The organism is Agromyces sp. NPDC058126 (assembly GCF_042884595.1).
Classification (GTDB): domain Bacteria; phylum Actinomycetota; class Actinomycetes; order Actinomycetales; family Microbacteriaceae; genus Agromyces.
The window spans coordinates 335,935-391,888 of sequence record NZ_JBHVTS010000001.1; the positions used below are offsets into that span (position 1 = coordinate 335,935).

The 55,954-nt window shown below is 70.0% G+C and carries 54 protein-coding genes (2 of these 54 running past the window's edge); 26 read left to right on the forward strand and 28 right to left on the reverse strand.

Annotation, left to right across the window (positions count from 1 at the left end):
- From ACFVTR_RS01525 to ACFVTR_RS01540, 4 genes are all read right to left on the reverse strand, one after another.
- On the reverse strand, window positions 1-603 hold the 5' end (the start) of the coding sequence (locus ACFVTR_RS01525) for a low temperature requirement protein A (RefSeq protein WP_387034264.1). 756 nt of this gene lie to the left of the window's left edge; only the first 603 of its 1,359 coding nucleotides appear in the window; it begins with the start codon at window positions 601-603; its stop codon lies off the left edge, out of view.
- 76 nt (window positions 604-679) lie between these two features.
- Window positions 680-1,177, reverse strand: a complete 498-nt coding sequence (locus ACFVTR_RS01530; protein WP_387034265.1) for a hypothetical protein — start codon at window positions 1,175-1,177, stop codon at window positions 680-682.
- Between the two features lie 83 nt (window positions 1,178-1,260).
- On the reverse strand, window positions 1,261-2,022 hold the full coding sequence (locus ACFVTR_RS01535; protein WP_387034266.1) for a PspA/IM30 family protein: 762 nt from the start codon (window positions 2,020-2,022) through the stop codon (window positions 1,261-1,263).
- A complete protein-coding gene (locus ACFVTR_RS01540; RefSeq protein ID WP_387034267.1) occupies window positions 2,019-2,675 on the reverse strand; it encodes a hypothetical protein in 657 nt (218 codons plus the stop codon). The genes ACFVTR_RS01535 and ACFVTR_RS01540 overlap by 4 nt, the downstream gene beginning before the upstream one ends.
- Before the next feature lie 219 nt (window positions 2,676-2,894).
- Here ACFVTR_RS01540 and ACFVTR_RS01545 point away from each other — a divergent pair, with 219 nt between their 5' ends.
- Window positions 2,895-3,374 carry a DUF3995 domain-containing protein gene (locus tag ACFVTR_RS01545; RefSeq protein WP_387034268.1) on the forward strand — a complete coding sequence of 160 codons (480 nt, stop codon included), beginning with the start codon at window positions 2,895-2,897 and terminating at the stop codon, window positions 3,372-3,374.
- Between the two features lie 56 nt (window positions 3,375-3,430).
- Here the strand turns inward: ACFVTR_RS01545 and ACFVTR_RS01550 are convergent, their stop codons facing one another.
- A complete protein-coding gene (locus ACFVTR_RS01550) occupies window positions 3,431-3,952 on the reverse strand; it encodes an ASCH domain-containing protein (RefSeq protein WP_387034269.1) in 522 nt (173 codons plus the stop codon).
- Between the two features lie 51 nt (window positions 3,953-4,003).
- Here ACFVTR_RS01550 and ACFVTR_RS01555 point away from each other — a divergent pair, with 51 nt between their 5' ends.
- Window positions 4,004-4,720, forward strand: a complete 717-nt coding sequence (locus ACFVTR_RS01555) for an SGNH/GDSL hydrolase family protein (RefSeq protein WP_387034270.1) — start codon at window positions 4,004-4,006, stop codon at window positions 4,718-4,720.
- Window positions 4,721-4,731: 11 nt separating this feature from the next.
- Here ACFVTR_RS01555 and ACFVTR_RS01560 read toward each other — a convergent pair whose 3' ends face one another.
- Together ACFVTR_RS01560 and ACFVTR_RS01565 are read right to left on the reverse strand one after the other, a co-directional pair.
- Window positions 4,732-5,142: a hypothetical protein gene (locus ACFVTR_RS01560; protein WP_387034271.1), complete on the reverse strand. Its 411-nt coding sequence runs from the start codon at window positions 5,140-5,142 to the stop codon at window positions 4,732-4,734.
- A 61-nt stretch (window positions 5,143-5,203) separates the two neighbouring features.
- The gene (locus ACFVTR_RS01565; protein WP_387034272.1) at window positions 5,204-5,989 is read right to left on the reverse strand and encodes an aminoglycoside adenylyltransferase domain-containing protein; all 786 of its coding nucleotides are present in this window, start codon (window positions 5,987-5,989) and stop codon (window positions 5,204-5,206) included.
- Window positions 5,990-6,092: 103 nt separating this feature from the next.
- Between ACFVTR_RS01565 and ACFVTR_RS01570 the strand changes: the two genes are divergently transcribed.
- Complete coding sequence (locus tag ACFVTR_RS01570) at window positions 6,093-6,263, forward strand: hypothetical protein (protein ID WP_387034273.1); 171 nt, start codon at window positions 6,093-6,095, stop codon at window positions 6,261-6,263.
- Between the two features lie 4 nt (window positions 6,264-6,267).
- Here ACFVTR_RS01570 and ACFVTR_RS01575 read toward each other — a convergent pair whose 3' ends face one another.
- The 3 genes from ACFVTR_RS01575 to ACFVTR_RS01585 form a co-directional block, all read right to left on the reverse strand.
- A complete protein-coding gene (locus ACFVTR_RS01575) occupies window positions 6,268-7,092 on the reverse strand; it encodes a hypothetical protein (protein ID WP_387034274.1) in 825 nt (274 codons plus the stop codon).
- The gene (locus tag ACFVTR_RS01580; RefSeq protein ID WP_387034275.1) at window positions 7,092-7,460 is read right to left on the reverse strand and encodes a hypothetical protein; all 369 of its coding nucleotides are present in this window, start codon (window positions 7,458-7,460) and stop codon (window positions 7,092-7,094) included. The genes ACFVTR_RS01575 and ACFVTR_RS01580 overlap by 1 nt, the downstream gene beginning before the upstream one ends.
- 145 nt (window positions 7,461-7,605) lie before the next feature.
- Entirely contained in the window at window positions 7,606-8,598 is a 993-nt protein-coding gene (locus ACFVTR_RS01585; RefSeq protein WP_387034276.1) for a helix-turn-helix transcriptional regulator, read from the reverse strand.
- A 19-nt stretch (window positions 8,599-8,617) separates the two neighbouring features.
- Here ACFVTR_RS01585 and ACFVTR_RS01590 point away from each other — a divergent pair, with 19 nt between their 5' ends.
- Window positions 8,618-9,814, forward strand: a complete 1,197-nt coding sequence (locus ACFVTR_RS01590) for an epoxide hydrolase family protein (protein ID WP_387034277.1) — start codon at window positions 8,618-8,620, stop codon at window positions 9,812-9,814.
- A gap of 88 nt (window positions 9,815-9,902) precedes the next feature.
- Here ACFVTR_RS01590 and ACFVTR_RS01595 read toward each other — a convergent pair whose 3' ends face one another.
- Window positions 9,903-10,361 carry an HD domain-containing protein gene (locus ACFVTR_RS01595; RefSeq protein WP_387034278.1) on the reverse strand — a complete coding sequence of 153 codons (459 nt, stop codon included), beginning with the start codon at window positions 10,359-10,361 and terminating at the stop codon, window positions 9,903-9,905.
- 301 nt (window positions 10,362-10,662) lie between these two features.
- A complete protein-coding gene (locus tag ACFVTR_RS01600) occupies window positions 10,663-11,253 on the reverse strand; it encodes a hypothetical protein (RefSeq protein WP_387034279.1) in 591 nt (196 codons plus the stop codon).
- A gap of 133 nt (window positions 11,254-11,386) precedes the next feature.
- Here ACFVTR_RS01600 and ACFVTR_RS01605 point away from each other — a divergent pair, with 133 nt between their 5' ends.
- Window positions 11,387-11,881: a MarR family winged helix-turn-helix transcriptional regulator gene (locus ACFVTR_RS01605; protein WP_387034280.1), complete on the forward strand. Its 495-nt coding sequence runs from the start codon at window positions 11,387-11,389 to the stop codon at window positions 11,879-11,881.
- Here ACFVTR_RS01605 and ACFVTR_RS01610 read toward each other — a convergent pair.
- Window positions 11,878-12,804: an EamA family transporter gene (locus tag ACFVTR_RS01610; protein WP_387034281.1), complete on the reverse strand. Its 927-nt coding sequence runs from the start codon at window positions 12,802-12,804 to the stop codon at window positions 11,878-11,880. The genes ACFVTR_RS01605 and ACFVTR_RS01610 overlap by 4 nt on opposite strands.
- Before the next feature lie 72 nt (window positions 12,805-12,876).
- Between ACFVTR_RS01610 and ACFVTR_RS01615 the strand changes: the two genes are divergently transcribed.
- Together ACFVTR_RS01615 and ACFVTR_RS01620 are read left to right on the forward strand one after the other, a co-directional pair.
- Window positions 12,877-13,827 (forward strand): LysR family transcriptional regulator, encoded by a 951-nt coding sequence (locus ACFVTR_RS01615; protein WP_387034282.1) that lies wholly within the window; start codon window positions 12,877-12,879, stop codon window positions 13,825-13,827.
- A complete protein-coding gene (locus ACFVTR_RS01620) occupies window positions 13,827-14,318 on the forward strand; it encodes a hypothetical protein (protein ID WP_387034283.1) in 492 nt (163 codons plus the stop codon). Before ACFVTR_RS01615 ends, ACFVTR_RS01620 begins: the two co-directional genes overlap by 1 nt.
- A gap of 52 nt (window positions 14,319-14,370) precedes the next feature.
- On the opposite strand, the gene ACFVTR_RS01625 is transcribed toward ACFVTR_RS01620, so the two are convergent.
- Window positions 14,371-14,961 (reverse strand): hypothetical protein, encoded by a 591-nt coding sequence (locus tag ACFVTR_RS01625; protein ID WP_387034284.1) that lies wholly within the window; start codon window positions 14,959-14,961, stop codon window positions 14,371-14,373.
- 102 nt (window positions 14,962-15,063) lie between these two features.
- On the opposite strand from ACFVTR_RS01625, the gene ACFVTR_RS01630 reads away from it, so the two are divergent.
- The 4 genes from ACFVTR_RS01630 to ACFVTR_RS01645 all read left to right on the forward strand — a co-directional run bounded on the left by ACFVTR_RS01630 (window position 15,064) and on the right by ACFVTR_RS01645 (window position 20,680).
- Window positions 15,064-17,820 carry an AAA family ATPase gene (locus tag ACFVTR_RS01630; RefSeq protein WP_387034285.1) on the forward strand — a complete coding sequence of 919 codons (2,757 nt, stop codon included), beginning with the start codon at window positions 15,064-15,066 and terminating at the stop codon, window positions 17,818-17,820.
- Between the two features lie 108 nt (window positions 17,821-17,928).
- Entirely contained in the window at window positions 17,929-18,753 is an 825-nt protein-coding gene (locus ACFVTR_RS01635; protein ID WP_387034286.1) for an alpha/beta fold hydrolase, read from the forward strand.
- 84 nt (window positions 18,754-18,837) lie between these two features.
- Window positions 18,838-19,737, forward strand: a complete 900-nt coding sequence (locus ACFVTR_RS01640; RefSeq protein ID WP_387034287.1) for an alpha/beta hydrolase — start codon at window positions 18,838-18,840, stop codon at window positions 19,735-19,737.
- A 115-nt stretch (window positions 19,738-19,852) separates the two neighbouring features.
- The gene (locus tag ACFVTR_RS01645) at window positions 19,853-20,680 is read left to right on the forward strand and encodes an MBL fold metallo-hydrolase (RefSeq protein WP_387034288.1); all 828 of its coding nucleotides are present in this window, start codon (window positions 19,853-19,855) and stop codon (window positions 20,678-20,680) included.
- A 65-nt stretch (window positions 20,681-20,745) separates the two neighbouring features.
- Here ACFVTR_RS01645 and ACFVTR_RS01650 read toward each other — a convergent pair whose 3' ends face one another.
- The 3 genes from ACFVTR_RS01650 to ACFVTR_RS01660 form a co-directional block, all read right to left on the reverse strand.
- Window positions 20,746-22,068, reverse strand: a complete 1,323-nt coding sequence (locus ACFVTR_RS01650) for a DUF222 domain-containing protein (RefSeq protein WP_387034289.1) — start codon at window positions 22,066-22,068, stop codon at window positions 20,746-20,748.
- Between the two features lie 313 nt (window positions 22,069-22,381).
- Window positions 22,382-23,404, reverse strand: a complete 1,023-nt coding sequence (locus ACFVTR_RS01655) for an alpha/beta fold hydrolase (protein ID WP_387034290.1) — start codon at window positions 23,402-23,404, stop codon at window positions 22,382-22,384.
- Complete coding sequence (locus ACFVTR_RS01660) at window positions 23,401-24,603, reverse strand: M24 family metallopeptidase (protein WP_387034291.1); 1,203 nt, start codon at window positions 24,601-24,603, stop codon at window positions 23,401-23,403. Before ACFVTR_RS01660 ends, ACFVTR_RS01655 begins: the two co-directional genes overlap by 4 nt.
- A 161-nt stretch (window positions 24,604-24,764) precedes the next feature.
- Between ACFVTR_RS01660 and ACFVTR_RS01665 the strand changes: the two genes are divergently transcribed.
- The 3 genes from ACFVTR_RS01665 to ACFVTR_RS01675 all read left to right on the forward strand — a co-directional run bounded on the left by ACFVTR_RS01665 (window position 24,765) and on the right by ACFVTR_RS01675 (window position 28,749).
- Window positions 24,765-26,249 carry a peptide MFS transporter gene (locus ACFVTR_RS01665; RefSeq protein WP_387034292.1) on the forward strand — a complete coding sequence of 495 codons (1,485 nt, stop codon included), beginning with the start codon at window positions 24,765-24,767 and terminating at the stop codon, window positions 26,247-26,249.
- Complete coding sequence (locus tag ACFVTR_RS01670; protein ID WP_387034293.1) at window positions 26,249-27,487, forward strand: amidohydrolase family protein; 1,239 nt, start codon at window positions 26,249-26,251, stop codon at window positions 27,485-27,487. Before ACFVTR_RS01665 ends, ACFVTR_RS01670 begins: the two co-directional genes overlap by 1 nt.
- A 65-nt stretch (window positions 27,488-27,552) precedes the next feature.
- Window positions 27,553-28,749 carry a PucR family transcriptional regulator gene (locus tag ACFVTR_RS01675; protein ID WP_387034294.1) on the forward strand — a complete coding sequence of 399 codons (1,197 nt, stop codon included), beginning with the start codon at window positions 27,553-27,555 and terminating at the stop codon, window positions 28,747-28,749.
- 43 nt (window positions 28,750-28,792) lie between these two features.
- Here the strand turns inward: ACFVTR_RS01675 and ACFVTR_RS01680 are convergent, their stop codons facing one another.
- Window positions 28,793-29,632, reverse strand: a complete 840-nt coding sequence (locus tag ACFVTR_RS01680) for a DUF4304 domain-containing protein (RefSeq protein WP_387034295.1) — start codon at window positions 29,630-29,632, stop codon at window positions 28,793-28,795.
- Between the two features lie 41 nt (window positions 29,633-29,673).
- Between ACFVTR_RS01680 and ACFVTR_RS01685 the strand changes: the two genes are divergently transcribed.
- The gene (locus ACFVTR_RS01685; RefSeq protein ID WP_387034296.1) at window positions 29,674-30,339 is read left to right on the forward strand and encodes a hypothetical protein; all 666 of its coding nucleotides are present in this window, start codon (window positions 29,674-29,676) and stop codon (window positions 30,337-30,339) included.
- Between the two features lie 15 nt (window positions 30,340-30,354).
- Here the strand turns inward: ACFVTR_RS01685 and ACFVTR_RS01690 are convergent, their stop codons facing one another.
- Window positions 30,355-30,750, reverse strand: coding sequence for a hypothetical protein (locus ACFVTR_RS01690; RefSeq protein WP_387034297.1), 396 nt, complete (start codon window positions 30,748-30,750; stop codon window positions 30,355-30,357).
- Window positions 30,751-30,871: 121 nt separating this feature from the next.
- Window positions 30,872-32,026 (reverse strand): YaaC family protein, encoded by a 1,155-nt coding sequence (locus ACFVTR_RS01695; RefSeq protein ID WP_387034298.1) that lies wholly within the window; start codon window positions 32,024-32,026, stop codon window positions 30,872-30,874.
- A gap of 296 nt (window positions 32,027-32,322) precedes the next feature.
- Here ACFVTR_RS01695 and ACFVTR_RS01700 point away from each other — a divergent pair, with 296 nt between their 5' ends.
- The 4 genes from ACFVTR_RS01700 (at window position 32,323) to ACFVTR_RS01715 (ending at window position 39,733) form a co-directional block, all read left to right on the forward strand.
- Window positions 32,323-34,107, forward strand: coding sequence for an SIR2 family protein (locus ACFVTR_RS01700; protein ID WP_387034299.1), 1,785 nt, complete (start codon window positions 32,323-32,325; stop codon window positions 34,105-34,107).
- A 113-nt stretch (window positions 34,108-34,220) separates the two neighbouring features.
- Complete coding sequence (locus ACFVTR_RS01705) at window positions 34,221-34,685, forward strand: hypothetical protein (RefSeq protein WP_387034300.1); 465 nt, start codon at window positions 34,221-34,223, stop codon at window positions 34,683-34,685.
- Entirely contained in the window at window positions 34,682-37,072 is a 2,391-nt protein-coding gene (locus ACFVTR_RS01710; RefSeq protein WP_387034301.1) for an AAA family ATPase, read from the forward strand. Before ACFVTR_RS01705 ends, ACFVTR_RS01710 begins: the two co-directional genes overlap by 4 nt.
- An 87-nt stretch (window positions 37,073-37,159) precedes the next feature.
- The gene (locus ACFVTR_RS01715) at window positions 37,160-39,733 is read left to right on the forward strand and encodes an ATP-dependent Clp protease ATP-binding subunit (RefSeq protein ID WP_387034302.1); all 2,574 of its coding nucleotides are present in this window, start codon (window positions 37,160-37,162) and stop codon (window positions 39,731-39,733) included.
- Between the two features lie 123 nt (window positions 39,734-39,856).
- Here the strand turns inward: ACFVTR_RS01715 and ACFVTR_RS01720 are convergent, their stop codons facing one another.
- The 3 genes from ACFVTR_RS01720 to ACFVTR_RS01730 all read right to left on the reverse strand — a co-directional run bounded on the left by ACFVTR_RS01720 (window position 39,857) and on the right by ACFVTR_RS01730 (window position 42,560).
- Window positions 39,857-40,684, reverse strand: coding sequence for a hypothetical protein (locus ACFVTR_RS01720; RefSeq protein WP_387034303.1), 828 nt, complete (start codon window positions 40,682-40,684; stop codon window positions 39,857-39,859).
- A gap of 66 nt (window positions 40,685-40,750) precedes the next feature.
- Window positions 40,751-42,151, reverse strand: a complete 1,401-nt coding sequence (locus ACFVTR_RS01725) for an NAD(P)-binding protein (protein WP_387034304.1) — start codon at window positions 42,149-42,151, stop codon at window positions 40,751-40,753.
- Between the two features lie 13 nt (window positions 42,152-42,164).
- Window positions 42,165-42,560, reverse strand: coding sequence for a YybH family protein (locus tag ACFVTR_RS01730; protein ID WP_376941382.1), 396 nt, complete (start codon window positions 42,558-42,560; stop codon window positions 42,165-42,167).
- Window positions 42,561-42,691: 131 nt separating this feature from the next.
- On the opposite strand from ACFVTR_RS01730, the gene ACFVTR_RS01735 reads away from it, so the two are divergent.
- Together ACFVTR_RS01735 and ACFVTR_RS01740 are read left to right on the forward strand one after the other, a co-directional pair.
- Window positions 42,692-43,501: an inositol monophosphatase family protein gene (locus ACFVTR_RS01735; protein ID WP_387034305.1), complete on the forward strand. Its 810-nt coding sequence runs from the start codon at window positions 42,692-42,694 to the stop codon at window positions 43,499-43,501.
- A gap of 133 nt (window positions 43,502-43,634) precedes the next feature.
- Window positions 43,635-48,152 carry a beta strand repeat-containing protein gene (locus ACFVTR_RS01740; RefSeq protein WP_387034306.1) on the forward strand — a complete coding sequence of 1,506 codons (4,518 nt, stop codon included), beginning with the start codon at window positions 43,635-43,637 and terminating at the stop codon, window positions 48,150-48,152.
- A 75-nt stretch (window positions 48,153-48,227) separates the two neighbouring features.
- Here ACFVTR_RS01740 and ACFVTR_RS01745 read toward each other — a convergent pair whose 3' ends face one another.
- Entirely contained in the window at window positions 48,228-48,815 is a 588-nt protein-coding gene (locus ACFVTR_RS01745; RefSeq protein ID WP_387034307.1) for a LysE family translocator, read from the reverse strand.
- 119 nt (window positions 48,816-48,934) lie between these two features.
- Here ACFVTR_RS01745 and fosX point away from each other — a divergent pair, with 119 nt between their 5' ends.
- The gene (fosX, locus tag ACFVTR_RS01750; RefSeq protein ID WP_387034308.1) at window positions 48,935-49,369 is read left to right on the forward strand and encodes a FosX/FosE/FosI family fosfomycin resistance hydrolase; all 435 of its coding nucleotides are present in this window, start codon (window positions 48,935-48,937) and stop codon (window positions 49,367-49,369) included.
- Between the two features lie 7 nt (window positions 49,370-49,376).
- Here the strand turns inward: fosX and ACFVTR_RS01755 are convergent, their stop codons facing one another.
- Window positions 49,377-49,967 (reverse strand): hypothetical protein, encoded by a 591-nt coding sequence (locus ACFVTR_RS01755; RefSeq protein ID WP_387034309.1) that lies wholly within the window; start codon window positions 49,965-49,967, stop codon window positions 49,377-49,379.
- A gap of 71 nt (window positions 49,968-50,038) precedes the next feature.
- Window positions 50,039-50,692, reverse strand: coding sequence for an FMN-dependent NADH-azoreductase (locus ACFVTR_RS01760; RefSeq protein ID WP_387034310.1), 654 nt, complete (start codon window positions 50,690-50,692; stop codon window positions 50,039-50,041).
- A gap of 94 nt (window positions 50,693-50,786) precedes the next feature.
- On the opposite strand from ACFVTR_RS01760, the gene ACFVTR_RS01765 reads away from it, so the two are divergent.
- The 3 genes from ACFVTR_RS01765 to ACFVTR_RS01775 are packed head-to-tail and all read left to right on the forward strand — an operon-like array spanning window position 50,787 to window position 53,312.
- A complete protein-coding gene (locus ACFVTR_RS01765) occupies window positions 50,787-51,239 on the forward strand; it encodes a MarR family winged helix-turn-helix transcriptional regulator (RefSeq protein ID WP_387034311.1) in 453 nt (150 codons plus the stop codon).
- An 18-nt stretch (window positions 51,240-51,257) separates the two neighbouring features.
- Entirely contained in the window at window positions 51,258-51,875 is a 618-nt protein-coding gene (locus ACFVTR_RS01770) for a phosphotransferase (RefSeq protein WP_387034312.1), read from the forward strand.
- Window positions 51,876-51,887: 12 nt separating this feature from the next.
- A complete protein-coding gene (locus ACFVTR_RS01775) occupies window positions 51,888-53,312 on the forward strand; it encodes a hypothetical protein (RefSeq protein ID WP_387034313.1) in 1,425 nt (474 codons plus the stop codon).
- 82 nt (window positions 53,313-53,394) lie between these two features.
- Here ACFVTR_RS01775 and ACFVTR_RS01780 read toward each other — a convergent pair whose 3' ends face one another.
- On the reverse strand, window positions 53,395-54,186 hold the full coding sequence (locus ACFVTR_RS01780) for a CPBP family intramembrane glutamic endopeptidase (protein ID WP_387034314.1): 792 nt from the start codon (window positions 54,184-54,186) through the stop codon (window positions 53,395-53,397).
- 48 nt (window positions 54,187-54,234) lie between these two features.
- Complete coding sequence (locus ACFVTR_RS01785) at window positions 54,235-55,542, reverse strand: MFS transporter (protein WP_387034315.1); 1,308 nt, start codon at window positions 55,540-55,542, stop codon at window positions 54,235-54,237.
- Between the two features lie 63 nt (window positions 55,543-55,605).
- Here ACFVTR_RS01785 and ACFVTR_RS01790 point away from each other — a divergent pair, with 63 nt between their 5' ends.
- Window positions 55,606-55,954 carry the 5' portion of a CGNR zinc finger domain-containing protein gene (locus ACFVTR_RS01790; protein WP_387034316.1) on the forward strand. It continues 260 nt past the right edge of the window, so the window shows 349 of its 609 coding nt (coding positions 1-349); it begins with the start codon at window positions 55,606-55,608; its stop codon lies beyond the right edge, outside the window.

Genomic DNA, 55,954 nt, shown 5'->3' on the forward strand with positions numbered 1-55,954 from the left:
GGCTGTCGCGAGCACGACGATCGCGGCGACCGTCGCGCCGGCGGGGATGCCGGGGACGGTCGTGAGCAGCCAACCGACTTGCGCAACTGCGATCACGACCGCGTAGGCGACCGAGGTGCGCCGATGGGCCGGATCCTCGCGCGCCGCGCGCAGCCAGAGCGCGATGAGCGGCACGCGCATGACGATGTAGCCGGCGACGAGCAGCATGTTGTTCGGGCTGGCGCCGTGCGCGGCATCCTCGAAGCTGACGGGCAGCCCGAAGACGAAGATGACGACGCCGACCATCTGCGCGACGACGGCCGCCCGAACGAGCGCGTCGTCGTTGTCGTAGGCCGACGAGAACCACGTGAAGTTGAGCCAGGCCCACGACACCCCGAAGATCGCGAAGAGGTACGCGCCGATGCCGGGCCCGACCTCGCCGACGAACAGCGCGTGCGCCAGTTCGTCGGCCGCGGCGGCGAACGCGATGACGTACGTCAGGTCGTAGAGCAGCTCGAGCGGGGTGACGGCGCGATGCGGTTCGTCGGGGTTGCGGCCCGACATGGGTCGCAGGCGATGCCTGAGGTCGAGCCGGAGCTGCGCGGTGAGGGTCGGCGTCGTCATGGGGCCATGATGCGCCCGTGCGCGCCGCGCGTCGAGACCCTCGGCTCGCTCTGCTGGTCGGATCGCGTCGAGGCGCCTACGGAGTGATGTCGACCTCGACGTGGCCGAAGGTGAAGGGGACCATGAAGGGCTCACCGGGGCTCGGCGGGTCGAGCGGGATCGCGAAGAACGACACCTGCGTCACCACCGCCCAGGCGAGCGTCGCGGCGATCATCACGACGACCGCGCGGTCGATGACGCGGAGGGCGGATGCCTCCGTGCGCCCTGGGCGGAGGACGAGCGTGATCGCCACGATGACGGTCACCGCGATCGCGACGAAGACGATCGCGCTCGGGCGCAGGGTGAGCTGCACGCACGTCGGGGCCAGGTCGGTCGCGTTCCCGCTTCCATCGATGTAGCCGCCGTCGCCCGAGTAGCCGCCCACGCAGGTGCCCTTGCTCGCGGTACCGATGATCGAATAGACGAGGGCCGCGCCGAGGGCCGAGAAGATCATTCCCCGGATGCGGCGGATGATCGTCGCACCCGGCAGGGACGAGAGTGCGGCGGCCGCCGGTCGGTCGAGCGTGTCGGGCATCGCATCTCCAGTCGCGTCAGGCTTCTGGCATCGTGGCAGCCCGGACGGCGGCGGGGCAACCCCGCGATTCGCTCCCGGCTCGGCTACTGCCCGATGCCCAGCCACCCGTCGGGGCCCTCGCGGTGCTGCTGCGAGCTCGGGCTCGACGAGCCATCCTGTTTCATCGCCTGGAGCTGGCGATCGACCTCGGCCTTCGCCGAGAGCACCGCGAGCTGGCGCTCGATGTCGGCGTCGGGGGCGGCGGTGAGGTCTTTCAATGCCCCGCTCGCGAGCAGCTCGTCGGTCGCGGCCGCTCGCGCCTGCATCTGCGCGACGCGGTCCTTCGCGCGGTCGAGGCTGGCGCCGACGTCGTCGATGCTCGACCCGATGCCCGCGACCGCCTCGTTCGCCTTCACCTGCGCCTCGGAGGCGGTGTAGGTGGCCTTGATCGTCTCCTTCTCGACGCGGAACGCGGCGACCTGCTCGGAGAGCTGGCGCTCGCGCTGCTGCAACTGCGCCGTCTGCTGCTGCATCGACGCGTCCTGGTCCTGCAGCTTCGAGACCTGGGACTCGAGCAGCGCACGACGCTCGAGGGCCGCGCGGGCGAGGTCTTCGCGCCCCTGCGCCATCGCCTCGCGGGCCTGCTCGCCGAGGCGCTGGTAGCGGGTGCCCATCTCCTGCCCCTGCAGGTCGATGCGCTTCTTCGCCGTCGCGACGTCGGCGACCGCCTGGCGCACCTGCTGAAGCAGTTTCACCTGCTGCTCGTAGCTGTCATCGAGGGTTTCACGCGGGTCCTCGATCTTGTCGAGGGCCTTCTTGGTCTTACTGCGGAAGATGGTGCGGACGCGCGAGGTGTTGTCACTCATGGTCGGGTCTCCTTCAGGTCGAACGTCGGATTCGGGCGGCGCACGGCGCTCGCGGATCGGGTCGGCGGTCGCGCCGGCGGTCGGGTCGGAGCGACGTACTCGTCGCGGCGGTTCAGGCGCTGGAGCTCCTGCACCCCGGCGGCGAGGGCGGCGACCTCGAGCTCCATCTCGGAGTGCAGGGTGCCGAGCGTGTCGTCGGTGGATCCGGCGAGCCCCGCCGACACCGCCGCGCGCAGTCGGCGCACGAGCGACGTCACCTGCTCGACGCGATCGTCGGCGAGTGGCAGCTCGCGGGCGAGCACGGCCTGGTCGGCCTCGCTCTCGAGCAGCCGCAGCTGCAGGTCGAGGGCCTCGCCCTCGGTCGCGATGCGCCCGAAGAGTCGCGGCAGTTCGCCGTGCGCGCCGCCGCTCTGCGCAGCGAGGTCGATCGCGGCCCGGCCGCTGTCGAGCGTCTCGGCGAGCCGCACGCGGAGGGTGAGCACCTTTCGGCGCGGGCCGCGGCTGAAGCCGGCCCGCGTGCGCAGCGCCGTCGCGGCGACGGCGCGGTTGCGGCGGATGCGCCGGAAGACGGCGCGCGCCACCAGCACGACCGTGAGGATCGAGACGGCGACGAAGACGAGGAACGCGATGACTATGCCGAGCAGCACCTCCACGGTTCCCACCTCCCGCCGGGGCGTCCGAGGGCATCGTGCACGACGAGCCGTCGTTCGTGATTCACGTTCATGTCTCCGCCTTCGTCGAGCCGAGACGCGGCTTCATCGCCACGTCGGAAACGCGATATAACGCAATCTACGCTTGCTCTCGCCGAAGCCCTAGCCCTCCCTGCGAATTCGGAGCCGGGGTCACGCGTGCGGCCGTCCTAGGCTGGAGGCGTGAGGATCGCCGCAGCGGGAGTCGGAACGTCGAGAGCAGTCGCAGCGGTCGGGCTCGTCGCCGTCGGCGCCCTGCATGCGCTCTGGGCGAGCGGGTCGAGCTGGCCGGCGCGCAGCCGGCGTGAACTCGCCGACGCGGTCGTCGGTTCGGATGCCGCGCCCGCGCCGGTGCCCACGGCGCTGGTGGCGGTGGCGGCGACGGCGGGCGGCATCGTCGCCGGCGGTGCCTTGGGCGACCGCCCGATCGCCGTCGCCGGTCGCCGCGCCGCCGGCGTGGCCCTCCTCGCACGAGCCGTCGTGGGCGGCCCGGTCGCCTGCCGGATCCTCGGCCTGCCTGAGCCGAGCGACCGGTTCCGCGACCTCGACACGCGGTTCTACCGGCCGCTCTGCGTCGTGCTCGGCGCCGCTGCGCTCCTCGGCGCGCGGCGACCCGGATCGGCGCCGACGCGCGACCGGCGCACGAGCTCGCTCAGTCGCTGAGTTCGCGGATGCCGTCGCGCGCGGTTGCAGCACCCGCAGCCCGCGACATCCCGCGATCACGTCGTCGCGGACGACGCCGATTCGACCCGGGCTGCTTCGGGCGGCCACACGACGCTGAAGCGTTCGAAGACGACCTCGTGCTGCTCGGTCCACTCGATGCCGATGGCGGCGGCCGCGCGCCGCCAGTAGCGCGCGTGGTTCTCGCGCCAGGACTCGAGCGAGCGGTCGTCTTCGCCCTCGTCGTACGCGAAGGCAGCGTCGACGCTCGTGAACGGCCCGACGCGCAGCTCGATGCTGCGCAGGATGACCCGGGGCGCGCCGGTCGAGTCGCATGCGATCCAGTGGCTGCCGACCCGGGGGAGCGCCTGCCCCTCGGCCTCGAACTCGGCGACGAGCGTCGCCGTCGCACGCTTCGTGCCGTCGAGCACGAGGCCCAGCAGTTCGTCGGTCAGCTCGGGGTGGTCGCCGAACCGCTCGGCAGGCGGCTCCTCGGCGTCGGTCGCGATCGTCGGATGCGCGGCGCGGTAGTCGGCCCACATCGCGAGCGCGGCAGCGTGGTCGATCGGTGCGTTCGGCATCCGCCCAGTCTGGCAGGGCTCGGTGGACGCCGTCGTTCGTAGACTCGCAGCATGGGTGCCGTCATCGTTCGCCCGTCGCGACGCCTCGCAGGGTGGGCCGTCACGTTCGTCATGGCGGTGCTCACCGGTGCCGTGTTGGCCGCGTGCTCCTCGACCGGCGGCGCGGGGTCGGATGGTGCCACGAGCTCGGGCGCGGCATCCCCTTCGGCCGACCGAACCGACTCGATGGCGCGGCCGACGAGCTTCGCCGTCGTCGGCGACTCGATCACCGATGCGAACAGCCCCGATCTGGCCGGTGGCGACCTCGGCAGCGAATCGTGGGCGGCGTACGCCTTCGAGGCCGGTGCGGACTTCGCCGGCGGCTGGGCCGAGTGGGGTGCGCCGACCTCGTACATGGCCGACTCGGTCGCCGCGGTCGACACGGACGTGCTCGTCGTGCTCGCAGGCACCAACGACCTCGCGTTCGGCGTGCCGTTCGACGAGTCGGCCGCGAACCTCGACCGCATCGTGGCGACGGTCGGCATCGACGACGTGGTCGTCTCGTCGATCCCGCCGTCCGACGCGTTCCCCGAGGCGGCCGTGCAGTACAACGAGCAGCTCGAAGCGCTCGCCGACGATCGCGGCTGGCGGTTCGTGGATGCCTCGGCCGGCCTCCGCACCGCGGACGGCAGGTACGCCGACGGGATGTCGTACGACGGGCTGCACCCGTCGGAGCAGGGCGCGCGAGTGCTCGGCGAAGCGATCGCCGCGGAGCTGCTCGCGGGGTGAGCGTCAGCGGGTCAGGCGCTCCCGTCGCGCGGCCGGGTGCCGTCGACGAGCAGTCGGATGCCGAGGCGCGCCGCCATGAGCACGACGATCAGCAGCGTGACGGAGAAGAACCCGCCGAGCTGCACCGCGTCGCCGAACAGCAGGTCGGTGAGCCACAGAATGAGGAACTTGCTGCCCGCGCCGAGCACCAGCAGCAGGGCGGCGTTCAGCGTCTTGCGGGCGGGCGTGCGTGACGCGCGCACCCGATCGAGGATGCGCCGCTTGAAGACCGCGATGACCTCGAGCGCAACCTTGAACAGCACGGCCGTCAGCAGCGAGACGACGAACGACTCGGTGATGACGGTCGGGAAGAACTGGGTGAACAGCCCGAGCACGACGAGGTAGACGAAGACGTCGACGATGTCGACGGCACGTAGGCGCACGGGTCGCTCCTCGGTGGGCGGGGTCCGAGGCGCCGGGCTCGGCGGCAACGGTGCTCGCAGGTTACACCCGGGGCGCCGCCAGTTCGTGCGCCTGCGCCGCGAGCGCGTGGGAGAGCGCGGTGACCTCGTCGGCGAGGCCCGTCCAGTCGTCGACAGCCTCGCCGAGGTAGCCCGCCCGCGCGCGCTCGAGGAGCGCCCGGTCGCTCGGCGCCAGCGTGGCCGCGACAGACGTGGCCGCGACATCCTTGGGCACGATCTCGCCGGTGCGCATCGTCGTGACGATGCGGGCGAAGGCGAGCAGCGTGTTGCGCTCGTCGCCCACGATCTCACCGAGGATGTCGGGGATGCTCGCGAGCATCGCCTCGCGCAGCTCGGCGGGCGGCACCGGGGCGACGACCTCGTCGAGGGGATGACCCCGCAGCACCCGGTGCGCGGTCTGCGCCGTCGCGAGCAGGATCGGCACGTCGGGGTCGGTGGTCGGCTCGAGCGTCTGCCCGCCCTCGATGTCGGCGCGCAGCCACTCGCCGAATTGGAAGTCGTGCTCGGCCGGTTCGGGCCACCGTCGATGCGCGTCGACGACCACGCAGGTGAGCTCGAGCGGGCGGCCCGTGCTGCCGTCCGACAGCGTGAGGCGGTGCGCCGACCCGCTCGACGCGTCGAGCAGCACCCGCGTCAGCGCTGCGCGCTCGCCTGCGGTGAGCGAGTGACGCGTCAGCACGAGGACGTCGAGATCGCTGTCGGGGCGGAGCCCGCCCGACATCGCCGACCCGTACAGGTAGACGCCGACGAGCTCGCCGGGATCGACGAGGTCGAGGTGGGCGAGGACGGGTGCGAGCTGCTCCTCCATGGCGTCACGGTAGCAAGGGGTGGCGCTGGTTCGGCGAGGCGGCCGAGGCATTCTCCGTCTCTCGGGGGAGGCGGCCGATGCCGAGTGCGCGCAGAATCCAGGTATGAGCGAAACCATCTTCACAGCGGGAGCCGACGTGTTCACCCCGCGCGGCCGCGGCGAGATCGTCGACGTGCGGGCGACGCACTCGGGCAAGTTCGTCTTCGGGGTCGAGGATGCCGACGGTGAGGTGAGCTACTTCACGGAGAAGGCTCTCCGGCTCGCGCGCGCCTAGCCGATCAGGCGCCGCCGAAGATCGCGGTGGCGACCATCCCGATCCAGTACGTCGCGGCAGCCAGCATCAGCATTGCGGCGGCCGCGATGCCCACCTTCTGCGACGCGGTCGTGCGCGTGCGAAGACGGCGGCCGGATGCTCCGACGAGATGCCGCTCGTCCGTTGCCGTGCCCGTGGTGACCTGCGCTCGCCGAAACGGGTCGTCGAGCTCCTCGTCGGTGCGGCGCTCGTCGCGGTAGCGGCGCGTCTGGCGCTCGAACTTCTCGCGCAGGTAGTGCACCAGCCCCGGCAGCTCGTCGAGTTGCCCCGGCTTCGAGAAGGCGCGCGCCGGAGCGTAGATCAGCACCCGGTCGTCGACGATCTCGAGGTCGCAGCCGGCGGCCGCATCCATGAGGCGCCGGAGGAGATCGGGGGTGAACACGTAGAGCGCGTCGCGCTCGTATCCCGCAGGGCAGTAGAGCGTGAAGACGTCCTGGAAGTCTCCCTCGACCGAGAGTCGCTGGGACTCTTTGAGCGCGATGCCCGAGTTCCGCAGCACGCCGCCACTCGTGCTGAGCAGCACCATGTTCGGAACGGGCCGCGGCAGGGGCACCACGACCAGCTTCAGGCCGCGCAGGCCTCGGCGCCGCGTGGAGACCGTCGCGAAGACGAAGGGGGCGTCGGCGCTGAGCGCGTCCACGACGCCGTCCATGACCACGTGCTTCGAGCTTCGGAAGAGCAGCCCCGAGACCGGGAGGTCGACCACCCGGTCTCGGAAGAGGTATCCCCGCTCATCGCAGAACGCCTGCGCCAGTTCGTGCTGCGCCGTGCGCGAGCGGGGAGCGCCCACTACGCCTTGCCGCCGAGGCCTCGGATGACGGCGATCAGCTTCTCGTTGTCCTCGTGCTGGATCTCCTTCGCCTGCTCATCGCCGAGCCCGCGCTCGAGCGAGCGCTCGTACGACACCATCACCTTGTACTTGTTGCCGTTCACGACGAGCGTCGGGATCGAGCTCATGGAGTAGGTGAAGCCCTTCTTGAGCTGCACCGCGGCGACGGGCGCGCTGTCGATCAGGTCGCCGTTCTCGCGAAGGAGGCCGAGGTGACCGTCGGAGATCACGAGGCGGCCCCGCTTGGTGTGGGTCTTCATGCCCGACGCGATCGTCGCCCAGGGGCCGGTGTCGAAGTCCGGTTCGGTGGCGTTCGAGGTTTCCGACATCGTTGTCCAGCTCTTCTCTCGTAGGTCGAACGGGTGAGACGGAGGGACTTCCGCTCATCACCGCGCGAAGTTCCGAACATATCGGCAGTGCGCGGCGACTCGCCATACGTCTTTGGGTGAACTTTTGGATGCCGCGGCCGGGCGTTCACCCGGTCGCGGTCGCGTACCTGCGGGCGAGCGAGTGGATCGCCTCGGTCAGCTCGGCCGGGCCGTCGACGGTGAAGTCCTCGTCGAGCAGGGCGAGGTAGACGGCGACCGTCATGGGGTGGTCGGCACCCGTGACGAGCACGCAACGTTCGTCGTCGATCGCCTCGACGAGGCCGACCGAGGGGTCGATCTTCTCGGCGACGACGCTCGCCGGTGCGTGCACGACGACGCGGGCGCGGAACCGCCACCCCGCGGAGGCGACGCCGCGCAGCACGTAGCCCGCGACGTCGTCGGCCGGGAGGCCCCGGGGAGTGAATCGCCGACGGGTCGGCGGGCGCAACGACATGCGGTCGACGCGGAAGCTGCGCCAGTCGTCGCGCTCGAGGTCGAATGCGACGAGGTACCAGCGGCGACCCCAGCTCACGAGCCGGTACGGCTCGACGCGACGCACCGACGCCTCGCCCTGGAACGGCGTGTACTCGAACCGCAGCCATTCGGTGCGCTGCACGGCTCGGGCGATCGCCGCGAGCGCCGGTGCCTCGACGCTCGGCCCGGTGTCGCGCGACTGCGGCGCGGTCGCCGCGGCCATCGCGTTCACCTGTTCGGCCAGTTGGTGCGGGAGCACGTGCTCGAGCTTGGCGAGGGCCCGCGCCGCACTCGCCTCGATGCCGGTGACGGCGTTCGTGGTGACCTGGTGCAGGGCGATGGCGACGGCGATGCCCTCGTCGTCGTCGAGCATCAGCGGGGGCAGATCGGTGGCGCGGTCGAGGCGGTAGCCGCCTGCCCTCCCGCTGGTGGCGTCGATGACGTAGCCGAGTTCGCGGAGACGCCCGATGTCCGAGCGGATGGTGCGGGTCGACACCTCGAGCCGGTCGGCGAGTTCGGTGGCCGACCAGTCGCGGCGCTGCCGCAGCAGCGCCAGCACCTGCAGCACGCGGGTCGCGGTCTGGTTCACGGGATGCCTCGATTCGCGGAAGCTATTCTTCCGCATTCATTTCTACCGTAGGGGCATGACGAACAGCGAGCCGACCACCGGCATCCAGCAGGCCACCCTCCCGACCATCGAGTCGAACGACGAGCGGATCGTTCCGTTCACCCTCTCGATCCCCGCCGCCGATCTCGACGACCTCCACGACCGCCTCGCCCGCACGAGGTACACGACCGAGGTCCCGGGCGGCGACCCCGCCTACGGGGCGAGCCTCACCAAGGTGCGGGAGATGGCGGAGTACTGGCGCGAGGAGTTCGACTGGCGTGCGGTCGAGGCACGACTGGCCGCCTTCCCCCAGTTCATGACCACGATCGACGGCCAGCCGATCCACTTCCTGCACGTGCGCTCGGCCGAGCCGAACGCGTTTCCCATCGTGCTCACGCACGGATGGCCGGGGTCGTTCGCCGAGTTCGCCGACATGATCGGGCCGCTCGTCGACCCGGTCGCCCACGGCGGTCGCGCCGAGGATGCCTTCCACGTGGTCGTGCCGAGCTTCCCCGGCTACGCGTTCAGCGGGCCGGTCACCGAGGCGGGCTGGGGATCGGCGCGGGTCGCCGCGGCGTGGGACACGCTGATGAAGCGCCTGGGCTACGAGCGCTACGGCGCGCACGGCGGCGACGGCGGGTCGTTCGTCGGACGCGAACTCGGAATCCTCGCCCCCGACGGCCTCGTCGGCACGCACGTGCTGCAGCTGTTCTCGTTCCCGAGCGGCGACCCGGCTGAGTTCGAACGGCTCGGGCCGAAGGACTTCGAGGCGCTCGAGATCCTGAAGGACTTCGGCGAGATCTCGGCGTTCGCGACGCTGCAGTCGACGAGACCGCAGACGCTCGCGCACGCGCTCGCCGACTCCCCGGTCGGGCAGCTCGCCTGGAACGAGCTGATGGCGACCTTCGACCGGCCGACCGAGCTCAGCCGCGACCAGATCCTCACCCACGTCTCCCTGTACTGGTTCACGAACACCGCCGGCTCGTCGGCGCGGCAGTACAAGGAGGACGCCCGGTTCAACGCGGGCGAGGGCATCGCCGCACGCATCAACCACGCGCCGACGGGCGTGTCGATCTTCGCGAACGACTTCCGCTCGATCCGCGTGTTCGCCGAGCGCGACAACGACCGGATCGTGTTCTGGAAGGAGCACGAGGTCGGCGGCCACTTCGCCGCGATGGAGGTGCCCGAGGTGCTGGTCGGCGACCTGCGCGAGTTCTTCCGCTCCCTCCGCTGAGCTCGCGAACCGAGACGGCCGCGCCATTCGGGGTGCGGCCGTCTCGTCGGCCATCGAGCGGCGAGGTCCCCGGCCGACGAGTCCGCGTTCAGCGGTCGAGGGTGCGCGCGACGCGCAACCACGGCACCGAGGCATCCGGTCGCGCCGCCCCACCGCGCGCCTCGCCGTCGCAGCGCACGACGACCGCCCAGTCGCCGAGCGAGGTGCCGGCCGTCTCGAGACGTGCTCGGAGCCGGCGCACCGCCCGTGCCGAGGGCTCGCCCTGCACCGAGGCGGGCGCCATGTGGGTCTCGGTGATGGCGGCGGCCGCGATCGCGAGCGGCTGCGGGAGACGCAGTCGTCGCCCCATCGACCGGATCACCTGGGCGCCGCGCTCGGCGTGGCCGTACGAGATGATGTGCCCGTCCTTGCGCCGGGTGGTGTCGGGCTTGCCGATGTCGTGGAAGAGCGCGGCGAGCACAAGCAGTGGCCGCCGGTCGTCGTCGACGCCGTGCTCGATGGCGTACGCGGCGGCGAGATCGGCCGCCCCCAGTGAGTGCACGAGCACGTCGCCCTCGGGATGCCACTCCGAATCCTGCGGAGTGGATGCGAGCGCGGCGAGCTCGGGGATGGCCTCGACGAGGCCGCGCTCGCGGATCGCGTGCGACGGGGTGGCCTCGGTGCGGGCGATTGCGAGCAGGGCGGCGCCGGCCGCGGCATCCGATGGGATGTCCCGTGGGCGAGGTGACTCGGTCAGAGCAGCCTCCTCCGATTGAGTTCAGCCAGAAGCATATCGATGGGACGTCGCGCTGATCGAGGCGCGCTGAGGGTGAGCTGCGACGCCGCTGCGGACATGGAACGTCGGTCGCTCACGCCCACGGGAGCCGCGTCGACACCGGCTCGGGGGCCGGCAGTGAGCCGGGCACGATGCGCCTGACGGCCTGCGGCGTCGCGCCGATCTGCATCACCGACACGCGATTGCCGACGCGGGTGGTGGCGAAAGAGCTCTCGAACGGGACCTCGTCGGGAATCGGAATCTCGTGCTCACCTGCGCCGAGTTCGCCCTCGAACGCCGTCACCGTGTGACCCACCGGCTCGGGTGGCACGAACGTGCCCCAGATGCCCTCGACCACGACCGGCGCGACGTCATCAAGCTTCAGGTGGATCACCCGTGACGTGGCGTCGAACTCGATGCCTGGAGCGGCATCACTGAAGAACTCCTCGACCTGCGCGACCAAGAGCGGGGCGACGCCACCGAGACCCTGCATGAAGGTCACCCGGGGATTGAGGTTGCGAATCTCGGTCTGGAGCCGCTCCTTCTTCTCCGGCGGCACCATTCCACCGAAGATCACGAGGTCGACCTCGCGAAGATCGTAGTCGTCGAGCAGTTGATCGAACTGGTTACTCGCGTTCGCGCCGTATCCGCGCTCGCGCAGCATCGCCACGGTGTCGACCAGCACCGCCGCGCTGCGTCCGACGATGAGTACTCGGTAGGGACGTGTTGACATCATTCGCTCCTTGTTGGTGGCACCAATGTTGGTGTACCCAACATAGCGACTGTTGGTCTCGCCAACAAGGGCATACAATCCGGGTATGCGCGAAACTCGCCCTGGCCGCACGCCGGATCGCCTCAAGGATCGGCCCACGTGGCTGCTCGGACGTGCTGCTGCGAGGGCGTCGGTATTGCTGGCGAGCGGGTTCGAGGCGCACGGCGACGGTCTGCGCGGCTACCACTACCGGCTGCTCGCCGCCCTCGATGAATTCGGACCGGCGAGTCAGGCCGACCTCGGGCGCGACACCGGCATCGACCGCAGCGACGTGACTGCGGCCCTCACGCAGATGGCAGACCGTGGGCTCGTCGTTCGCGACGTCGACCCCGGCAATCGTCGGCGCAACATCGTGTCGATCACGAGTGCCGGGGTGGCGAGGCTGCGCGAACTCGACGAGGTGCTCGACGGCATCCAGGAGGTCCTGCTCGCTCCGCTGTCGTCGGCACAGCGAGCGCAGTTCGCGAAGATCATGACCCGGCTCGGAAGCGTCGATCAGCCTGTTCTTGAGTCAGATCAGCGTGGCGGCGAGGCGGGCTAGCGTCGAACCGCGGGAGCGACCCGTCCGGGCGGCTCCACTGAACGCTCCACGCGTCGCCGCACCGGCGCATTCGCGATGAACACCCCGGCGACGAGCACGAGCCCGCCGACCGTCTCCCACAGGTTCGGGACCTGCCCGAGCAGCAGCGCGGCCGAGGCCATCGCCACGACGGGCGCGAGCAGCACCCACGGCACCACCGACGCCGAGCGGTTGCGCGCGAGCAGCGCGTTGAAGATCGCGTAGCCGACGAGGGTGCAGAGTCCCGCCGTGTAGAGGGTCGAGACGATCGGGCGCCAGCCGAATGCGGCGATGCCCGCGGCGATCGCATCGGGACCCTCGATGAGCGTCGACAGGCCGAGTGCGGGCAGCGGCACGACCAGCGACGACCACACCGTCAGCGACAGGGCGCCGAAGCGCTTCGCGGGCGCGACCGGTCCGGCCTTGCGCGAGATGACGTTGCCGATCGCCCAGGAGAGCGCGGCGAGCAGGCACAGCACCACTGCGAGCGCTGGTGCGTCGCCGCCGCGACCGAGGGCGACGACGCCGAGCCCGACGGTGCCGACCAGCACGCCGATCGTCTGCATGCGGTTCGGCCGCTCGCGGAGCGCGAGCGCCGCGACCACGATCGTCAGCACGACCTGCGCCTGCAGCAGCAGGGCGGCGATACCGGGCTGCAGTCCGAGCGCGATCGACGTGTAGAGCAGGGCGAACTGGCCGAGGCTCATGAAGAGGCCGACGCCGACGACGGTCTTCCAGCTCGCGAGCGGGCGGGGCACGACGACCACCGCGAGGGCGACGACGGCGAAGCGCACGGCGACGAAGAACAGCGGCGGGATGCCGGCCATGCCCCAGTCGATGACGACGAAGTTGAAGCCCCACAGCGTCGCAACCATGGCGGCCAGCAGCATGTCGCGTCTCGTCATGGTTCCACTTCACCCTGAGTCATCCGGAAACACCAGCGATCATTTCTCTGCTTGATTCGGTAGCATCCGTACATGATCGATCTCGAAGCCGTGGTCGCCCTGCGCGCCGTGGCCACCAACGGAAGCGTCGCCGGCGCGGCCGACGCGCTCGGCTTCACGCCGTCGGCGGTGTCGCAGCAGATCAAGCGCCTCGAGCGCGGCACCCGTGTCGCCCTGCTCGAACGGGCCGGACGCGGCGTCGTGCTCACCGATGCCGGGCGTCAGCTCGTCACCTCGTCGGCGACCGTGCTCGCCGACCTCGAACGACTCGAGGCCGACCTGCACCTGGCCGGCGGGGTCGGCGCCACCGACGGTGCGCCCCGCCGTGTCACGGGGGAGGTGCGCATCGGCGCGTTCTCCACGGCAGTGCGCGGCATCCTCGTCGACGTGCTGCCGCGCCTGCGCGCGGAGCATCCCGAACTGCGGGTGCCGATGCGCGAGAGCGAGCCGTGGGAGACCATCGCGCTCGTCGCGTCGGGGCAGCGCGACCTCGGCATCGTGCACCGGTGGGGCGGGGTCGCGCTCGCGATGCCCGATCACCTCGTCGAGACGCCCCTCTTCACGGACGTCGCGGACGTGATCCTGCGGCGCGACCATCCGCTCGCCGAGCGCACCGAGCTGGAGCCGGTCGACCTCGCCGACGAGGAATGGATCGCCACGTTCGACTCGACGATCTGCCGGCAGTGGCTGCGGCGACTGTTCGACGGCGTCTCGAACGCGCCGCGCGTCGTGCACGAGTCGATGGAGTTCGAGAACCACCTCGAGCTCGTTCGCGCGGGCCTCGGGGTCGCGCTGGTGCCGCGGATGGGCCGGCCGGAGCTGCACCCGGATCTCGTGGCGATTCCGACGGTGCGTCCGGCGTCGACGCGTGGAGTGTCGGCGGTGCACCGGCGCAGCCAGGCGGATTCGCCGGCCCTGCAGGTGGTGCTTGATGCGGTGCGGGAGGTTGCCGCTCAGGGCACCGCCCCTGCGCGGGAGAACTGATGGCGGAGACCACTCGCCGAATCGTCGGCCCGGCCGTCGTTGCGCTCCTCGGCATTCTCCTGGCGGGATGCACTGCGTCCCCGACCGAACAGGAACAGACCATGACTCCTGAAGAATCGAAGCACGGACTCGAAGAGCTGATGGCATCGACGCGCGAGATCATGGCGCTTCCTGAGGATGGGTGGGACCCCGAGTTTCCCCTCGCCGCCGATCCCTGCACGCTCTCGAACGGTTCCGCTGGCATCGACTACATCGATGTGCGCACGTGGGTCGGCACACCGGATCCCGACCCCGAGCAACTGATCGACACGGTTCGCGTCCACTGGGAGTCCGAGGGCCTCGTCGTCACGATCTCCGACCAAACCAAGGGAGCGGACACGCTGATTCGCGTGACCGGGCGTGGGGGCACGGTGAAGAACATGCGGATCGTGATCATCCCCGGGCAGGTGACGCTCGACGGCGAGAGCATCTGCGTCGTCGGCGAGCTGTAGCCCGTCGGAGTCATGAAGACTCGCCGGCGCCGCCGCGGTAGGTCGCTGAGTCTCAGGCCGGGTCGATGCGCAGCACGGGCGCCGATTCGCCGACCGTGAGGTCGTCGACGATGCGGATGCCGCGGGCGAGCTCGTCGACGGCGCCGATGACGGTGCCGAATCGCTCGCGATCGCTGCATACGGCCGTGACGGTCACGAGGTGCGTGCCGAGATCCCACGTGTACGTGGCGAACGGCGGGCGACCGCCCTGCGGCAGCGGCATGGCGAGCTTCTCGCCCACCCCGAGGTAGGTGCCGCGGAACTCCTCGGTGTCGTCGTACTCGATCGGCATCGAGGCTCGCGCGATCCGGATGTCGGGCGTCGCCGCCTGCACCTGGGCCATCACGACAAGCAGGTCGGGCTCGGCCTTCCAGACCCAGACGAGCACCCGCCCCGCCGCCTTGCGCATCAGGAACGGGACCGCTTGGCTCATCGCCCAGGCGCTGAAGCCGCCGCCGCGCTTCGCGGGCTCGGCACCCGGCCCCTTGGCCTGCGACAACAGCATGCCGATCGCCTGCTTGCGGGCGCGGCGGCCGCGGAAGCCGAGGGAGTCGGTGACGGGCACCCACTTGGAGCGATCGGGTTCTGCGTGGAGACAGGGCACGCTCCAAGCCTACGAGGCGACACCAGTGCGGTGGGCGAGTGGTCGAGGACGATCGGTGGGGTCGCGAACCGCTCTAGCGCACCGTGAGAGCGCTCCACTACGGTGTTCAGCATCGACACGTCGCCGCCCGCGCTCCTCGGCCGTGCCGGCGAGCGTGAGCGCCTCGCCGAGCTCGTCGGATCGGCGCGCAACGGGCGCGGGTCGGCGCTGCTGATCCGCGGCGAACCGGGCATCGGCAAGACGGCGCTGCTCGACGACGTCACGCGCGAGGTCGCCGGAGCCCGCGTGGTGCGCGCCCACGGATTCGAGGCCGAGCAGGCGATGCCCTACGCGGCGCTGCAGCGGCTCGGCGCCCCGTTCACCGACCTCGTCGAGACCCTGCCGTCGCGTCAAGCCACGGCCCTGCGCATTGCCGCCGGGCTCGACGACGGCCCGCCGCCCGACCGCTACCTCGTCGGGCTCGGCATGCTCTCGCTGCTCGCGGCCGCGGCCGAGCGGCAGCCGCTCGTGTGCGTGATCGACGACGCACATCTCGTCGACGTCGAGTCGCTCGAGGTGCTCGCGTTCATGGGCCGCCGCCTCGAGGCCGAGTCGATCGCGCTGCTGCTCGCGACGCGGCCCGACGAACGAGTCGCGGTCACGGCGGCGGGCGTCGCCGTGCTCGAGCTCGGCGGACTCGATGGTCCGAACTCGGTGCAGCTGCTGAACCGCTCGTCGTCGGCGCCGGTCGACCCGTACCTCGCGACGCGGTTCGCCGAGGAGACCGGCGGCAACCCGCTCGCCCTCATCGACCTCGGCCGCGAGTTCACCGCGAAGCAGCTCACCGACTCGTCGCTCGCGCTCGGGCCCGTGCCGATCGGCCTGCGGCTCGAGTCCACGTACCTGCGCGCCGTCGAGGCGCTGCCGGCCGCGACCCGTCGCTGGCTCGGCATCGCGGCGGCCGAGTCGACGGGGCGCGTCGAGCTCATCGACGAGGCGGCTGAACGGCTCGGGTCACCGGCGGATGCCGCGGGGCCCGCCGAACTCGCCGGGCTCGCGACGGTGCGCGAGCGGGTGCGGTTCCGGCATCCGCTCGTGCGCGCGGCCGTCTACAACGCGATGCCGTCCGCCGAACGCCGTGAGGTGCACGCGGTGCTGCGCGAGGTCGCCGACGAGCACGGGCGGCCCGACCTCGCGGTGTGGCATGCGGCGGCCGCCGCGGCAGGGGTCGACGACGAGGTCGCCGACCGCATGGAACAGGCCGCCGATGCCGCGGGCGGACGCGGCGGCACGGCCTCGCGTGCGCGACTGCTCGCCGGCGCCGCCGACCTCACGACACCGGGTCCGGTGCGCGACGCCCGGCTCATGGCGGCCGCCGAGGCCGCGGCGGCGGCCGGCGCCGCGCAGCTCGCGCTCGAACTGCTCGCGCGTATCGACCCGGCGACGGCCGACCCGGTCACCGAGGGCCGCCTGCTCATGCTGCGCGCGATGCTCGCGCTGTTCGTGGCCGACGCCGACGGGGTGCTCGGCGGCACGGCGAACCTGCTGCGCGCCGCCGAGCTCTTCCACGGCCTCGCGCCCGAACTCGAGCAGCGCGCGCTCCTGCGGGCGTTCGAGGTCGAGCTCACCGCCGAGTGGGCGGTCGCGGGCGCGACGCTGCCCGAGCTCGGCGAGCGGCTCGCCGCCGGCGCCGAGGTCGCCGACGGGCAGCGGTCGATCGCGCTGCGCGGCCTCGCGGCGCACATCCTGCTGCCGTACGACGAGGCGGTGCCGCCCATGCGCGCCGCCGTCGAGATGCTCCGCGCCTCCGACGACGCGCAGCTGCTCGACCTCGGGTACTTCGGCGTCGCGCTGACGATGGGCCTCTGGGACGAGCAGGCCTGCATCGAACTGCTCGAACGCACCGCCGCCGCGGCCCGCGACGCGGGCAACCTGCGCGTGCTCGACACGACCCTGTGGCTGCTCGGCGAGGTCGAGCTCGTGCGGGGCGACCCCGCGGCATCCGGTCGCTATGTCGAGGAGGTGCGCGAGCTTCGCCGGGCCATCGGCTACGACGCCGAGCAGGTCGTGAACGCGGCGGTGCTCGCCTGGGCCGGGGCGCCCGTCGAGGTCATCGAGCAGGTCGCGCTCGGCACGCTTGCGAGCGGCTTCGTCGGGGCGCACACGATCGCGATGACCGGACTCAGCACGCGCGACCTCGCCGACGGACGCGCGGAGTCGGCGTACGCCCGGCTCGAACCCATGGTCGCGCGTGACTTCCTGCAGGTGACGTACCAGCAGCTGCCCGAGCTCGTCGAGGCGGGCGCGCGCAGCGGCCGGAGCGACGAGCCCGCGGTGCGCGACGCCGCAGCCCGGCTCGCGCGGTTCGCCGAGGTGAGCGGCACGCCGTGGATCCGGGGCGTCTCGGCACGCGCCGCCGCGCTGCTCGCGGGCGACGAGGAGGCCGAGGCCCTCTACCGCGAGGCCATCGGGCACCTCGGGGTGAACGGATCACGAGGTGAGCTCGGGCGTGCACATCTCGTGTACGGCGAGTGGCTGCGCCGCGTGAAGCGTCGCCGCGACGCACGCGAGGAGCTGCGGCTCGCGCTCGCGATCTTCGAGCGGGTCGAGGCGCCCGCGTTCGCCGCGCGGGCCCGCCGCGAGCTCGAGGCGACCGGCGAGCACGTCGCCGCCCATGCGCCGGGGGAGTCGACCGCCGACGCGCTCACCCCGCAGGAGGCGACGGTCGCGCGCCTCGCCTCGGCGGGCCGCACGAACGCCGAGATCGGCGCCGAGCTGTTCATCAGCGCCAACACGGTCGACTATCACCTGCGCAAGGTGTTCCGGAAGCTCGGCATCACCTCGCGGCGCCAGCTCGCCGAGCGCTACCCCGAGGGCTGAGCGCTCCCGACTACGCGCACCACGTGGTTCGGTGGCCTGCCGCCGCGCGCCAGCATCGAGGCATCCGCGATTCGCACCCGCGCGAGTCGCCCGCTGGATGGAGGCGCCATGCCCTACGTCACCGCCGATGACGGCGCGCAGATCTTCTACAAGGACTGGGGTTCGGGCGGCACGCCCGTGCTGCTGAGCCACGGCTGGCCGCTCAACGCCGATGCGTGGGAGGCCGCGGCCCGGTTCCTGGCCGAGCACGGGCACCGGGCGATCGCGCACGACCGTCGCGGCCACGGGCGCTCGAGCCAGACGTGGAACGGCAACGAGATGGACACCTACGCCGACGACCTCGCCTGCCTCATCGACGCGCTCGACCTCACCGACCTCACGCTCGTCGGCCACTCGACCGGCGGCGGCGAGATCGCGCACTACGTCGGCCGGCACGGATCGGCGCGCGTCGCCAAGCTCGTGCTCGTCTCGGCCGTGCCGCCGCTCATGCTCGCGACGGACGACAACCCCGGCGGCCTGCCGATCGCGGTGTTCGACGGGATCCGCGCGGGCGAGGCATCCGATCGCTCGCAGCTGTACCGCGACCTCGCCGACGGGCCGTTCTTCGGCAACAACCGCTCGGGCGATGTCTCGCAGGGCGTGCGCGACGCGTTCTGGCTGCAGAGCATGGCCTGCGGGCACCGGGCCGCGTACGAGTGCATCGCCGCGTTCTCGGCCACCGACTTCCGGCCAGACCTGGCGAAGATCGACGTGCCCACGCTCGTGATCCACGGCGACGACGACCAGATCGTGCCCTTCGAGGTCGGCGGCGCACGCTCGGCCGAGCTCATCGACGGCGCCACCCTGCTCGTCTACGAGGGCGGCGCCCACGGCCTGCCCGACACCGACCGCGACCGGCTGCACGCCGACCTGCTCGCGTTCATCGATTCGTGAGACGGATGCCGCGGCGGCTCGTCGCGGCATCCGTCGCCCTTCGCTCGACCACTCGACCACTCGACCACTCGAAAGGACCGCACCATGACCGAGACCACTGCCCCCGACACCATCGTGCTCGTGCACGGCCTCTGGATGACGCCCCGCAGCTGGAGGGGGTGGAAGGAGCGCTTCGAGGCGAAAGGCTTCACGGTGCTTACGCCCGGGTACCCCGGCTTGGAGATCGAGGTCGAGGCCCTGCGCGAGAACCCCGACGTGATCGCGAACCTCACGGTTCCCGAGACCGTCGACCACCTCGCCGCGCAGATCGAGGCGCTGCCGAAGCCGCCGATCATCATGGGGCACTCGTTCGGCGGCACGCTCACGCAACTGCTGCTCGCCCGCGGGCTGGGCGCCTCGGCAGTCGTCGTCGACTCGGCGCCGACCGAGGGGGTGCGGGTGAACCCGCTCTCGCAGGTGAAGTCGCTGTTCCCGGCGCTCAAGAACCCGGCGAACCGGTACAAGGCCGTCGGCTTCACGCCGGAGGAGTTCCACTACGCGTTCGCGAACACGCTCTCCCGTGAGGACTCCGAAGCGGTGTGGCAGGAGTTCGCCATTCCCGCTCCGGCGAACTGGGTCTGGTCGTACGGGCTCATCGCGAACTTCAAGCCCGGCAAGCAGGAGACCTGGGTCGACTACGCCGCCGACCGCGCCCCGCTGCTGTTCATCGGCGGCGAGAAGGACCACATCATGCCGCCGTCGGTGAACAAGTCGAACGCGAAGCACTACGCGAAGTCGCCCGCGATCACCGAGTACGTGGAGTTTCCCGGTCGTTCGCACTGGATCTGCGCCGAGCCCGGCTGGGAGGAGGTCGCCGACAAGGCGCTCGAGTGGGCGCTCGCCCACGCGGGGTCGGGTGCGGCGGCAACGTCGAGCGGGTCGGGCACCGGCGCCAGGTCGACCGTGGCGGCGGGTGCGGAGCCGGCGGTAGAGTCCGCGGAATGAGGGGCTTCGGGGAATGAGGGGCATCTCGGAATAACGGATCTGGCCGCGTGAAGGGCTCGTCGGGATGAAGGACCTAGTGGCATGAAGGGCTGGTCGGCATGAGGGAGTCGGCGGCATGAGGCTGACGCGTATCGGCGGCCCGACCGTGCTGGTCGAGCTCGACGGCTGGCGCCTGCTCGTCGACCCCACGTTCGACCCGGCCGGCGGGCACTACTCGTTCGGCTGGGGCACCGGCTCGACGAAGACGGCCGGCCCGGCGATCGGCCTCGACGAGCTCGGGCCGATCGACGTCGCCCTGGTCAGCCACGACCATCACGCCGACAACCTCGACGACGCGGGCCGCGCGATGCTGCCCTCGGTCGGCGCGGTCGTGACCACGGCGAGCGGGGCCGTCCGGCTTGCGGCGGGCGCACCCGGCGGCTCGGTGCCCGGGCGCGCAGTGCCGGCCGACCGGCTGCAAGGGCTCGAGGCGGGGGAGTCGGTCACGCTGCCCGGCCCACGCCCCGGGCTGCCGACGCTCGTGATCACGGCGACGCCGTGCCGGCACGGGCCGCCGCTGACGCACCCCATCGTGGGCGACGTCATCGGTTTCGCCGTGCGCCGGCAGGGCGAGGAACGGGTCGCGATCTGGATCACCGGAGACACAGTGCTCTTCGGCCCGTTGCGCCGGGTCGCCGAGGAGCTTTCGATCGACGTCATGCTCGCCAACGTCGGCGGCGTGCGCTTCGGCGTCACCGGGCCACTGCGCTACACGATGAGGGGTCGCGATGTCGTCGAGCTCGTCGGCATCGCGGCTCCCCGCGTCGCGACGTTCGCGCACTACGACGGCTGGTCGCACTTCGTCGACGGCGAGCAGGGGCTGCGCGACGCGCTCGACGCATCCGCGGCGTCGGTTCACGACCGCGCCGTGTGGCTGGTGGACGGGGTCGCCGTCGAGGTCTGAGCGGGCGCGGACGGTAGGGCGCCGCCCTGCGGCGCGATGGGCGCCACGACAGCATTCAGGCGCGATCAGGCCGCCCGATCGTCGCGCAGCTCGAATCGCGCCCGCCCGCCGAGCCGCGGCAGCTGGTCGGGGTCGATGTGCGGTGGCGGAATGAACCACACCTCGCTCGGGCCCGCGTCGATCCGCCACCCGTCGCGGTGGATCCTGTGGTGGCAGAAGCTGCACAGCATCACCCCGTTCGACAGGTCGGTCGGGCCGGTATCTCGATGCCACCAGTTGATGTGGTGCGCCTCGACATAGGCGATGTTCTGGCCGCAGGAGGCGCAGCCGCCGTCGCGCTCGCCGAGGGCGAGTCGCTGTGCTCTGGTGAAGAGCCGCGCGGTTCTTCCGAGGTCGAGGGGGAGGCTCTCACCGCCGAGCACGGTCGGGATGAGCTCGGCATCGGCGGCCATGCGGCGAGCCGTCGACGCTGAGACGGGCTGGTCGAGCCCGTCGATGCGGGCATGCCCGAGCTCGTTCACGAGCGTGTCGAGGTCGACCCCCACGACGACCGTCGTCTTCGCGAGCGGCGCGAGGGTCTGCGTGCACCCGAGAGTGTGGCGGGCGAGCGCGGCGAGTGCGTCGACCTGGATCTGAGGGATCGATCGCTGGTCGTCGACGACGGGTGCGGCGTCGCCGGCAGCCGGATCGCGTCGGCGCAGCGCGTCGCTGACGAGGGCCTCGATCGCGGCCTTGACCGGCGCAGCGCTCTCGGGGTCGAGCCGGGCGTGCAGGTGCACCATGCCGTGACGGTCTTCGCGCATCGTCAACGAGCGCTCGGTGCGGAGCTCGTCGTCGCGGGGTTCGACACCGTCGGGATCGAGCCGGGCCTCGGCCTCGCGAACTCCGCGGATGAGGGTCTCGAGCGGCACTCGCGCCGCCAGGTCGACGAGCGCCGCCTCGACGATGTCGACTCTCGATACATCCGCCCGCGCCCACGCACGATCGAGCATCGAAGTGATCGCGGATGCCGCCTCGAGTCCGATCGCCGCCGTCGCGAGGGCAACCGCCACATGCGGATGCCGCGACGGCGCGCGCTCGCCGCTGAAAGTCTGCCGCTCGGCGGTGGCCGTGCCGACGGCGATCAGCCGCTGCGCGTCGGTGCGCGACGCCCCCGTGGAGGCCGCGAGGAGTCGCGTCGGGTTGTGGAACCCCTGCGACTTCGCGAGCCCAGTTTCGCCGAACTCGGGCCCGGAGCGCCGCGCGATCTCTGCGGCGGCGCGCGTGAGCACGGCGTCGATCTCGCGCCGGGTCTTCGAGAGGGCATCGGTGACCCGGATGAGACCGGAGTCGCTCATCTGCTCGAGGTCGGCCTGAACCGCCCCGAAGCTCGCGCCCCATGCCGGCATCGCACCGACCCACGAGTCGCGGAGGGCCGCTACGTCGCGTTCGAGGGCCGCCAGCGTATGCAGCGCAGACTGCGCAGCGTGCGCTGACTCCACTGCGTGCGCTGACTCCACTGCGTGCGCTGACTCCACTGCGTGCGCAGACTTCACTGCACGCGTGGGCTGCGCGGGTCGCCGGGCCTCGTCCATGACTCCATCCTGCACCGAGCCACCGACATTCGAGCGTCGCAGAAATCCGAGATGATCAGCGATTTAACCTGTGGATGAATCGTGCGGCATCTCACCTGTGGAGGAGAAGTCGATCGTGAGGATCAGCTCACACGGCGACCGCCGCCCCGCACCACCGCAGCAGTTCGACCTCGTGGTCGCGCATCCAGTGCCCGCCGTCGGGCACGACCTGCAACTCCGCGTGCGGCAGCAGCGCAAGCCACGCCTGCCCGTGCGAGGCGGGCACGAGCACGTCGGCGCCGCCGTAGACGAGTCGGGTCGCCGCCCGCACGCGGCTCGGGTCGAACGCCCACTCGCGTGCGAAGAGTGCGAGGTCATCGTCGACCCAGCCGTCGATGCCGTGCACGCCCCACTCGGTCGCCTCCACAGCCTCCTCGTGCTGCACCTCCGGGCGCCCGAGCACCTCGCGGTCGCTCGGGGGCAGCCGCGCGAACCACTCCTCGAGCGCGTCGGCACCGTCGCCGAGCGAGCTCAGGTGCTCGCGCAGCGCTCCCTCGCCGCGTCGGGCGGCCGTGATCTCGGCGACCGTCTCGGCCACCATCCCCGTCGCACCGTCGAATCCGAACCCGGCCTGCCTGAACCCGCCAGACGCGAACCCGGTCGACCCTGGCCCGGTCGACCCTGGCCCGGCCGGTCCTCGCCCGGCCGCCCCCAGCCCAACCGGTCCGGATTCCGACACCCCGGGCTCAGACCACCTCGATCCGCCCGACCCGAACCCGGCCGGCCCCAGCCCCACATCGACGCAGAGCGCGGTCACACGCTCGGGCAGCAGCGCCGCCGTCGCAACCGCGTGCGGCCCGCCGCCCGAGGTGCCGAGCACCGCGAAGCGGTCGGCACCGCAGGCGTCGGCGATGAGACGGCTCCACTCCGCGGCATCCGCGACGGTGCGCCCCGGTGTCGACGGCGAGCCGCCGTAGCCGGGGCGGTCGTACGAGCACAGCCGCACGCCGGCGGTCGCGGGCCCGGCCCAGCCGCCGGGCACGGCGATCGAGCTGCTCGGCGTGCCGTGGTGGAAGACGACGAGCGGCCCATCGGGGTCGCCCCACTCGCGCACGCGGATCGACCCGGCGGCGGTGGGCAGGTCGAACTGCCGCGTCCACGGGGCGTTCACGCGAACTCCAGCACGTCGCGCGGCAATGAAGACAAGAACCGCGGGCCGGATGCCTCGAACACGACGGTGTCGACGAGGATCAGCGACGTCCATGACTCGAAGTTCGTGACGAGCCCGGCTTCGATCACGTCGTCGCGCTCGTCGTCCATCGCCCACGCGAACTCGCCGACCCAGTCGCCGGGCGCGACCGAGAGGCCGAGCTCGTACCCGCCGACGCCGCCCTCGGCACCGGGCGACACTCCGGCCGAAGCGAAGTACCGGCGCAGCGCCGTGAGCAGCCCGCGCCAGGATGCCCCGACCGCGCCGTGCTCGGCGACCACGTCGTACGCCCCGGCGGCGATCGCGACCTGCCGTCGGCTCTCGTCGGAGACGCCACCGAACATCAGCGGCCGGGTCGCGCGGGCGTGGTACCCGTCGACCGCTGACGCCATGTCGGGGTGCACGACCGGCCCCGAACCGAGTCGCGTGTGCCCGCTCAGCCGGTGCAGCGCCGAGACCGACGATCCCGCGGCGACGGTCTCGTGCAGCACGGCGGGCTCGCCGCCCGCTCGCACCATGGCGAGCGAGTACATGGCCCAAGCCTCGAGCTCGGTCGTGTCGGGGGTGGCCTCGGCGGCGATCGCACGGATGCCGGCGTCGCACGCCGCCTGGGCGAGCTCGATCTTCGCGAGCTCGGCCGGGCTCTTCAGGCGCCGGATGCCGCGGAACGGCAGGGTGACGTCGACCACGCGGCATCCGAGGCCCTCGAGCATGGCGTCGACGACGTCGGCGACCGCTGGGCTCGGGATGCAGCTCCACCGCTCGAGGCCGACGCGGCCGCCCGCCCACGGGCGGAGCTGCGCGGCGAGGAACGTCACATAGTCGTCGAGGGAGGCCTCGTGCGTCTCGCTCGAGGTCGGCAGGGTGCGGATGTCGTCGAGCACCGTCGAGGTGCGGGCGAGCTGTTCGTGATAGCCGGCGTCGATGATGAAGGGATGCCCCTCCTCGACATGCACGACGATGCACTGCGCCGGCGGCATCGAGGTCGAGGTGTGCTGGCGGTACCAGCGACTGCGATAGCCGGTGAGCCAGGCCATCGTGTCGGGCGCGGTGATGATCGCGAAGGCGACGTCGACGTCGGCCATGGCGCGGCGCATGCGGCGGAGCCGATCGTCGTACTCGGCACGGGTGAACGGGAGGTCGGTGGCGTCATTGGTCACCCGACCATCGTGACCGCGCGGCGGCGGTGGCGCCTGCGACATCCGTCGCAGATCGCGGCGCGAACTTCAACGGATGTCGAAACCGTCGCTCATCACGATCGGATTGACTCTCGGCAACCCCTGATGCCGCCCCCGCGGCCCGATGCTCCAATGGAGGCGCAATGACCGTCAGCAGCCCGCCGACAGCCCCACCGACGCAACGAACGTTCTTCGGACTGCCGCGCACCATGTATCCGGTCGCCGGCTTCGCCGCGTTCGACGCGCTGGCCTTCTACGGCATGCAGACGATCCTCGTCTACTACGTGTACTTCGCCGTCTCCGAGGGCGGCCTCGCACTCTCGACCGACGTGGCGATCGCGATCGTGTCGACGTACAGCGCCGCGACGTTCCTCGCGACGATCTTCATGGGCTGGCTGGCCGACAACGTGCTCGGCGCCGGCCGCGGCCTGCGCTGGGGTGCGGTGCTCGCGCTCGCCGGATACCTCGTGCTCGCCGCCGTGCCGGGCGAGGTCGGTCTCGCGACCGGGCTCATCGCCATCGCGTTCGGCGCGGCTTCGATGTGGGTCAGCGAGGGCGCCGTGCTCGGCGGCACGCTGAACGCGCACGAGTCGAAGCGCGAGTCGGGCTTCACCGTCTATTACCTCGGCAGTGCGGGCGGTGCCCTCGTCGGCATCACCCTCACCGGCGTGCTGCAGGCGGAGGTCGGATTCCGCCTCGGGTTCCTCGCCTCGGCGGTGGCGATCCTCATCGGCCTGCTCGTGTACCTGCCCTTCCGCCGCTCGACCGAGGCGACCGCGCCCGTCGTGCACGGCCACGGCGTGAAGGGCTGGGCGCTCGCCTGGCCGATCCTCGCCGTCGCCCTCGGGGTCGCGGCGATCATCGGCACGGTCGCGGCGGGGTCGAACCCGTCGACGATCGTCGGACTCGGCGCGCTCGTGCTCGCCGTGGGCATGTTCGTGCGGATCTTCACCCGGCGCGACCTCGATCGCGAGCACAAGCGGCGGGTGCTGCACTACCTGCCGTTCTTCGGCGCGACCGCGGTGTTCGCGATGCTCTACCAGCAGCTCTTCACGACGGTCGCGATCCACTCCGAGGCGAGCACCGACCGCGTCGTCTTCGGCATCGAGCTGCCGCCGTCGACCGTGCTCGGCATCGCGCCGCTCTGCACGATCATCGTCGCGCCGATCCTCGCGACGCTCTGGGGCGCGCTCGGCGATCGTCAACCGTCGCTCGCGGTCAAGTTCGCCGTCGCCTTCGGGGGCTGCGCGATCGCGATGGGATGGCTCGCCGCCGCCTCGGGCACGGGCGAGCTCACGCCGATCATCGTGCTCGTCGTCATCGTGTTCGTGTTCGGCGCCTCCGACGTGGTGGTGTCGCCGTCGGGCCTGTCGCTCGCGAGCGCGGTCGCGCCTGCCGGCTTCGAGACGCGCATGCTCTCGCTGCACTACCTGGGCGCCGCGATCGGCATCGCCGCGGCGGGCGTCGCCGGCGAGGGCTTCTCGCCCGGCGAGAACGAGACGGCCTACTTCGCCTCGTTCGCCGTGGTCGGCGCGGTCGTCGCCGTCGCCATGATCTTCGTGCGGTTCGCGTTCGGCAAGCGGCTGATCGCGACGGATGGCACGAGCCAGGGTGTGGAGGCGCTGTGATGACCACCACGACGAACCAGCCCCGTGTCATCCGTGCCGGCGCCGTCGCCGACGTGCTCACCGGCGAGGTGCTCGCCGACCATGCGATCGTGCTCGACGGTGAGCGCATCGCCGCCGTCGAGCCCTGGTCGACCTCGCGCCACGGCAGCGGCGACGACGTGCTCGACCTGCGCGACCACCTCGTCGCGCCCGGCCTCATCGACCTGCACACCCACCTCGTCGGCGAGCTCGAGCGGGGCAGCTACAGCCCGTACCTCACCGGCTCGCCCGCCCGCGACGCCCTGCTCGGCGTGCGCAACGCGCGCGCCACGCTGCGCGCCGGGTTCACGACGGTGCGCGACGTCGGCAGCTTCCGCGCCTTCGTCGACTGCGACCTGCGCGATGCGATCGACGCCGGCATCTGCGAGGGCCCGCGCATGGTGTGCGCCGGCGCCTACGTGACGTGCTCGTCGGGCGGCGGCGAGATCACCGACCTCGCGGTCGACATCGAGCTGCCGCGCTCGTTCCGGTTCGGCGTGGCCGACTCGGTCGACGAGGTGCGCTCGGCCGTGCGCCGCATCGCGCACCGAGGGGCCGACGTGATCAAGGTCATCGCGACCGGCGCCGTCTACGCCGCGGGCACCGTGCCCGGCGCTCCCGAGTACACCGAGGCCGAGCTCAAGGCGTGCGTCGACGAGGCGGCGCTCTACGGCCTCCACGTCGCCGCGCACGCGCACGGCGAGGAGGGCGCACTCCGGGCCATCCGTTCGGGTGTTCGTACCATCGAGCACGGCACCATGCTCGGCGAGGCCGCGATGTCGGCCATGCTCGAGCACGGCACCTACTACGTGCCGACCACCTACCTGCTGCAGTGGGACGACGCGCACGGCGACCTCGACGGGTACCCGGCGGGCGTGCGCGAGAAGACCGCGCTCGTGGGCGAGTCGGCGCGTGCCTCGGTGCGGCTTGCGATCGAGGCGGGCGTGCGCATCGCGTACGGCACCGACGCGATCGTGTTCCCGCACGGGCTCAACGCCGGGCAGCTGCCCGAGTTCGTCGAGCTCGGCATGACGCCGATGCAGGCGCTGCAGTCCGCGACATCCGTGGCGGCCGACTGCCTCGGGCGGTCGATGGATGTCGGTGCCCTCGCGCCCGGCCGCTACGCCGACCTCGTCGCCGTGCACGGTGCGCACCTCGACGACGTGCAGCGCTTCACCGAGGTCGCGGCCGTGGTGAAGGGTGGAGCGCTCGTCGTGTGACGGCGGCCGGCGATGCGCGCGGCATAGGATCGGAGGCATCCCGCCGGCCAGGTAGCGGAGGCCCGATGTTCGACACCGTGCAGGAGACCGTCGATCGGCTCGCGATGGCGCTGAACCGTTCGGTGGTGCTCGAAGACGCCGAGTTCGTGCTGCTCGCGAGCAGTGCGCACTACGACGACCTCGACCCGGCCCGGCTGCAGACCCTGACCGCCCGGCGCCCGAGCGACGCGCTCGCCGCCGAGCTGCGGGCCCGCCGCCTGCACGCGCAACTCGTGCCTCGTGTGCTCGAGGCCGACCCCGCGTTCGGCCTCGAGCACGCGCGCCTCGCGATCACCCTGCGGTCGCGGTACGGCGTGCTCGGGTTCCTCTGGATCACGCTCGTGCGCCCGCTCACGCCGAGCGAGGCATCCGTCATCACCGAGACCGTCGAGACTCTGCGTTCGCTGCTCGTCAACGTCTCGCAGTCGATCGAGGCGGTGAACGCCGAGGTCGAATCGGAGATGCTCGGGCTGCTCACGCCCGACGCGCCGAGCCGTCGCAACTCGGCGAGCGAGCTCGTCGACCTCGGCATGTACACGCGCTCGCGCCGGTTCGTGGCGCTCTGCCTCTCGCTCGGCGCCGAGTGGGCGCCGTGGGGCGGACCGCCGCCGCGCGAGGTGATCTCGCGTGTGCTGCTGCGCGCGATCACGACGCCGATGATCGACGCCTACAGCTTCGTGCCGAGCACGCCCGACACGTTCATCCTCATCGGATTCCGCAACGAGCCGACCCCCGAGGCGATCGACAGCATGGTCGCGGCGATCGTTCGAGAGGCGGATGCCGCGGACGTGCACGAACCGCTCGACGCGGTCGTCGGCATCGGTGCGCCGGTCGACGGCCTCGCCGACGCCTGGGAGTCGTACGAGCAGGCGCTCGTGGCGGTGCGGGTGGCGCGGTCGCGGGGGAGGCGGTCGGCGTCGTGGATGGCCGACCCGATCGCCGCCTCCGTCGCAACCCTGCTCGCGGAGGAGCCGCCGCCGCACCTGCTGCCCGAGCCGTTGCGCCGCCTCGCCGCGGCGCCGCCCGAGACCCTCGAGCTCTTCGAGGTGTACGTCGCCCACGGCGAACGCATCACCGAGGTGGCCGAGCAGCTCGGTGTGCACCGGGCGACCGTGCACTACCGCCTCAAGCGGGCGGCGGCGTCGATCGGCATCGACATCGATGCCGACGATGCGCGGTTCGTCATCGGGGCGTGGTTGCGGCAGCGCTGGTTGCGGGGGTGAGGGCGGGCGCACCTCCCTGGTGCCGACCCGACCCTACATCTGTTCACCGGGCCAGAGCAGCCTCCGCCTGCGTGCGCACCCACGAGTCGAACGCTTCCGAGTTCTCGCGTTGCCCCGGCATTGCGCCTTCGAGCGCGTATGCCAGACAGGCATCGAGCTCGTTGCTCGGGCCATCGTCCATCAGCAAGAGCGCTTCTGCGCGCTTGAACAGCGCTGGAACCGACGCCCGCTTGAAGAGGCCGTGATTTCCATCTTCGAGTCGCCTACGGATGCCCTCGCGCGTCAGCAACAAGTCCAGCAGATTCCACCCCACGTCCTCGAGCCGCGCGGTCATGTCTGCGACCATCGCCTCTATGCTCGACGCGTCGACAGCCTCCCACCAGAGGTCCGCTCCATCGGGGGCCCCCGTCGGATGGAGCCGATCGCGATAGAGCCCGTGGGACTCCGAGACAGATTTCACGGGCCTCGCGTCGAGTTGGTGTCGCATCCATCGCAACCACGGCTCGGGCACGGCCGCGATGTTGATTGTGCACCTGATGCGCTCGGAGGTGTTCCACGACGAGGACTGAACGTTCACGACGACCCAGTCACCTTGCGCGTTCGTCTTGCGCCAGGTCGGCGCCGAGCCTCGGTAACCGTGGCGCCGAGCTGCGGGCCCGAGCTGATCTCGGAGCTCAGCTTTCAGAGCTGTATGCAGAGTCACGATCAGATCTCCTCTCTGAGGACCACCATTGCAGCCTGGGGGATCAGTTCGAGGGACGGCGATCACGTGGCTCTTCCGCAACGCTAATGGCACCGGCTCGGGCCGGTCGTCGAATGGAGGATCGCCCGCGGCGGAATCGTTAGGCCAACCTCCTCGTGGTCGGACGGAACGCCCACCCACGGAGCATTCTCAGGGCATTGGTCCGGCGCTAGTGTGATCGCGTGGCACCCGACCCGAAGCTCAACGCTGCTGTCAGAGACATCGGCGCGTATGCGCGGAGTCTGCACGGCGGTCTGTGGTGGGCTACCTGGGTGAGCGTCGGCGTGGTCGGTGTCGCTGCGGCTGGCGCCGGATTCTCTGCGGGGGAGAGCGGTGTCGCTCTGGGCGTGCCCGGTATCCTCGCCCTGGTCGTCGCGCTGGTACTCATGTGGTTCGAGTCGCAGCAAGCAGCACGGATTCGTACGGCAGAGCAGGTCGCCCCTGCTGCGGTCGTGATGCCGTTCGTGGTGACGGCTTACCTGCCCCATCAACTCGATGCCGCAGGCAAGGCGGTCGGGCGCCGCGCACCGTACATTCGCTATCCCGGCCACGGTCTCCTCGTCGTCGACAGCACTGGCGTTCGCGTCTTCTCGGGTTGGGCGTTCGTTACTGACGTGGCCATTCCCAGCACGGCCATCGAGGACGTCGCGCTCGGCACGATCGAATATCCGTTCGGTTCGGCCCAGTCGGTCGACCTGTTGATTGAATGCGCAACTGGACCGGTCCGCGTGTCGTTCCAACCGATGAGAGTGCCGGCCCGATTCTTCGGCGTTGAGCGGCCGGAGATCATCGCGGGCTACGTTGAAGCACTGCGGACGGCGTCACGCAAGCACGATCCGGTCGGCTGAGGTCCCGACCGCTCCCTACATCATCGATTGCAGCAGCTGCGTGGCCTTCTGGTTGTCGCTCGTTGCGAGCACGACCCGGTTTCGGGATGCCACGTAGACGAGCGAGATGTTGATGCCCGCCTCCGCGAGGGCACGAGCCATGCCACCGAACACGCCTGGTGTGTCCAGGTCGGGATCGGGCAACGCCGGACTGACGATGACGTCGGTCTCGGCATCGATCGTGATGCCGGCGCCCTCGAGCGCGGCCCTGGCACCCGCGACGTCGTCGATGAGGATGTGGACGGCGCCCCGACCGCCCTCCATGATCGCGCAGAGGCCCTCGATGTTGACGCCCGCGTTGCCGAGCGCCTCGCCGAGTCGAGCCCCCTCGCCGGGCTGATCCTCGAGGGTGACCAAGAGATCCTTCGCCATGACGGCACCTCCTTCTCGGGCTGACTCAGGTCTACGCCGGTGGGCGGGGGGAGTCAACGACTTCGAAGAGGACCGCCCGCGTCGGAGCGAATTTCCCCCTCGGGCGCGGATTCGAGTCGCTCTACAGGCGCATATCGCCCGGATCGAAGTATGAGAACTTGCCGGTGATCCCATCTAGCGCGCCGAGGAGCAATCCCAGAGGGACTTCGTTGGCGAACGAGTCCATGAGATACGCTTGGGCCCCCTCTGTCACGGGGTCGAGTGCGGACGGGCTGTAGCGGACCAGCGATGAGAGATAGAACATGGCTGCATAGCGGACCAAGTCGAGGGGAACCGTGAGTGTGTCGGACTTCTTGACTGTTGGGGTGAGAACGAAGTCGGTCCTTCCCTTCGTTGGTGGTCGCAGGTAGTCCCCCATGAGATCGCTCAGTTGCGGGATCGCCTCATACATCGCCGGCTTCAGCGTCCCATCCGGTTGACGAGTCGATACAGTCTTTCGTGATTGGAAGAGCCGGACTGACCCTCCGAACATTCGCGAACTAACGGCGAAAACACCTCGCCAGTTCACGAATTCGGGCTGCGGCACTTCTTCGTAGCCTGAGATGAACCGACGGTACATGCGCTCTCGAACGTCGGAAGTAAGTGAAGAGTTCGAAAGAACGACCGACCAAGCCCGCTCATCATCCATAGCGATCGCGTAGTAGCCGGGCTGCGCCGAAGGGCGGCTTGGGCCGACATCCTGCATCTCGAGACTGATCTCGGGAATGAGCGATAACAGGTTGAACGCATTGATCTTGGTGCCCGGAGGGATGTCACGCCCCGTTCGCTTGCGGAACAGTAGCGGGAACACGCCCTTTGTTACCTCTAGGTAGTCGCTCTTGATCGACGCTGTGCCCGAGCGGAGCTTCCGCAGGCCATGCATAATCGAGCCCTTTTGGATTTCAGGGCCGTTGGTCTGGAGCAGTTCTGCCTTCGCGAGCTGGAGCTGGGCATAGTAGTAGGGCAACGCCGCCGCCGATCCAGAAGTGCTTGTCGCCGCGTGCCAGTACGTCTGCGCCTGCCGCATGAATGCGCGAAAGTCCCGGTAGAGAGCACGACGCTCAGCCAAGGTCCCGGTGAATAGCGACATACCGATGGATGGCACGTCACACATCTGCCGCAGCCTGAACCAGATGAAGCTCTCCGTCGGTTCCTCAGCGAAATGTCGATTTACGAACGTCTGGCTCTGGGGCCGCGTGGCGATAAATGCACCAATGGGCCGAAACTTTGAATGCATCACCAAATGATTCCAGTGTCAAAGGCTGCGACCAAGGCGTTTCGCTCGTCAGTTCTTGGTGCCTGCATCCCAGAATCGTTGGATGTCCGAAACGCTTGGGAGGCTAGCTCGACCGCGCCCTGCTCGGGTGCGCCTGCCAGCCGCACTCGCAGGGTTGCGCCGGCCCGTTGCTGTCGGTGTCTTGCTAAACGCCGGAGGAGAATGTCACCCGAACTGGGGTGGTTGTTGCGCGGGGGCGAACGCGCGGGGGCTGCAAGTGTGGAGGCGAGCATATTGCTATTACGCGGGCCCAAGATGTGAGCGACACCGTCGATGCCAAGGTCGCTGTCGGCGGGAGAGGCCGACAGCATGAGTGTGATTGGGTCCATATGACAGCAACCCCCGAACGGGGCGCCGGTGAAATCAGTGCCATCCAGGCTGCCGGATCATTGCTTCCCAGATTGAATGGTTTTGAACGCGCCTTCGCTCGAGGAGAGTACGCGCTCTGGCTCGGTGCAGGTATTTCGCGCGGTCGTATGCCGGACGTACGCGAACTTCTAGTAAAGGTGCTCGAGTTTCTGCGTAGCAGGGTGGATCTCGAGAACCCCGATTGTGAATTCCGGAAAGTCATCGATCATGCGTTGGCGCTCGCGGATGTGCACGATTCCGACGGCATCGTTGTCGACCTCGAGCGCCGCGTCGACGATTGGGAAGGGGTGGACACTCTTCTACGGCGGCTCGGGCGACAGTACTCGACGCTGCTGGATTACCGGATCCCCGGTGAACCCGAGGACTTCCTCGTTTGGACTGCGGTTGATGTATCCGCTACATACTCCGACCCGGCAGTTGGCCCAGATCTCGAGCATTTCGCCGTGGCGGCCCTCGTGATCGAGGGGACAATCGCTGGCCTCATATCCGCGAACTGGGACGGTCTCATTGAGCGCGCGCATTCGGAGCTGCTCGGCGGTTCGACCGGTGGCCTAAGCGTGCTTGTGGACTCGGACGATTTTCGGGCACATAACGGCCAGCCGGCCATCTTGAAGTTCCACGGTTGCGCGATTTGTGCGTTCACCGATGAGCAACGCTACCGCTCGTACCTCGTTGGCCGGCGGTCGCAGATCACCGCCTGGCCGCATGACCATGAGCATGTGATCGTTCGCAAGCACATGGTGCAAATGGCGTCCACCAAGCGGACCCTGATGATCGGGTTGTCTGGACAAGACACCAACATTCAAGATCTCTTCGCGGAATCAAGCGCGGATCTGGCGTGGCCGTGGCCTGGTGATGCTCCCGCCGTGCTATTCGCGGAAGACGCGATTGGCGTGGATCAACAGAACATCCTTCGGGTCGTCTATGCCGCCGACTACTCGGCGAACGGGCCAGAAATCGAGACGGGATCACTCGTCCGCGCCTATGCGAAACCTCTCCTAGGGGCTTTGTTGGCAACGACACTGGCCGAGAAACTGGGCCAGCTTGCGGTTGTCGCGGCACCGCAGGTGGAAGGCGCGGTCGATTCAGCAGTCATGGGCCTGAAGCTGTACTTTTCCCGACGAATGGGAACGGTCGGCGAGGCCCGGGCCGTGCTCACTGATCTCGGTCGTGCAAGGATGCTCTTCAGCTCGGGAGTCCTGCCCACGCCTTTCGGGCGTTATCTCCCCCTCACGGACAAACCAATCGGGCAACTGGAGAAAGACCCCCTTTTGATGTCCACTGGGCTACCGGCAGCGTCTCTGGCGCTCGCTGCGGTAGCAGCGGAAGCCGTCGATGGGAATTGGTCAATCGAGACGAACCCCCACGATGATCAGTCAAAGGAGCCTATGCTCAAGATCTTGTCCGGAGGCCGCTCGGCGAAGGTGTGGTTTGTCGCGAACGAGACATCAGCTGTCCGACTTGAGATGTCCGGATTCATCGATGCCGAAGACGGTGAGTGTGTTGTGATTTCAAGCGATGAACAACTGATCGGAGCGCAGCGGTCGCCCTCGTCCAGCATCGGGCGCACCGGCAGGTTCGGCGTACGACGTGTTCACATGCCAGATCTGTTGCTGGATGCGGACGACTTTGCGGAGATAAGACAAGCGGTGCGGGGGGCGGTGGGATTGTGATTTACCCGGAGCCTGTTCAATCCGCCGTCGAACTACTCCAAACAGGAGGCTACGAGTTAGTTTCCTCAGGCCTGCAAGTTGGGACAATCTCGTTCGAGTTTCCGTGTGTGCTGATGGGTACCGGAACCTCCTCGGAACTTGTGGTCGTCGAAGACCGCATCGATCAGCCGGACGAAGTCGTACTGCGCAGGCAGGTCGATGGTCTCAGTCGTGCGCTTGACGTAGTGGGTTCCACACGTCCGCTCACGCTCGTTCTTCTAGGGCCGAGGCCGACCGATCGCACAATGCGATTCCTAACCCGGACGTGTCGAGTTCTTTGCGTCTCCCCACAATCTGGCAAGGGAATGACGAGTGTTCTTCATGATTCGCTATCCGCCCTCCTGCCTCTCGCGTTGCCGTTCCCGGAGTCGACGGCCCAAAACCCCATCAAGCAGGTCGAGCTCGAGTTCATTAGAACGGGCGAGCCCGACCCGTGGATCACGGAGGTGCTCGCAGCAGCGGAGTTCGGGATGGATGAGGTCACAGCCACGCTCAAGGCGTGGGTTGAGGATGGGATTCACCAGGAGGTGCGCGATTGAATCGACGACGGCTGCAGTCCATCACAGTCTCTAACTTTCGAAGCATCGCGGGGGAGGTTCGAATCCCGCTTGATGCCCCTGTTGTGCTCCTGCACGGTATGAATGGCGTGGGAAAGACCAGCGTGCTGACAGCCATTGAGTTCGCTCTCACAGGCTCGGTTGAATCGATGAAGAGGGTCGATGCGGAGTACGAGTCTCATCTTGTGCGGCATGGCGCGGCCGATGCTTCAGTGTCCATCTCCCTCGAGGATTCCGACGGGGTGTTGATCGAGTCGACTAGAAAGTTTGAATCAGATCAGTGGCGTGGGTTTGCCCCACTCAACGAGCCGAGCGCTTCGCATTTCAGCGAGCGGTGTTACTTGGCCCAATCGACGCTCGGCCGCTTGCTAGAGATCTATGAGAACTCAACGAGCGACAAAGACTCGGCCCTCGCGCGCTTCGTAAAGGATGTCCTCCATTTGGACGCTTTGGATTCCTTGATCGCGGGTCTCCACTCGTCTGGGGACATTCGTCGGCTGCGAACACTAGTCCCCGAATTCGCTGAACTGGAGCGCGATGTTCGGATGAGCAAGCGGTCCCTGAAGGAGGAAGAGGGCTCCCTCTCGGAGCTCGCTTCTGCAAAGGCGCGAGCTGTGGCCGAAGTCGTCGATCTGGCTTCTTCGATTTCGACTCAGGCGACGCCTACTGTCGATGAGGAGTCAGAGATCGGGCGGCTGCTGGCTCTCCGCAGGGAGCTGGCTGGTGTTCGATCGAGGTTGGCTGCAGCTGCAGGCACCAAAGACGGCATGCGTCTTGCTGAGGCTGAATCCGCAGTCGCAGCAATGTCGGTTGATGTGGAGAGGTGGTGGAGCGGCCCAGGTCGCGCGGTTGAGGGCGCGCTTGAAATCGCGAGAACTCGCTTTTCGTCGATACCGTTCGCGAGAGTGGTGGGGCCGAGTGAGGCGGTCCGTTCTGCGCTCGCTTCGCTTCAATCCGAGGCCGACAGATTGCAGAGTCGGATCAGTGCGGATGATGTCGCCATCAAGCGTGAAGCAGACCTTCGAAGCGTGCTCGAGCACTTGGGTGCTCGGCGCGAGCGAATCAGCCACCAGCAGACCGCTATTACCAAGAATGCGAGCGAGGTAGCACGCTTGCTCGCGGAGCTCGTACCTCACATCGCTGAAGACGACTGCCCTGTGTGCGGCCGCGACTTCAGCGAAATCTCACCTGAACCGCTTGAGGCAGTCGTCCTCAGACGCGCATCAGAGCTCGCCGCTGAGGCGCAAACAATGTCTGAACTCGCAGCAGCGGACCGAGAACTTTCAATTCAGCACGCGGAGACCAATCGAGAGCTCGCGGCGGCCGCGGCCGTGCGCCTATCGGCAGCAGAGCGCTCGATATCGATTTCCGATTTGGCAAGCATCTCGTCATCGATTTCAGAGCTGCACAGGCTTCAGGACGAGGCCGACCTGGGGACTGACAAGATCGCCACCTTCGCTAAGTTGCAGGACGTCCTTGCTGCCATTAGATCAGACGATCAAATGGCCCATGACGCCAGGCGATTCGTTGAAGCAGTAAAGCAGGAGTTCAATCTCGAGGGCTTGGTGGACAGCGATTCCACAGCCCAGGCGCTGCTGGATGTCGACCGCGCGATCGAAGGAAGCCAACGCGTCTTGGAGAATCAGGTGGCTACTCGGCGCCTACTTCGAGAGAAGCAGTCGGCGGCTGCAGCGCTTAGCGGGCGGGTCGAGGAACAGCGGGACGCTTTCGCGGCTGCGAAGAAGATCCTTGACTCGAACGCTGCGAGCCTCGGAGAAGTGGAGCGACGCAATGAGGTTGCGCGTGGTTTGCTGAAGACAGCCGGGCAAACGCAGGCCAGGATTGTTGAATCGGTTTTCAATGACTCGCTCAATTCGCTCTGGCGGGACCTCTTCGTGAGACTCGCCCCGAATGAAGATTTCGTGCCGGCTTTTGAAGTTTCGGCTGGCGCGCGCACACCGAATCTCGTGACTCGTCACCGGGACGGCGCAGTCGGTGGGCGGCCAGGGGCGATGCTTAGCGCGGGCAACCTAAACACGGCCGCATTGACTTTGTTCCTTGCGCTTCATCTTCACGCTTCCGATGACATGCGTGTGTTGGTGCTCGATGACCCGGTTCAGTCGATGGACGACGTGCACATCTCCCAGCTCGCAGCTCTTTTGAGAGTGCTGTCGAAACAGCTTGGCCGTCAGATTGTGATTGCCGTGCATGAACGCGCTCTGTTCGAATACCTGCAGCTCGAGCTGAGCCCTGCATTCGAGGGTGACGGGCTGATTGCAGTTGAGCTGAAAAAGCAGGCGGACGGGACGACGCACGCCGAGCCAACTTATCGAACCTGGAAGGCCGACCAGGTTGGAGCGCTTGCGTAGATCTGACCTCGAGCGTTCCTGGGAATACCCGCGCCCCCATCGCGTTGAACTTGAGCGAACCACACTCAACTTCAACTTGGAGGCCAGGTGCCCAACGACTTCAACGAGGCCGGCGCAAGCTCGTTCGACGAGTTCCTTGCCCGATACCTCGCGGGTGAGCAGGCGCGACAGGCGCGGTCGATCGACCTCAGCCGGTTCCTTACCGCGCGCACCCAGAGCATTCTTCAGCAGGCCGGGCGCTTTGCGCTCGAGCGCGGGCAGACCGAGCTCGACGCCCTGCACATCCTGCGCGTGATCGTCGAAGACGAGAGCGTGCAGCAGGCGATCCGCCGTGTCGGGGCGAGCCCCGAGCGCATCATCACGGCGACCGAAGCGCGTCTGCCCGCGGCATCCGAGATCGCCGACATCAATGCGGCGACGATCACGCCGTCGGCCAGCCGCGCGCTGTTCCACAGCTACCAAGTGGCGCGGTCGAGCGGGTCGACGTACATCGATCCTGAGCACCTGTTCTTCGCGCTGGTGCTCGGGCAGGATGCGCCTGCGGGGCAGGTGCTGGCTCGGGCCGGGGTTACTGCTGAGGCGTTGACGCAGGGGATGCGGGAGGACTTCGAGGCGCAGACCGATGGCGAGGGTGGTTTCGATACGCGGCCTCCTTCGTCGGGCGCTACTCAACCGACCGACTCTGAAACCCCGATGCTCGACAAGTTCGGCATGGACCTCACCGAGCGGGCCGCGAACGGGGAGCTCGACCCGGTGATCGGCCGTGCCGACGAGATCGAGCAGACCATCGAGATCCTGTCGCGCCGCACGAAGAACAACCCCGTGCTCGTCGGCGAGGCGGGCGTCGGCAAGACGGCGATCGTCGAGGGCCTCGCCCGCGCGATCGTCGAGGAGAACGTGCCCGAGGCCCTGCTTGGCAAGCGCGTCATCGCGCTCGACCTGCCGGGCATGCTCGCCGGCACCCGCTACCGCGGCGACTTCGAAGAGCGCCTCACGAAGACGATGGAGGAGATCGCCGCCAACAAGGGCGAGCTCATCGTCTTCATCGACGAGGTGCACACCGTTGTCGGCGCCGGTGGCGCGGGCGAGGGCGGCATGGACGCCGGCAACATCCTGAAGCCGCGCCTCGCGCGGGGCGAGCTGCACCTCGTGGGCGCGACCACGCTCAACGAGTACCGCAAGATCGAGAAGGACCCGGCGCTCGAGCGCCGCTTCCAGCCGGTGCGGGTCGGCGAGCCGTCGATCGAAGACGCCGTGCTCATCCTCCAGGGGCTCAAGCCCGCGTACGAGGCGCACCACGGCGTCGAGTACACGGATGCTGCGATCCGCGCGGCCGTCGAGCTCAGCGACCGCTACCTCAGCGACCGCGTGCTGCCCGACAAGGCGATCGACCTCATCGACCAGGCCGGCGCGCGCCTGCGGCTGCGCCTCGGTGTGAAGGTGGATGTCTCCGCGATGCAGTCGCGACTCGGCGAGCTCGAGGCGGAGAAGAACGCCGCCGTGCGCACCGAGCACTACGAGGAGGCGTCGCGCCTGCGCGACGAGATCTCGAAGGTGCAGGCGAAGCTCGACGAGGTCACCGAGCGGGGTCGCGCCGCGGCATCCGATGCCACCGTCATCGACGAGGCCGAGATCGCCGCGGTGATCTCGCGGGCCACCGGCATCCCGGTGAACCGCCTCACCGAGACCGAGCGCGAACGCCTCGCCGACCTCGAGGGCGAGCTGCACCAGCGCGTCATCGGGCAGGACGACGCGGTCACCGCCGTCGCCAAGGCCGTGCGCCGCAACCGCACCGGCATGGGCGACTCGCGTCGGCCGGTCGGCTCCTTCCTGTTCCTCGGGCCGACGGGTGTCGGCAAGACCGAGCTCGCGAAGGCCCTCGCCGACCGCCTGTTCGACGACGAGACCGCCGTGATCCGCTTCGACATGAGCGAGTTCGGGGAGCGCCACACCGTCTCGCGACTCGTCGGCGCCCCTCCCGGATACGTCGGCTACGACGAGGCTGGCCAGCTCACCGAACGCGTGCGGCGCAACCCGTACTCGATCGTGCTGTTCGACGAGATCGAGAAGGCGCACCCCGACGTGTTCAACCTGCTGCTGCAGGTGCTCGACGACGGACGCCTCACCGACGGCCAGGGTCGCACGGTCGACTTCCGCAACACGGTCGTCGTGATGACCTCGAACCTCGGCAGCGAGTTCCTCGCGTCGCGGTCGGGTGCGCTCGGCTTCGTCGCCGGCGCGGATGCCTCGGGCTTCAGCTCGGCCGACGACGTGCGCCAGCGCGTCATGGGCAAGGTGCGCGAGGCCATGCGCCCCGAGTTCCTGAACCGCATCGACGAGATCGTGCTGTTCCAGAAGCTCGACCAGCCGCAGCTCGCGTCGATCGTTCGCCTGATGCTGGGTGCGACCGCGCGTCGCCTCGCGTCGCGCGAGGTCGGCTTCGAGGTCACGGATGCCGCGGTCGCGCTGCTCGCCGAACGGGGCTACGAGCCCGAGTACGGTGCGCGGCCCCTGCGCCGGGTCATCCAGCGCGAGGTCGACGACCGCATCAGCGACCTGTTCGTCTCCGGCGCCCTCGGCGACGGGGGAGCGGTGCACGTCGACGCCCGCGATGGAGAGTTCGTCGTGGCGGCGGCGGGTGTAGTGCCGCTGGCGGCGTAACCGTACCGGCCGGTCGAGTAGCGACGAAGGAGCGTATCGAGACCTCGTGAGGGGTCTCGATACGCTTCGCTACTCGACCGGCTCTGCCGTGCTGGTCTCGATACGCTTCGCTACTCGACCGGCCTAGTGCGGCGACTGCAGCTGGTCGGGCGGCAGCAGCGCCGTGCCCGGGCTGCAGCCGAGTTCGCCCGGCTCGAGCAGGATCGCCGGGGCGTGCACGACCTCGACGCCCGCGGCGGTGCGCTTCACGAGGAGGCAGTCGTGGCCCTGGCCCATCGCGAAGCCGATCTCGCCGTCGACGACGACCGCGGCCGGTTCGAACGGCACGTCGTACTCGCCCGTGGGCGGTGGCATCCGTTCGATCACCTCGGCGACGATGGCCTCGGCCGTCGCATCGGGTGGTGCCGCGGTGAGCACCTCGACCGCGACGGCCTCGGTGCCGTCAGGCACCACATACACGGGGTCGGTGTCGACGGGCGGTTCGATCTGCTGCGCGTCGGCCGGGCAGTCGAGGTCGTGGGCGACGGCGGTGTCGCTCGCCGTGGGGTCGGGCACCACGCCGTACATGTCGAACTCCGACCAGAAGCACGCGATGTGATCGTCGGTGCCGTACCCCTCGCTCGGCACCACCACGCGGAACTGCAACCGGCCGATCGGCTCGTCCTCGCCGGCATCGGCGTAGGCCTCGTACCCGATGAGGACCGGCCAGCTGTACTGGCCGAGCGCCTCGTCGGCCGTTCGGGCGTAGTGCTCGATCGTGGTGGACGTGCCCTCGCCGTACAGGCCGCGGGCCACGTCGGCGACCTCGCCGCGGGCGAACGCGTGCGCATCGGCGTCGATCGCCGCGGGAATCAGCGCGCACCCCGACAGCACCGTGACCGCAGCGGCCACGGCGAGCACGAACCCCGCCCCCCGGCGACGTTCGGGCGGTAGGGCCCCGAGACGACGCATCCTTCGAGTATCGACTCGTGGCCACCAGGCGGCAAGGGTGCTGGCCCTGAGTCGTTCGCAGAGGGCTCAGCCCGATCCTGCCCCGGCCCAGCCGCCGCTCAACTCCGCGAGGCGGGTCGCCCCCGGCCCCGAGTGGGCCTTCACGCGATCGAGGATGTCGTCGAGCTGAGCCGAGCGCGGGGCATCCCGCGAGATGCGCGCCGGATTGATCGCGACCGTCGACGCCCACGAGGAGATGTCGCGCTCCGAACCGAACGACCCCGCGTTGCGGGTGCCCACGGCCGTCATCCGCGCCCACGACGCTATCGAGTCGGGGTAGGGCGACGGCGGGCAGAGCCGGTTCTTCTCGTCGTCATCGGAACGCGTGGCCTCGACGTAGCCGGCGATCGCCGCCCCGAAGCAGGGGAAGCCCGCCCGGATCGGCTGGAGCGTCATCGCGCCGGGCGACCAGACCGGCACGAGAGGGCGGTAGATGAGGCCTTCGCCGGCGCAGTGCACGATGAGCGCATCGGCCGGGATGGTGATCGAGCCGTCGTCGAAGTGGATGCTTCCGCGTTCCACGCGGCGGATGTGCCCGAGGCGCACGACGTGCTCGATCGTGCGCAGCAGCTCGAGCTCCCACAGCGCGAGCGTGGGAGCCTTCGCCATCGTGGGCGTCACCGAACGGTCGACCCGCAGCATGATGCCCGCGTCCTCCATCCGCAGGAACAGGTCCTCGAGCGAGCTCGCCGCCTCGGCGGCCTCCATCATGTCGGCGACGAAGCCGAGGAACACCTCGGGCACGGGCTGCACGACGGCACGGTTCAGCATCCACGGGTCGCGGGGGCGCACCCACGTGATCGCGTCGGGGGCGACGCCGCGCGCCAGCAGCCAGATGCACGCGTCGGTCGCGGTCTTGCCCGAGCCCACGATCACGTACCGGCTCGGCGGCTCGTCGACGTGCGCGAGCTCGTTGACCGGCACCACCCGGGCGCCGTCGACGACCTCGAACGGCGGCGGCAACTCGGCCGGCACGCGAGGGGCGAGGTAGTGCGCGTCGACGACGCGGCAGCGCTCGGGCACCGTGAACCGCTCGCCCGACACCCGCGAGACGAAGGTGTGATCGCCGAGGTGCTCGCAGCCGGCGAAGAACTCGACCCGCCCCGACTCGAGCAGGCGCTCGGCGAGGATCCGCTCGTAGTACGCGCAGATCTCGGCCTTCGTCGCCCGCTCCTGGAGCCCCGCCTCCGGCCCGCGATGCTGCACCCGGCCGCCGCCGAGCAGGGTCGACGCGACGCCGTACAGCGCCGAGGCCTGATGCAGCCGCACGAACGGATACGCCTCGAGCCAGTGCCCGCCGACGCCGTGGCGCCGGTCGACGAGCGCCACCCGCACGTCGGGTGCGTGGTCGACGAGGGCGTCGACGAAGGCCATCCCCATGGCGCCGGCGCCGACCACGAGGTAGTCGGCCTCGACCTGGGTGGTCACGAGAGCTCCCCGGCTACCCGACCTTGTCGGCGTGCCGGTGCACGACCCGCCAGCCGTCGCCGTCGCGTCGATAGACCTGCGTGGCCCGCAGCGTGAAGCTGCGCGGCTCGCCGTCGATCGACGCCGCGACGCGTTCGTAGCCGACGGTGTAGGCCATCTTGCCGAGCACCTCGAACGAGATCAGGTCGAACTCGTAGTCGGCGCAGTTCGAGAAGCTCGTCGAGAGCTCGTCGAACGCCTCGATGAGCTCGGCGTGGTTCGAGACGTTGCGCCAGGCACCGAGCACCGTCACCGGTTCCTCCTCGGCCCAGATCGCCCGGCGGGGACCGGCGTCCCCGTCGAACATCGCGCGCTCCGCCCGCACGAAGTCGCGCTGCAACCAAATCAAGAAATCCTCGCGATCGGTCATGCTCTCAGGATCCTCCCGTCGGCGGCCGCGCACAATGACCCGGGCTGGATGACCCGCCCGCGACACGTGGCGTGGTGCGGCCGTCGCGCCGTGGCACGCCCGGCGCGCGCACGCACTGCTATCGTCGGCGCGTGACGCTCAGCGATGTAGACGTGGCGATCGCCGCCGCTCAGGCCGGGGCCGAGGTCGTGGCGCGCGGCTACGGTGCCGCGCACGCGCGGATCGCGAAGTCGGCCACCGATTTCGCCACGCAGGTCGACCTCGATGCCGAGCAGGCGATCCTCCGGGTGCTCGACGAGCATCGGCCGGCCGACGCACGCATCGGCGAGGAGTCGGGCGCCTCGGGCGGCGAGCTCACCGCGCGCCGCTGGTTCGTCGACCCGCTCTGCGGCACCCTGAACTACGCCGCCACGACGCCGCTCGCCGCCGTGAACGTCGCGCTGCGCGAGGGCGACACCGACCTCGCCTCGGCCGTCGCCGACCCGATCGCCGCCGAGCTGTTCTGGACCGATGGCCGCCGTGCGTTCCGCCGTGCGGGTGGTGCCGACGAGCCCCTCGCGCCGACCGCCCGCTCGCGCCTCGTCGAGATCAACTGCGACGGCCCGCTCGATCGACCGTTCGTCGGCGGTCAGCTCGTCGCCGACCGACGGCTGCGGGCGGATTACGGCCCACGGGTCATCTCATCGACGATGGGCGTGGCCTGGGTCGCGGCCGGTCGGCGGGCGGCCTACCTCTCCGACGGACGACTGCACGACAACCTGCACTTCGCCGCCGGGATCGCGCTCGCCGAGGCATCCGGCTGCGTGGTGACCGATCTCGACGGCGAGCCGTTGCGCGGTGGCCGCGGCCTGCTCGTCTCGGCCGATGCACCGACGCACGAGCGCATGCTCGAGCTTGTCGCGCCGCACCTTGCGGACGTTCGGGCCGCCGGCGCAGCGTAACCCGCGACCCGCACGACCCCCCCCGTTCTCGGGCTAGCGGAGCCGACCCCGACGGGTCGAGTGTTGGGGCAGTTCCGCGCCGAGCCCGACGGTTGCGGATCGACGGCGATGGAGCCGCCCGAGGAGGGCCCCCATGTCAACTGCGTCTCACCCGCGCACGGCCGAGGCGCGAGTCGCGCAGTCGAACCCGCGCACGCTCGCCCTCGTGCTGCTCGCCGTCGTGGCGATGATCGTGGCGCTCGCGACCCCCTCGGTCGCCGTCGCGGCCCCGACCGAGACGCAGCTGCAGGTCGCCTGCGCGCAGAAGTCGAACGGCCTGATGCGGGCGGCGACGAGCGCCGGCGACTGCCGGCAGAAGCAGGAGACGCCGGTCGCGATCTGGCCGGGGCCGACCTCGTTGTGCATCCAGCCCGACGGATCGGTGCGTCGCCTCTCGTCGGCGAAGCAATGCACAAGGCTCAAGCCGGCCGGCACCGTGCTCGTCGTGCCGACGACGAGCGGCCAGCCCGTGTACTTCTGCGCGCCGAGCTCGGGCGTGCTGCGCCGGGTGGGCGCCGCGACCGCGTGCCGCAGCGGCGAGCAGCGGTACGTGATCGGCAACCACGACCCGAGCGATCTCACCCTCTCGAACGACGACGTGCTCGAGAACGAGCCCGCGGGCACGGTCGTCGGCACCCTCGGCCTCGTCGACGGCGATCCGGCCGCGACGCCGGCCTTCGCACTCGTGAGCGGCACCGGGAGCGACGACAACGCGTCGTTCACCATCACCGGCTCGAGCCTGAAGACCGCGGCGAGCTTCGACTACGAGACGAAGGCGAACTACACGATCCGCGTGCGCGGTACCGACGGCTACGGCGGCAGCCGCGAGGAGGCGTTCACGATCAGCGTGGCCGACGTCGTTGAGGACGCGCCGCCCACCGCGGTCACCGACACCGCGACCGTCGAGGAGGACGGCGAGCCCACGACGATCGACGTGCTCGCCAATGACAGCAACTCCGACGGAGGGCCGATCTCGATCGACCAGGTCGGCGACGCCGCACACGGCACGATCGAGATCGCGGGCGATGAGGCATCCGTCACCTACGAACCCGACCCCGCATACTGCAACGACCCGCCCGGCACCACGACCGACGAGTTCACCTACACGCTCGCGCCCGGCGGCTCGACGGCGTCGGTGTTCGTGACGGTCACCTGCGTCGACGACCTGCCGGTCGCCGACGACGACGAGGCCACGGTCAGCGAAGATGCCTCCGCCACGGCGATCGACGTGCTCGCGAACGACGCCGACAGCGACGGCGGCCCGCGGTCGATCACGAGCATCGTGCAGCCCGCGAACGGCACGGTCGCCATCACCGGCGGCGGCACCGGACTCACGTACGAGCCCGACGCCGACTACTGCAACTCCCCGGGCGGCGACCCCGACGTGTTCAGCTACACGCTCACCCCCGGCGACGCGAACGCGCAGGTGTCGGTCACGGTGACGTGCATCGCCGACGCACCCGTCGCCGACGACGAGACGTTCGAGGGCTCGAGCGCGGCGGTCGGCAACACCCTCCTCGTCATCGACGACCCGAGCGACGGGGCGATCGACCCCGCCCGCCCGCACCTCCTCGTCGTGGGCGACCTGCTCGACGGCGACACCGACGGCGACCCCGGCACCGAGCTCGCGATCGTCTCCAGCGTCACCGTCACCGAGCAGGGCGGCACCGCTTACATCGAGGCCGACGGCGACGTCGCCTACCTGCCGCCCGACGGCTGCACCGCCACCACCGACGGTTTCGACTACACCCTCACCGACCAGGGCGCCGTGAACGCGCTCACCGACACCGGGCACGTGACCATCGCCATCAGCGACTGCGTCTGGTACGTCGACAACGCGGCCGACGGCAACAGCGGCAACGTGAGCAGGCCGTTCGACACGATCGCGCAGGCCGCCGCGGCGAGCAGCGCGGGCGACGACATCTTCGTCTTCCGGGGCGACGGCACCACGACGGGGTACTCGACCGCGATCGCGCTCGACGACGACCAGCAGCTCATCGGCGAGGCATCCGACCTCGTCGTCGGCGGCCGCCCCCTGCACCAGGGCGACCCGGCGAAGCGGCCCACGATCACGGCGTCCGCGGGAGTGTACGTCGTCGGCCTCGGCGTCGGCAACCGCGTCGCCGGGCTCGAGGTGCATCCCGTCACGGCGGGCAGCGGCATCGGCGTCGTCGACGTCGCCAACGACCCGGGCGGTGACGCGACCATCGACGACGTGCGCATCGTCGACACGGTCGCCGGCGGCATCGCGCTCGCGCTGCAGGGCATGACCGGCACGAACCTGATCGGCGACCTCGAGGTCGACGTCGTCGGCTTCGGCGTGTTCGTCGACTCCACCCCGAAGGTCGTGTTCGACCAGGCGGCGACCGTCAAGATCCGCACCACGGGGACCGGGTGGGCGTTGCTCGCGCGGCTCTGCAATCTCGAAGGAAGCCAGATCGACCAGATCGTCACCGCCGAGGTGTCCAACGGCGGCGGCGTCAACCTGCAGCAGACGACCGGCGCCCTCACGTTCGGCGACCTCGACATCCGCACGAACGGCACGGGCCAAGCGGCATTCAGTCTCAGCCTGACCGGCCCCGTGACCGTGCCGGCGAGCGCGACCGCAAAGATCGTCGCGACCAACGGCCCGGCGGTCCACGTCGGCGCGTCGTCGGGCACGTCGCTCTCGTTCGACGAGGTCACCGCGACGAACAACAACCTGTACGGCATCAACATCGACCAGATCGGTGCAGGCACGTTCTCGGCGGCGAGCGGCCAGCTCTCCGGAGGACAGACCGGCATGACCCAGTTCCGCGTGGTCGGCGGCAGCGGCGACATCTCGTACGGCGGCTCGATCGCGGACGGGCCGGCGACGACGAGCGTCGACATCCAGAACCGCACCGGCGGCACCGTCACGCTCTCGGGGCCGATCACCGACGGCAGCGATGCGGGCGGCGGCATCATCGTCGCGAACAACACCGGCGGCGCCACCGTGCTGTCCGGCCCGTCGAAGCACCTCGAGACCGGGGCCTTCGATGGAGTCGACTTCGGATCCTCCGGCGGGCACAGCCTCTCGATCACGGGCGGCGGCCTCGACGTCACCACGACGAGCGGTCGAGCGCTGGACGTGTACACCTCGGGCACCATCGTCGTCACCGGCACGGGAAACAGACTCGCGAGCACGACCGGCACTGCACTCTCGATCGCGCTGACCGGCATCGGGGCCGACGACCTCACGTTCGAACGCATCTCCTCGAACGGCGCGGCGTCGGGCATCGTGCTGGGCGTGACGGGCACCGCGGGCGGCCTGCACGTCACGGGCGGCGGCAGCACGGCCCAGGGTGGCGACGCCTCGGGCGGCACCATCGCGGCCGCCACGACCGATGCGATCAAGCTCGAGCGCACCGCGGATGTCTCGCTCCGCAACATGCGCATCGAGAACAGCGCCGGCAACGGCATCACCGGCGTCGACGTCGTCGGGTTCTCGTTCCGCGACGGCACCGTCACCGGGGCGGGCGACGCCGCAGGCGAAGACGGCATCGCGTTCGACGCAGGCCAGCTGTCGAACCTCTCTGGCGCGGTCGACATCTCGAACAACGTGCTCACCTCGAACGAGGCATCCGGCATCTCGATCGCCAACCGCGGGGGCACGATTTCGCAGGCGACCATCAACAGCAACCGCATCTCGGACGCGGGCGACCTGCTCACGCCAGGCTCGGCGATCGTCGTGTCGGCGACTGGCAGCGCGATCGGGGCGGCGACGATCTCGAAGGGCACGATCTCGGGCAACGTCATCAGCGACTTCCGCGCGGGCAGCGGCATCGTGTTGCGCGGCGGCAACACCGACGGCCCGACGCAGTCGATGCTGGGTGCATACCGGAACTCCGGGCAGTACATCGCGGTCAACAACAACCGCATGGACGGCGGCGACGGCGGGCTCGAACAGCAGCCCGAGCTCTTCGCCGACATCCAGGTGCTCGGAGTCGCACAGGCCAACTTCGACGTGTCGCGCAACGGCACCGAGGCCGATCCGATCCGCCATCTTGACTGCCGGGCGATCGGCGTGCTGACCGGCGGCACCGCATCCGTCTCGGTGAACATCTCGGAGAACGTCATCGCGGCCGGCAGCCGCAGCGGCTGCCCGGGCATCTCTGCGGAGGCGACCTCGCTCGACCTCGTCGGCGCGACGCTCAGGGCACAGGTGTACAACAACAAGGTCAGTGCGACCGGCGGTCCCGGCATCGCCGTGCAGGCCAGTGCCGCCGGCAGAGTGGTGGCGCCGATCCGCAACAATGTCGTGCTGGCACCGACCGGTGTCGGCTACACGGGCATCCTCGTCGGTTCGGGCTCGGTGGGCGGCACCGACGCCCAGCTGTGCCTGGGGATCACCGGCAACACCACGACGGGCAGTCAGGGCGGAACCCGCATTCCCGGCATCGGACTGGCGAAGCTCTCGACCGATCCATCGACGAACGACTTCGGCATCGAGGGGCTCGCGGGGACGGCGTCGCCCGCCGTCGAGAACCACGTGAACGGCCTCAACACGAGCGCTTCGGGCGACGTCGGCCTCGGCGGCACGTTGCTCACGGGCGCGATGAGCGGCTTCACGGCGTGCTCGGACGGGCCGTGAGCGCAGCAGCCGGATCCCGGCGGCGGCGGCGAGCGGCCTCGGCCGCTGGTTCGCTCGGGCCGGCACCGAACCGCGTCAGGCGGTCGGTTGTCGTTCGACGGCGAGCTTGAGGGCGAAACCGGCGAGCACGGTGCCCGACACCCAGCGCTGCACCCGCATCGCGAGCGGCCGCGCGCGCAGGAATCCGGCGAGCCGGCCCGCGCTCACGACGACCACCCCGTTCACGGTGACGCCGACGACGATCTGCACGGCGCCGAGCACGAGGAACTGCGACCACACCGGCTTCGAGGCGTCGATGAACTGCGGCAGGATCGCGGCGTAGAGCAGCGCGATCTTGGGGTTGAGCAGGTTGGTGACGAGGCCTATCCCGAAGAGTCGGGCGGGCTGGATCGGAGCGACGTCGGCCGGGTCGAACGCCGAGCGTCCGCCGGGGCGCAGCATCTGCCAGGCGAGGTAGCCGAGGTAGACCGCCCCGGCGATCTTCACCACGAGGAACGCCGCCGGCACGGCCGCGAACAGCGCCGCGAGGCCGAAGGCGGCCGCCGCGAGGTAGACCACGAAGCCGACCGCCGTGCCCGACAACGCGACCAGCCCTGCGCGGGTTCCCTGGCTGATCGACCGCGCCGCCAGGTGCACCATGTTCGGGCCGGGTGTCAGGGCCATCCCCAACTCGACGAGTGCCACGCCCAGTACCGCCGCCCAGCTCACAAGCATGCCTCTCCCAACGTCGACGACCATCGTATGGCGGGCTTGCCGCGGGTCGCCGCGGGTAGTCTGACGCGGTGACCAGCAGCGGCCTCAGCCATGTGACCTTCATCGTTCGCGACCTCGACCGCATGGAGCGCATGCTCACCACGGTGCTCGGCGCGGTGCGCGTGTACGACAGCGGCAGCGAGACGTTCTCGCTCTCTGCCGAGCGGTTCTTCCTCGTCGGCGAGGGCGACGCGGCGACCTGGGTGGCGATCATGCAGGGCGACGGCGGGCTGCCGCGCAGCTACAACCACGTCGCGTTCCAGGTCGAGCGCGGCGACCTCCCCGGTCTCCGCGAGAAGATCGCCGCGCTCGGGCTCGACCTCCGGCCGCCGCGCTCGCGCGTCGAGGGCGAGGGCGATTCGATCTACTTCCACGACGACGACGGCCACCTGTTCGAGCTGCACGCCGGCTCGCTGCGCGAGCGGCTCGCGGTGTACGTGCCCGACGCCGCGCCGGTCGAGTAGCCGCGGCTCAGCGAACGCCGGCGTCGAGTCCGGGCCGCCGTGCGTCACGGACGCCTCGCGCCGCGTCATCGGCGGCCGACGCCGCGAGGCCGAGCGCGAGCGACCGCACGCGGGCGGCGTACAGCGCGATCGCGAGGGTGGTGACGGCGTAGAGCACGGCCGCCTGCAGCACGTAGGCGGGGTAGTCGATGACCCAGAGCGGCGCCGTCGGGTCGCTCGCGCTCGCCGGGTTGTCGTGCACGTACGGCACCGCCTCGCCGACGAGGTAGCCGATCGCCTGGCCTGCGCCGTAGACGAGCACGAGCAACCCGAACGCCAGCCACGCCTGTCCCGTGCGGCGGCGCCATGCCTCGCGGGTCGACCGCAGCGCCGTGCGCGGCTCCCAGCGGCCGGCCACCGGCGTCGCCAGTGCGCTCAGCATGGGCGCGAGCACGATGGCGGTCGCGAGCAGCGCGAGGAGCAGGAGCATCCCGACCATCAGCAGCGACTCGCTGCCCGCGCGACTGCGCATGAGCTGGGGCGTGAGCATGAGGCCGGCGAGCGGCAGGCAGCCGACGGCGACGGCCGCCCACCCGCGCAGGAACGTGACGAAAGGCATGTCCCGAGCCAAGCGGATGCGGGTGGGCGGTCGGTATCGGGAGAACCCCCGAATGCTCGCCCCGGCGCCCGTCAGGCAGCCGCGGCTCGCGCGTCGCGCCCGAACTCGGCGCCGAGCCGTCGTGCCTCGGCATGCGCGGCGAGGCGTCCGGGCTCGGCGTCGGCGATCGCGAGGTTCGGCCGGAACTCGATCGAGTCGATCTCGTCGATGCCCGCCCACCGCAGCCAGCCCTCGAAGAACGGCTGCTGGAAGTCGGCGCCGAACGCGGGCGGCCGCCCCTCGCCGTAGACGGCGCTCGTGTAGACGACCGCGGCGCGCTTGCCCTCGAGCAGGCCCGAGTACCCGGTCTCGCCGTCGAAGCCGAACACCCAGCCGGGCTGGCTGACGACGTCGATGAACTGCTTCGCGATGTACGGCACGCCCGCGTTCCACATCGGCAGGCTGAACAGGTAGAGGTCGGCGGCGGCGAACCGCTCGAACGCGAGGCGTGCGCGGTGCCACGCGATCTCCTCAGCCCCTTCGGGCTCGTCGCCCGCGAACACCCGCATCTTCGCGCCGGCCCCGTCTGGGCCGAATGCGGGCAGCGAGCCGTCCCACAGGTCCCAGTGGTCGATGGATGCCTCGGGCGAGGCCTGTTCGAACGACTCGACGAAGCGCTGGGCGATCGCGAGCGAGTGCGACGCCTTGCCACGCGGCGAGGCGGAGAGGTGCAGGAGCGTGGTCATGGTCCGATCCCTTCAAGTGCGTGCGGACGCACATAACTGAGGTGAGCGAGTCTGGCATATGTGTGCGCACGCACGCAAGTGGTAGAGTCGGCGCATGTCGAACGACGCCGAACGCGCCTGGGAGTCGCTGCTGCGACTCCACGCCGCCGTACTGCCGCGCCTCGAGCGCGCCGTCGCGAGCGAGGGCGGCCTGCCGCTCAGCTGGTACGACGTGCTGCTCGAGCTCAACGACGGGGGAGGCCGGCTCACGATGGGCCAGCTCGCCGAGCGCGTCGTGCTGAGCCGCACCCGGGTGAGCCGGCTCGTCGACGAGCTCATCGCCGCAGGGCTCGTCGCCCGCGAGGTCAACCCCGATGACGGTCGCTCGGCCTACGCCGTGCTCACCGCCGACGGGCGCCGCCGCTTCCTCGCCGGGGCGAAGGCGTACCTCCCCGCGATCGACCGCGAGTTCTCACCGGTCGGCGCCGACGGCGTGCGCGCGCTCGCCGACGCGCTCGAGGCCGCACTCGTCGCGGTCGACCCCGACGCCCCGATCCGCAGGCGATAAGGCGATAATCTGACCCGGATGTCCGACTCGACCGCCCACGCACCCGCACCCGTCGCTCCCGACGTCCGGCCGACCGCTGTGCTCGTCGTCGGTGTTCCCGCGGCCGGCAAGTCGACGGTGGGTCGGCTGCTCGCCGAGCGGCTCGGCACCGCCGCGTTCATCGAGGGCGACGTGCTCTGGCAGATGGTCGTCTCAGGCCGTGAAGACATGGCCGAGCCGCCGTCGCCAGGCGCGCTCGCCCAGCTCGAACTGCGCTACCGGCACGGCGCGATGCTCGCCCGGTCGTTCGTGGATTCGGGCATCAGCGCGGTGCACGTCGACAACATCTACGGCGACGCCGTCACCGACCAGCTCGCCCGGATGGGTCGTCGTCGCGCCCTCGTGGTGCTGCGACCCGGCGTCGAAGCCGTGGTGCGGCGCGAGACCGAGCGAGGCACGGGCGCCTACGCCGGCTGGGTCGGCGACGGTTCGCTTGTCGACGCGGTGCACACATTCGACGGCTGGCTCGCCGAGACGCCGCAGGTCGGGCTCTGGATCGACTCCACCGACCAGGCGCCGGACGAGACCGTCGACGCGATCCTCGCGCAGTGGGACCGCGCCCTCATCGACGACCCGCTCGCCACCCGGGGCGCCTGAGGCGTGGCAGACATGGACGAACGCGACGAACGCGCCCAGTCGGGTCGCGCAGCCCGCACCGAGCGACGGCGTGCGACGCGCGACCGCACCGAGCGCGAGCTGCGCGACCTCCGCTTCGTCGAGGTGCCCGAGACGGTGTCGTCGGCGTTCGGGCGAACCGCGGTCGGCCTGTCGATCGCGCTCGCCGTCGGCGCGGGTGCGACGTGGGTGACGATGCTCATCGCCGCGATCGTCGGCGACGAAGCGCTCTGGCAGCTGACGCACGACCTCGACCTCGACGTCGACGCGTTCCTGCGGGCGACGGTGATCCCGCTGTTCGGGCTCGCGGCCGCGCTGGCGCTCGCGATCCCGCTGTTCGGCGCCCTCGACGGCGCGGCGGCATTGCGGCTGCTCGAACATCACGCGAGTGCCGAGCCGGGGCAGGTGCCGTCGTCGGCGCACCGCGTCCGCCTCGCGACCCTGCCCGCACGCCATGTTCGTCGCGCCGCCTTCGTCGTCGCCGTGATCGCGATGGCCGTCGGCGGGTTCTGCCTGCTCTTCGCGCTGTTCGACGAGGAGGGCCGCACGCCGATCGTGTGGACGATCATCGGTGTGAGCACCGTCGTGGTGCTCGGGTGGTTGGTCGTGCGCTCCTCACTCATCGGCGTCGAGGAGCGGCAGGAGTACCGGCGGGCGGTGCTCGAGTTGAGCTGGGCTCGCTCGGTCGTCGTCGCCGAGCTCTCGGAGAAGCGTCGCCGCGAGGCATCCACCGCGGCCGAACCGCCCGCGCAGCTGTTGCCGACGTTCACGCAGCGGATCGACCGCGCGATCGTCATCGCCGCGTGCACGCTCGGGGCGGTGGTCGCGATCTGGTTCGTCTCGGTGTGGCTGCGTCAGCCGTGCCGCCGGTGCGACGAGCGCTACTTCGACGACCCGGTCGAGCGCTTCATCGACGGGCTGAGCCTCTGGGGCGGCATCGCGATCGCGTGTGCGCTGGCGGTCACCGCGGTGCTCGTCGTCGTGCGGCTCGTGCTGATGCGGCGGACCGAGCTGGCGGCCGTGCAGTGGGTCGCCGACGGGCGGCCCCGGCGGGTGACCGAGGAGGTGGCCGAGTCGATGCTGCTCGGCCCGCGCGCCGGGCTCTGGACGTCGCGACTCATCGTGGCGGTGTTCACGCCGCTCGCCGCGTTCGTGGCGCTCGCGGCGCTCGTCGACCCCGAGCTGATACTCGGCGGGCCGACGGTCGTGATCGCCCTCGCGGTCGCCGTCGCGGCTCCCGTCGTCGCGGCGCTCGTGGGCATGGCCGACCTTCGCCGCGCCGTGCACGAACGCAATGCGCTGCGCAGCGTGCTGTCGCCCGGCGACCCCGACGCCGCGTCGATCGCAGCGCGCGAGGCGGCCGAGCAGCGCACGCGGGCGAAACGGGCGAGGCGGGCGCAGCGGCGCGGGCGGGGCTGACGGGCGACCTCGACGACGGCCGCTCGGCCGACGGCGTGCTCACCCCCGGTGGGCGCCGTCGCTTCCTCGCCGGCGCGACGGCCTACGCTCGGGGAGCGACCGGGGCATCCGTTCGTTCGTTCGCACCGCGGATCACGAACGCCACGCAGGCGAGACCCAGGAAGCCGGCAGTGAGTTCGACGACGTTCGCGATCGCGGCGAGGTCGCCTGCCTGGCCGACCGCGGTGGCGAAGACCGAGAAGTCCCAGAGCCCGTGCAGCACCATCGCCCAGATGAGCGAGCCCGTGACGCGTCGCAGGATGTAGAACACCGTTCCGGCGAGGAACGCCGAGGTCACCTGGATCACCGTGCCCGAGTCGGGCGCGCCGAGCAGGATGTTCACGAGGTGCGAGAGACCGAACAGCACCGAGGTGATGAGCCAGACCCAGACCTCGCGCAGCCGACTGCGCAGCGCCGTGAGCAGCAGGCCGCGGCTCACGAGCTCCTCGGTGAAACCGACGAGCAGCAGCGCGAGGGATGCGGCGAGGAACGCGCCGCCGTACGCGCTCCAGTCGGTGGCCGTGAGGTTCATGATCGCGGCGATCGCCGTGAGGATCGGCACGAAGATCGGCCAGCGATGCCGGCTGCGCTCGCGCTCGAAGAGCGCCGGGCGCCACCAGCCCAGCAGGGTCGTCGTGATCACGAGGAGCACCGTCGCGACGATGAGCGAGACGCCCGCCCCGAAGAACAGGTTTCCCGCGCTCTCGCCCCACGCGTCGTAGGGGATCCCGCTCGCCGCCTGGATCGTGATGACGAGCGCGAGGTACGCGAGCCAGATCAGCAGGCCGACCCAGATGCGGGGTCGGACCTTCAGCGGTGGCTCGGTGTTCGCCAATGGAAATCCTCTCGGCACGACGGGGTGCGGTCTCGCCGACAGTATCGCCTACTCGGTCGAGGTCATGACGGGCTCGCGTCGCTCGGCGATGGCGAGCTCCGCGGGGTCCTTCACCCGGGGCAGCGGGCCGAGCATCACCCAGATCACCGCTGAGAAGGTGAGCAGCACGCCGATCAGGATGCCGAGGCGGGTGCCGACGAACTCGCCGACGATGCCGCCGATGGCCGCGCCGAATGCGATCGTGCCGTACGAGACCCAGCGCATGCTCGCGTTCACGCGGCCGAGCATGTGGTCGGGCGTGCGGAGCTGCCGGATCGTGATGAGGATGACGCTCGAGAGCGTCGCGCCAGCGTCGCCGACCGCGAACACGAGGCCGAGAACGATGACGAGTGTCGGCGCGCCCCACGAGGCATCCGCGAGTGGAAGCACCAGCAGCACGAGGCACTCGGCGATCGCGGTGACGAGGATGGGGCGCCCCGCCCCGAACCGCCGGGTCAGCGGGCCCGCCAGCAGTGAGCCGGCCAGCGCCCCGGTCGCGCCGATCGCGAGGATGAGGCCGACCTGGAAGGCGTCGAGGCCGAGCTCGTCGACGGCGTGCAGCAGGAACAGCACCATGACCCACTGGATGAACGGGTTGTAGAGCGCCGAGAAGCCGAGGTTCGCGACGAGGTACTTGTCGCGACGCACGAACGACAGGCCGGCGCGCAGCTCGTCGACGAAGCGGCCGCGTTCGGTGGGCGGCGCCTCGGGCGCCCGGATGCCGCCGACCGCGAGTGCCGAGATGACGTAGCCGCCCGCCGTGACGAGCAGCGCGAACGGGGCGGTGATGAGCTGCACCAGCAGGCCGCCGACGCCCGGGCCGCCGACCTGCACGGCCGCCGCGGTCGCCGCGAGCCGCGAGTTCGCGGCGGCGAGGCCCGACGGCGCCACGACGCTCGGCACGATCGACTGGTACGACACCTCGAACAGCACGGTGAAGCAGCCGATCGCGGCCGCGAGCAGCAGCAGGGCCGGCATCGTCAGCACCCCGGCGACCGCGGCGACGATGATCGCGACGGTGAAGGCGGCGCGCCCCCAGTCGGAGACGACGATCATCGGGCGTCGGCGATGCCGGTCGACGAGCACGCCGAGCGGCAGTGCGAGCAGCAGGAACGGCAACCACCGGGCGACGCCGAGGAGGCCGAGCTCGAGCGCCGAGGCGTTCAGTGTGAGGACCGCGAGCAGCGGAAGTGCGAGCTCGGCGATCTGCGCAGCGGCCACCCCGGCGCCCTGCGCGACCCAGAGGCGCGAGAAGTCGGCCGACAGCGGGCTGCGTCGCGCCGCGTCTCGTCGACTAATGGATGATCGTGCAGACATGCATTACAGGTTGGCAGATGGAATCGAATGCGTAAAGTCGTGATTGCACATTAGAATCGATCCATGGCGGTTCCGGTCAGCTACCGACGGCGCGAGAGGCCCTTCGCGCAGATCGGCGGCGCCGTCGGGCTCGACCTCATGAACACCGTGTCCGAGCGCCTCGCCGCCGATCGCTTCGTCGACTACCTCGTCGACTACGACGACGTGCTGCGGTTCGTCGAGGAGTCGGGGCTCATCGACACCGAGCAGGCCGCCGCACTCCGCGCACTCGCGGCGGAGCATCCGGCCGACGCCGCCGACGAATGGGCCCGCGTGCGCGAGCTGCGCGAGACGCTCTACTCCGCCTGCTACGAGGGCGGGCCGACCGACCCCGTCGTGCGGCTGCACGCCGAGGCGGTCGCATCAGGCGCGC

What these genes read in the sequence shown, in the direction of transcription:
- ACFVTR_RS01530 (WP_387034265.1), bottom strand. Translation starts at nt 1,177, where the DNA reads ATGCCCGACACGCTCGACCGACCGGCGGCCGCCGCACTCTCGTCCCTG.
- ACFVTR_RS01535 (WP_387034266.1), bottom strand. Translation starts at nt 2,022, where the DNA reads ATGAGTGACAACACCTCGCGCGTCCGCACCATCTTCCGCAGTAAGACC.
- ACFVTR_RS01550 (WP_387034269.1), bottom strand. Translation starts at nt 3,952, where the DNA reads ATGCCGAACGCACCGATCGACCACGCTGCCGCGCTCGCGATGTGGGCC.
- ACFVTR_RS01555 (WP_387034270.1), top strand. Translation starts at nt 4,004, where the DNA reads ATGGGTGCCGTCATCGTTCGCCCGTCGCGACGCCTCGCAGGGTGGGCC.
- ACFVTR_RS01565 (WP_387034272.1), bottom strand. Translation starts at nt 5,989, where the DNA reads ATGGAGGAGCAGCTCGCACCCGTCCTCGCCCACCTCGACCTCGTCGAT.
- ACFVTR_RS01570 (WP_387034273.1), top strand. Translation starts at nt 6,093, where the DNA reads ATGAGCGAAACCATCTTCACAGCGGGAGCCGACGTGTTCACCCCGCGC.
- ACFVTR_RS01580 (WP_387034275.1), bottom strand. Translation starts at nt 7,460, where the DNA reads ATGTCGGAAACCTCGAACGCCACCGAACCGGACTTCGACACCGGCCCC.
- ACFVTR_RS01585 (WP_387034276.1), bottom strand. Translation starts at nt 8,598, where the DNA reads ATGCGGAAGAATAGCTTCCGCGAATCGAGGCATCCCGTGAACCAGACC.
- ACFVTR_RS01590 (WP_387034277.1), top strand. Translation starts at nt 8,618, where the DNA reads ATGACGAACAGCGAGCCGACCACCGGCATCCAGCAGGCCACCCTCCCG.
- ACFVTR_RS01605 (WP_387034280.1), top strand. Translation starts at nt 11,387, where the DNA reads ATGCGCGAAACTCGCCCTGGCCGCACGCCGGATCGCCTCAAGGATCGG.
- ACFVTR_RS01610 (WP_387034281.1), bottom strand. Translation starts at nt 12,804, where the DNA reads ATGACGAGACGCGACATGCTGCTGGCCGCCATGGTTGCGACGCTGTGG.
- ACFVTR_RS01615 (WP_387034282.1), top strand. Translation starts at nt 12,877, where the DNA reads ATGATCGATCTCGAAGCCGTGGTCGCCCTGCGCGCCGTGGCCACCAAC.
- ACFVTR_RS01620 (WP_387034283.1), top strand. Translation starts at nt 13,827, where the DNA reads ATGGCGGAGACCACTCGCCGAATCGTCGGCCCGGCCGTCGTTGCGCTC.
- ACFVTR_RS01635 (WP_387034286.1), top strand. Translation starts at nt 17,929, where the DNA reads ATGCCCTACGTCACCGCCGATGACGGCGCGCAGATCTTCTACAAGGAC.
- ACFVTR_RS01640 (WP_387034287.1), top strand. Translation starts at nt 18,838, where the DNA reads ATGACCGAGACCACTGCCCCCGACACCATCGTGCTCGTGCACGGCCTC.
- ACFVTR_RS01645 (WP_387034288.1), top strand. Translation starts at nt 19,853, where the DNA reads ATGAGGCTGACGCGTATCGGCGGCCCGACCGTGCTGGTCGAGCTCGAC.
- ACFVTR_RS01650 (WP_387034289.1), bottom strand. Translation starts at nt 22,068, where the DNA reads ATGCCGGCATGGGGCGCGAGCTTCGGGGCGGTTCAGGCCGACCTCGAG.
- ACFVTR_RS01665 (WP_387034292.1), top strand. Translation starts at nt 24,765, where the DNA reads ATGACCGTCAGCAGCCCGCCGACAGCCCCACCGACGCAACGAACGTTC.
- ACFVTR_RS01670 (WP_387034293.1), top strand. Translation starts at nt 26,249, where the DNA reads ATGACCACCACGACGAACCAGCCCCGTGTCATCCGTGCCGGCGCCGTC.
- ACFVTR_RS01675 (WP_387034294.1), top strand. Translation starts at nt 27,553, where the DNA reads ATGTTCGACACCGTGCAGGAGACCGTCGATCGGCTCGCGATGGCGCTG.
- ACFVTR_RS01690 (WP_387034297.1), bottom strand. Translation starts at nt 30,750, where the DNA reads ATGGCGAAGGATCTCTTGGTCACCCTCGAGGATCAGCCCGGCGAGGGG.
- ACFVTR_RS01695 (WP_387034298.1), bottom strand. Translation starts at nt 32,026, where the DNA reads ATGCATTCAAAGTTTCGGCCCATTGGTGCATTTATCGCCACGCGGCCC.
- ACFVTR_RS01705 (WP_387034300.1), top strand. Translation starts at nt 34,221, where the DNA reads ATGGGTACCGGAACCTCCTCGGAACTTGTGGTCGTCGAAGACCGCATC.
- ACFVTR_RS01720 (WP_387034303.1), bottom strand. Translation starts at nt 40,684, where the DNA reads ATGCGTCGTCTCGGGGCCCTACCGCCCGAACGTCGCCGGGGGGCGGGG.
- ACFVTR_RS01730 (WP_376941382.1), bottom strand. Translation starts at nt 42,560, where the DNA reads ATGACCGATCGCGAGGATTTCTTGATTTGGTTGCAGCGCGACTTCGTG.
- ACFVTR_RS01740 (WP_387034306.1), top strand. Translation starts at nt 43,635, where the DNA reads ATGTCAACTGCGTCTCACCCGCGCACGGCCGAGGCGCGAGTCGCGCAG.
- ACFVTR_RS01745 (WP_387034307.1), bottom strand. Translation starts at nt 48,815, where the DNA reads ATGGCCCTGACACCCGGCCCGAACATGGTGCACCTGGCGGCGCGGTCG.
- ACFVTR_RS01755 (WP_387034309.1), bottom strand. Translation starts at nt 49,967, where the DNA reads ATGCCTTTCGTCACGTTCCTGCGCGGGTGGGCGGCCGTCGCCGTCGGC.
- ACFVTR_RS01760 (WP_387034310.1), bottom strand. Translation starts at nt 50,692, where the DNA reads ATGACCACGCTCCTGCACCTCTCCGCCTCGCCGCGTGGCAAGGCGTCG.
- ACFVTR_RS01765 (WP_387034311.1), top strand. Translation starts at nt 50,787, where the DNA reads ATGTCGAACGACGCCGAACGCGCCTGGGAGTCGCTGCTGCGACTCCAC.
- ACFVTR_RS01770 (WP_387034312.1), top strand. Translation starts at nt 51,258, where the DNA reads ATGTCCGACTCGACCGCCCACGCACCCGCACCCGTCGCTCCCGACGTC.
- ACFVTR_RS01775 (WP_387034313.1), top strand. Translation starts at nt 51,888, where the DNA reads ATGGACGAACGCGACGAACGCGCCCAGTCGGGTCGCGCAGCCCGCACC.
- ACFVTR_RS01785 (WP_387034315.1), bottom strand. Translation starts at nt 55,542, where the DNA reads ATGTCTGCACGATCATCCATTAGTCGACGAGACGCGGCGCGACGCAGC.